We start from the raw sequence: 56,834 nt of genomic DNA, 5'->3' as shown, positions 1-56,834 counted from the left end.
GGTGACCGCCAATCCGCTCGACGATCAGACGTCGCCGGGTGTGGTCGGCTTCGGCCCGGCGCCGGGCACCGCCGACGACGACCCGGTGGAGGGCGCCGGCAGCGACCCCCTCGGATTCACCGCCCCGCGGCAGCAGACGGGCTGGACGGCCCGACCGGCGGGTCTGGCCGAAGACTCGCCGCCGGAGCAACTGTGGACGGGAGCTGTGCTGCTGGCCGCCCTGGTCACCGGCGCGGCCCTGATGGTGCGCCGGTTCCGTCAGCGCACCCACTGATCGTCGCCGACGGTAGGCCTGACGGGCCGGCCGGCTGGGTAGAACCGACTCCATGAGCGCGCCCGACGCCGGTACCGCCGACACCGCCCGACATCCGTCCTGGCGGCGCCGCCGCCTCGACCCGGAACACTCCCTGGGTCTGCGGCTGACCTTGGCGGTGACAGCGGCGTTTCTGGTGCTGGTGCCATTCGCACTGCTTGCGCTGCTGGTGCTCGGGGCCTGGGCGCCGCTGCACCGGCTGGACACTTCGGTCACCGAGGCGCTGCACGGTTACGCGGTCGACCATCCGGCCTGGGTCACGCTGATGCGGATCTGGACCGAGGTGTTCGCGCCCATGCCGCTGCGGGTCGCCGTCCTGCTGGTGGTGGTCTGGCTGCTGCACCGCAGGGCGCGGCGACTGGCCCTCTGGGTGACCACCACGATGGTGGTCGGCGGGTTGATGGGCCCGCTGCTCAAGCTCCTCGTCGGCCGGGACCGGCCGTCGCTGCTCGACCCGGTGGCGCGGGCCGCCGGCTACTCGTTCCCCTCCGGGCATGCGCTCAACGCCGCCCTCGCCGCCGGGGTGCTGCTGCTGCTGTTCCTGCCGTACGCCGGGCGGACGGCGTCGCGGGTGGCGCTCTGGGTCGCCGCCGTGCTGGTCACCGTGGTGACCGGGTTGAGCAGGGTCGCGCTCGGCGTGCACTTCACCAGCGATGTGCTCGGCGGCTGGCTGCTGGCCGTTGCGGTGGTGGCGGCGACCACTGCCGCGTTCACGAGTTGGCGGGCGCAGACCGGCCTGCGGTCGATCCGGCCGGCCCGCGACGGCGTCGCTCCGGAGGTCGAGCGGCAACCCGGAACGACCTGAGGCGTGACGAGGGAGCCGAGCGGGTACTGGCCGGCTCATGTCCGACACCGTGGTCCAGATCATCCGGCGGGTGTTGCTGCCGGTGTCCCTCCTGCTCGGCGTCATGGTGCTGCTGGGGGTGCTGGTCACCCGGGCGTTCGCAAGGACCTGGCCGTTCACCGTGGAGGACGCGGTCAATCGGGAACTCGCCGGCGACCGCACCGGCGGTTGGAATGACGTCTCGCTGGTTTTCAGCACCCTGGCCAGCACCCAGATGATCGTCGTGGTCACCGTTCTGGTGGCGCTGGCGCTGCGGCTCTGGCTGAAGCGCTGGCGGGAGCCGCTGTTCCTGTGCGCGGCGGTGACCGCCCAAGCGCTGGTGTTCCTGCTGACCACCCTGGCGATCGACCGGCAGCGGCCGGCGGTGGAGCACATGGACACGTCGCCGCCCACGTCCAGCTTCCCGTCCGGGCACACCTCGGCAGCGGTGGCCCTCTATGTCGGTATCGCCGTGCTGATGGCGTTGCGGGCCCGCAGCACCGGCGCGAAGGTCGCCTGGTGGGCGTTGCTGCTGGTGCCGCTGGGTGTGGCGCTGACCCGCATGTACCGGGGAATGCACCACCCGAGCGACGTGGTCGCGTCGTTCGTCAACGGCGGCACCTGCGTCCTGATCATGGCGCGGGCGGTGCTGGACCGGTCCCTGCAGTGGGGCAGGGCGAAGCTCCCCGCCGCCACCCCGGCACGTACCTGACCCGGCGCGCGCCGCTCAGGTGCACTCGCCGGTGGAGACGGCCCGGTTGCGCTCGGCGCCGGCCAGCGCCACCGGACGAGCCTCGGCGGCGGTCACCGCGAAGCCCGTGTTGGGATCGTCGGCTGCCGCCGCGAAGATCACACCGAGCACCAGGCCGTTGGCGGAGAGCAGCGGGCCGCCTGAGTTGCCGCTGCGCACAAGCGCCCGGATCGTGTAGACCTCCCGGGTGACGTCGCCGGAGGAGTAGATGTCCGGTCCCTTGATCTTGTCGACGTCCCGGATCCGCGCCGACTGCGCGTTGTACGGGCCGTCGAGCGGAAAGCCCAGCACGATGGCGTCCGAGCCGCTGCCCGCGTTTCCGGCGGCGAACCGCATCGACGGGCCGGGCAGCCCCGGCACCAGCAGCACTGCCAGGTCCCGGTTGGGGTCGTAGACCACCACCTGACCGTCGTACCGCTCCCCGCCCAGCTCCACCGCCACCGAACGGGTGCCGGCGACCACGTGCGCGTTGGTCATGACCCGGTCGTCGGCGTAGACGAAACCGGAGCCCTCGATGCGGCGCGAGCAACTGGGCGCGGAACCGAGCACCTTGACCACCGACCGCTGGCCGTTGACCACCACCTGGGAGCCGGCCAACGCCGGGTCGGGCGGGTCGACCTGCCGGGCCCGGGTGGGCGCGAGGTCACCGAAGACGTCCGGGAAGCCGTCGGTGTCTACGGTGTCCTCGAGCGCCGTGGAGAGCCGGTGTGCCTGCTCCGGCAGGACCCCGTTCACCACCGTGATCACGGTGCTGTTGCGCACTGCGGCCGCGAGCCAGGGAACCGAGGACGAACCGAGCGGTACGGCGACCAGCCAGGCGAGCAGCAGTACAGCGAACAGTGAGACGAACGCCCCACCGACGTCGTCGATCCGCCTGCCAACCTGGCTGGTGATCGTCTTGCGCAGGTGCGAACCGAGCCAGCCGGCGAGCGCCTGACCGATCACCGCCAGTCCGAAGATCGCCACCAGGGAGACCAGCACCCGGGTGCCGGCATCCACGAACTGCCGGGCGAACAGCGGGCCGACCTGGAGGCCGAGGAGCAGACCCAGGAAGAATCCGGACAACGACGTGACGCCGATGACGAAACCCTGGCGGTATCCGCTGATCGCGAACACGAGCATGAGCAGCAGTAGGACGAGATCCACGACGGACACGGGTCAAGCGTACGGGCAGTGCGCCCGCCAGATGACCATCGCTTGCGGAAGGTGACCGCGTGGTCAGCGCAGGGCGGTTTCGTCGACCTCGTCGGTGCCGGCCGACGGCGCCGGTGTCACCCCTGTCGGCGGCAGGTCCACCACCCGGTTTCGCGGCCACGGGCGGGCCCAGCCGCCCATCTCCAGCAGGGTGGCAAGCACCCCGGCGGTGAAACCCCAGACGAGCATGCCGCGCGCCGAGAACGCCGGGCCGATCCAACCGCTGGAGTGACGCACCCGCATCCGGTTGGCCGGGTCGACAAGTTCGCTTACCGGCAACCGGGCCACGTGCGCCACCTCGGCAGGTTCCCGAGGGTGCACCGGGTGCGGATCGTGCCACCAGGCAAGCACCGGGGTGACCACGAAGTCGCTCACCGGTATCCACAGCTTCGGCAGCTCGGCCAGCACTGTCACGCTTGTCGGGTCCAGGCCGACCTCTTCGTTCGCCTCGCGCAGCGCGGTAGCGCGTACGTCGGCGTCCTCCGGGTCGGCTGCGCCGCCGGGAAAGGCCGGCTGGCCTGCGTGATTGCGCAGGTTGGCGGCCCGTTGCAGCACCAGCACGTCGGGCCCCACACCGGGCTGCTCACCGAGCAGCACCAGCACGGCGCTCTCCCGACCACCCTCGGCGGGGGTGGTCAGCCGGGTGAAGTCCTCCGCGCGGGCGGTGCCCAGCCGGGTCAGCAGCGGCTCGATCCACTCGGGGGGTCGACGGGTCACGCCGACACCTTCAGGCCGAGGTGCTTGCGGACCAACGTGGCGAGTTGGGCGTCGTCGAGCGCGCCCGTGGCGTCGATGTGCCGGATCCGCCGGTCGGCGTCGACGAAGAGGGTCAGCGGGAAGGCGTTGCGGTTCAACTCCCGTTGCAGGGCGTCGCCCTGGTCCACAAGGATCGGGAACCGTACGCCGTAGTCCTCACCGATGGACTGGGCACCGCGCCGGCTGTCCCGGGTGTTGACCCCGACCACCTGGAGCTGGCCGCTGGCGCGTTCGCTGAGTCGCTGGAAGGCGGGCAGCTCCTTGCGGCACGGCCCACACCAGGACGCCCAGATGTTGATCACGGCGGGGCCGGCGACGGACCGCAGCTCGACCGGAGCGCCGCCGGTGAAGCAGGCCAGTGTCAGCTCCGGCAGCACCGCACCGCCAGGTGCCGCCACCGTGCCCGAGCCGGGCGACGCGGAGTCCGCCGTGCCCGAGCCAGGCGATGCAGAGGCAGTCGTGCCCGAGCCAGGCGATGCAGCGGCCGTCGCGCCAGAGGCCGGCGACGCGGAGGCCGTTGCACCGGGGCTCGTCGTGCCGGCTCCGGGCGATCCGGCCCCGGGCGGCGTGCTCAGCGCCGCGCAGTCCTCGAACGGCGACGGGCGCTCGGCGGCGGCCGGCCTCGGCGCAGGGCTGTCGTCGGTAGTGCCACTTGTGCAGCCGGCGACGGCGAGCAGCAGCGGCACAGCGAGCAGGGCGAGACGCCGGTTCACGGCACCTCCGCAGCGACCGCCTGGGCGGGCACCAGCTCCGGGTCGACGCCGGCGGCCACCGCCAGATCGCGTGCCCGAGGGCCCTTGAGCAGCTTGGCTGCGGCAGCCGGCTCGGTCGGGCCGGTGCCGTACGAGGGGCAGAGCTTCGCGAGCGTGCACGCGCCACAGGCGGGCTTGCGGGCGTGACAGACCCGTCGCCCGTGAAAGATGATCCGGTGCGACAGCATCGTCCAGTCACGCTTCTCGTACAGCGCGCCGATCGCGTGCTCGATCTTGACGGGGTCGGTCTCGGCGGTCAGCCCCCACCGGTGGACCAGCCGTTGGAAGTGCGTGTCGACGGTGATCCCGGGGACGTCGAAGGCGTTGCCGAGGATGACGTTCGCGGTCTTGCGACCGATCCCGGGAAGCGTCACCAGGTCGGCGAGGCGGCCGGGGACCTGGCCGTCGTACCTGTCGACAAGGGCCTGCCCGAGCTTGAGCAGCGAGTCGGTCTTGTTTCGGTAGAAGCCGGTGGGCCGGATCAGCTCCTCCATCTCGCCCCGATCCGCGCCGGCGTACGCGGCTGCGCTCGGGTAGCGGGCGAAGAGCTTCGGGGTGACCTCGTTGACCTTCTTGTCGGTGCACTGCGCGGAGAGGATCGTGGCGACGGCCAACTCCAGGGCATTGGAGTGGTCCAGCTCACAGTGCGCGTCAGGGTGCGTCTCGGCCAGCACCCGGCCGACCTTGCGGGCACGGCGTTTGCGCCCGAGGTCGGTCTCGCTGGCACCGGGAGGGCTACTGGTCACGACGGCCAGCCTACGTCGCCCCCCGGACGTTCCTGCTCGGGTCAACCGGCGGTCGGCGCGGAGATCTTGCCGTCGGTGTCGAACCGGGCGCCGGTCTTCGGGAAGTCGGTACGGCTCAGTTCGGTGATCAGGCCCAGACCCCTGTCGTCCGGGTCCATCGTCGGCTTGCCCGCGGAGTTCATGTAGGTCGAGATGAACGTGCCGCCGGCCCAACTGCCGTCGGGCTTGAGCGACACCTTCAACACGCCGCCCCAGCCGAGGCGCCCGGCGTTGCTCAGCGAGTTGCCGCCACCGGCGAAGTTGCCCAGGCTGTAGGCGATCAGGCGCCCCTTGTAGAACTCCATACCGCGCAGCACGTGCGGCCCGTGTCCGACGATCAGATCCGCACCGGCGTCGATCATGGCGCGCGAGAACTTGACCGGGTCGCCCCGGTTCTCGCCGAGGAACATCTCGGTGCCCGGCTTCACCCGGGTCTTGTCCGCGCCCTCGCCGCCCATGTGCACCTGCACCACTACCAGGTCGGCCATGGTGGCCGCCTTGGCGACGACAGTCTTCGCCTTGGCGATGTCGACGAGGCTGTTGGACCAGACGTACGACGAGAAGCCGGCCACCGCCACCTTGACGCCCTTGACGTCGACCACGGTGATCTGGTTCGGCGCGCCGGTGTGCTCCAGGTCGTACTTCTCCAGCGCCTTCTGGGTGTTCTCGTAGCCCTTCGGGCCGTAGTCGTAGCCGTGGTTGTTCGCCTGGTTGAGCAGGTTGAAGCCGGCGTCACGCAGGTGGGCGGCGTACTCCGGCGGAGCCCGGAACTGGAAGCACCGCGTCGAGTTGGCGCCGCACTTGCCGGTGCCGGTGTCCACGGTCAGCGGCTCCTCCAGGTTGCCCATGACGAGGTCCGCCTTGAGTGCCCGGGTCACCGAGTCGAAGAAGCCCTTACCGCCACCGGCGGGCAGCCGGTTCGGCGCGTTGCCCATGATGATGTCGCCGGTCGCGGACAGCGAGATCGCGTCCTCACCGGGTGCCGAGGTGTCACCGCTGGCCTTCGGACCGGCCGTTGTCACCGGCGCTCCGGTGCCACCGCCGCCGACGCCCGGCTGCCAGACCGGGGCCTCTGCGGTCTCGGCGCAGCCGGCTACGAGAAGAGCGGCCAGCAGCGCGGCGAGGCCGAGGGCGACGCGGCGGCGTGGGCGGGGCGCGAGGGGGGCGGAAGCGTACATCGTCCGCGAGGCTACCGGCCCGTAAACTCGCAGACGAGGGCCGATCGGTCGGAATTTCAGCCCGTCAGCCGGTCTGACCAGGGCACGACGGGCCGGTCACCGCCGGCACGCACCGCAGCGTGGACCGCTCGGGCCAGCGGGGCACCCCAGGTGGAGCGCGGCCCGCCGTACGCGGCCTCCGGCCCGTCCACCGGGCAGAGCACTGTGACCGCGTCGGTGGGAGTGCCGGTTCCCGCCAGTCCCAGCTCGCTTATCGCCTGGGTCTTCGCCTCGGTGGCGGTGGCCACGGCGTTCACCAGGGCGGAGTCGGCGAGCCGCGCCGGCACGTACACCACGATGTTGACGGTGCCGACGTGCTGCGCGAGCGCGGTGGCGGCCGGCGCGGCGGCGGGCACCGGCGTGCCGAGCCCGACGGTCGCCCAGGCCCGCACACCGGTGTCGGTCCGGGCCACCACCTCGGTCACGTCCACGCCGGTGAGCAGACCGACCCCGGGTCCGTCGAGGGCCAGGTCCGCAGCGAGCGCGGTCAGGTGCGCGGCAGGGTCATCCCGGTCGTACGACATGGGCACTGTCGCGTTCAGCACCCAGTGCCGGACGCCGATGCCACCGCCGAGCGGGCCGCTGCTGACCGCTCGCAGCGGGCCGTCGGCGCGCCAGACGAGCAGCGGAATATGCCGCCCGTCCTCGGGGCGGCTGGTCAGAGTCGGCTCGGTCAGCACGTCGGGCAGGTTACGCCCACCGCTCAAGATTCCAGGGGCGACCTCTGATTCATGCTCATGTGCGCCTAGACTTGGCGGCGCGCGAGGGGATCAGCGGACGGCGGACCCGGCCGACGGACGGCACGCGCAACCGGAGGTGCGCGATGGATGAGGTACTGGCCCGCAGCGGGATCTTCCAGGGTGTCGACCCGGAAGCTGCCGAGGCGCTCGCCAAGGAGATGGAGACGATCGAGGTCCGCAAGGGCGAGATCGTCTTCAATGAGGGCGAGCCCGGTGACAGTCTCTATATCCTGCTGTCCGGGAAGATCAAGGTTGGCCGCCGTGCGGCTGACGGCAGGCAGAACCTGATCGCGGTGATGGGGCCGTCGGACATGGTCGGTGAGCTGTCGCTCTTCGACCCGGGTCCGCGGACGGCGACCGCCACCGCGGTGACCGACACCCGGCTGGTACGGCTGCGCAAGCAGGCACTGCGGCCGTGGCTGAACAACCGCCCGGAAATCGCCGAGCAGCTGCTCCGGGTGCTGGCGCGGCGACTGCGCCGGACCAACGACTCGCTGGCCGATCTGATCTTCACGGACGTGCCGGGCCGGGTCGCCAAGAACCTGCTCCAGATGGCCGGCCGGTTCGGCACCCGCGACGGTGGCGTCCTGCGGGTGACGCACGACCTCACCCAGGAGGAGATCGCCCAGCTCGTCGGCGCCTCCCGCGAGACGGTGAACAAGGCACTCGCCGACTTCGCCTCGCGCGGCTGGCTGCGGCTGGACGGCAAGAGCATCATCATCCTCGACCCGGAGCGCCTGGCCCGCCGCGCCCGCGTCTGAGCGACCGCCGGGCACGCCCCGGCATTGACGGACCTTCCGGCCCGGACCGCCCCGTGCGGTCCGGGCCGCGACGCGTGGCCGCATCCAGGTGCCTGACGTCCGGGTACGTCGTCTGCCCGTCGCAGAAGTCCTGGACTCGGCGGGCCGTCAGCGCGAGGGTGGGGCCATGCTGAACCGTGTCGCCGTGCTCTCCGACATCCACGGGGTGCTGCCCGCGCTGGAGGCCGTGCTGGCCGAGTCGGACGTCGCCACCGCCGACCTGATCGTGCTCACCGGCGACATCGCGGCAGGTCCGCAACCGGTCGAGGTGCTTGACGTGCTCGCCGGCCTGGGCGACCGCGCGTGCTGGGTGGGCGGCAACGCCGACCGCGAGCTGGTCGAGGCGCGGGCCGGCCGGCCCGCGTCGATCGAGGTGTCGAACTGGGCCGCCGCGCAGCTCCGCGACGACCAGGCGGCCCGGCTCGCCGCGCTTCCGCCGACGGTGACGCTGGAGATCGACGGCCTCGGCCGGACGCTGTTCTGCCACGCCACACCTCGCGACGACGAGGAGGTCGTGCTCGTCGACTCCCGGATGGAGCGCTGGGCGGAGGTCTTCGCCGACCTCCCGGCCGAGGTTTCGACAGTGGTCTGCGGCCACACCCACATGCCGTTCACCCGGCTGGCCGACCGCCGCCTGGTGGTCAACCCGGGCAGCGTCGGCATGCCGTACGGAGGTGTGGGCGCCTGGTGGGCGCTGCTCGGGCCGGGCGTGCAGTTGCGCCGTACCGCCTTCGACGTGGACGCGGCCTGCGCCCGGGTAGCAGCCGAGTCGGCCTTCCCCGACGCTGCCGCCTGGGCCGACGAGTACGTGCGCTCCCAGCACAGCGACGCCGATGCGCTTGCCGTCTTCGGCCCCCGCGACGGCCGCTGACCCGGTCAGCCCCGACCAGGTAACGGGCCACGGGCCACCGCCCACGGGTCGCCGGGCCACGCTCAAGGGCAGGTCGAGCACAGGGAATGGTCCTCGCTGCCTGTAGAGCTGCCCCATATCTGGGGCGACGCGATTCAGCCGAGATGGCCGGGAGCATCGCCAGTAACCGTTGACGGACTGGCTCCCTCACAAGTCCATGCGGTCGTGTCCAAAGGTCGTGAACACCGACACCTCGAGACCACGGCAGGCCGGTCACGCTGGCCGACAGGCCCCTGAGTACGACTGGGTGGGCAAGGACGACCAGAACCTTCGCCTGAAGGCAGGGCACACCCTCCGCCGGTGACGTCGGCACCTGCCCCATCCGTGGGGCAGCTCTACAGCAGGTGCCCAACCCAGGCGCCCCACGCCGACGCCCCACCCAGGCGCCCCACGCCGACGCCCCACACAGACACCCCGCATAGGCGCGCCTCAGACGCACCGCCCCGCTCCAGTTGGCACAGAAAAAGTCAGTCTTGACTGTTTGTTTCTGAGCCGGCAGGCTGTGGCGCATGTCCGCCGCATCGACGCGCGTCCCGCAGCAGGAGCGCAGTCGCGCCACCCAGGCCCGCCTGCTCGAGGCGACGGTCGACTGCCTGATCGAGCACGGCTGGTCCGGCACCACGACCACCGTCGTCGCAGCCCGAGCCGGTGTCTCACGGGGCGCTCAGCTGCACCACTACCCCACCAAGGCAGCCCTGGTCACCGCCGCTGTCGCCCACCTCGCCGAACGCCGGGCCGACGAGTTGCGCACCGAGGCGGAGGCGTTGCCCGCCGGCCCGCAGCGGCTGGACCGGGTGATCGATCTGCTTGCCGCCGCGTTCACCGGGCCGCTCTTCGTGGCCGCGCTCGAACTCTGGGTCGCCGCCCGTACCGACCGGGAGCTTCGCGACGCCCTGATGCCGCTTGAGGCGATGGTCGGCCGGGAGATGCACAGGCTCACCGTCTCGCTGCTCGGCGTCGACGAGCGCCGACCCGGCGTCCGGGAGTCGGTACAGGCCACCCTCGACCTGCTCCGCGGGCTCGGCGTGGCCAACCTGCTCAGCGACGACTCGGCCCGCCGCACCGCGCTCCTCGTCACCTGGAAGCGCCAGCTCGCCACCCTGCTCACGCCCTGACCACCGGCCGCACCGGCCCGCACCGACCGGAGGCACAATGGTCGACCTCACCGACCTGCTCGCGGATCTTGCCGACGAGTCCGCCCACCTGGACGCCCTGGTGGCCCCGCTGCCGGCTGTCGACTGGGCACGCCCGACCCCGGCGCCCGGCTGGAGCATCGGCCACCAGATCGCCCACCTCGCCTGGACCGACCACGTGGCGGTGTTGGCCGCCACCGACGCCGAGGCGTTCTACGCGACGGTGATGAACGCTCCGGACCCGTCCCGCCTGGTCGACGACGGCGCGGAGGAGTTCCTCGCTCCGCCCGACGACCTGCTCGCCCGCTGGAGGGCCGGCCGGGCCGCGCTCACCGACGCGCTCGCGGCGGTCCCGGCCGGCGAAAAAGTGCCGTGGTACGGCACCCGGATGTCGGCCACCTCCATGGCGACCGCCCGGATGATGGAGACCTGGGCGCACGGCGAGGATGTGGCCGACGCGCTCGGTGTGGTCCGCCCCGCCTCCGACCGGCTCCGGCACGTGGCACACCTCGGTGTGCGTACCCTCGGGCACGGCTTCGCCGCCCAGGGCCGACCGGTGCCGACGGCGCCGGTCCGGGTCGAGTTGGCCGGCCCCGACGGCGACACGTGGGTCTGGGGTCCGGCGGACGCCGCCGACCGGCTCACCGGTCCCGCCCGGGACTTCTGCCTGCTCGTCACCCAGCGCCGGCACCGCGCGGATCTCGCTCTCCTGGCCACCGGCCCGGTCGCCGACGAGTGGCTCGACGTGGCACAGGCATTCGCCGGCCCGCCCGGCGCAGGCCGCGAGCCGGCCGGCCGGAACGGAGCCGCCGCGTGATCCGCATCGGCAACGCCTCAGGCTTCTACGGCGACCGGTTCACCGCCTGGCAGGAGATGATCGACGGCGGCGACCTGGACGTGCTGACCGGCGACTACCTGGCCGAGCTGACAATGCTCATCCTCGGCCGCGACCGGCTGCGCGACCCCGACCTGGGATACGCCAAGACCTTCCTGCGCCAGTTGGAGACCTGCCTCGGCACGGCCCTCGACCGGGGCGTACGGATCGTGACGAACGCCGGCGGGCTCAACCCGGCCGGCCTGGCAGCCGCCGTCGAGACCCTCGCCGGCCGGCTCGGCGTGCCGGTGAAGGTCGGGTACGTCGAGGGCGACGCGCTCCAGCGGCCCGACGCGCTTACCGCGAACGCCTACCTCGGCGCGTTCGGGATCGCCGCCTGCCTCGACGCCGGGGCGGACGTCGTGGTCACCGGTCGGGTGACCGACGCGTCGCTTGTGGTCGGTCCGGCCATCGCGCGGTACGGGTGGGGTCGCGACGCCTTCGACGAGCTGGCCGGGGCGACCGTCGCGGGGCACCTCCTGGAGTGTGGCGCGCAGGTCACCGGCGGCAACTTCAGCTTCTTCACCGAGCTGCCCGACGGTGGTCGCCGACCCGGTTTCCCGATCGCCGAGGTGCACCCGGACGGCTCGGCGGTGCTCACGAAGCACCAGGGCACCGGCGGTGCTGTCACCGTGGAGACGGTCACCGCACAGCTGCTCTACGAGGTGGGCGGGCCGGCGTACCTGGGGCCGGACGTCGTCACCCGGCTGGACTCGGTGAGGCTGAGCCCCGACGGGCCGGACCGGGTCCGCATCTCCGGTGTCCGGGGCACTCCGCCGCCGGCGACGCTGAAGGTGGGCGTCAACAACCTCGGCGGCTTCCGCAACTCGATGACCTTCGTCCTCTGCGGGCTGGACATCGAGGCCAAGGCGGCCCTGGTCCGGGGGCAGATGGTGGAGGCGGTGGGCAAGGAAGGGCTGGAGTTCACACTGGCCCGGACCGACCACCCGGACGCCGTCGACACGGAGGCGGCAAGCGCCCTGCTCCACGTACACCTGCGCGACACCGACCGGACGCGGGCCGGGCGGGCCTTCTCGGCCGCCGCGGTGGAGCTGGCCCTGGCGTCGTACCCGGGTTGCACGCTCACCACCCTGCCGGGCGACGCGACACCGTACGGGGTCTTCACCGCCGACACCGTGCCGCAGGACGAGGTGTCGCACGTGGCGGTGCTGCCAGGAGGCGAGCGGGTGCCGATCGCTCCCCCGAGTCACACCGTCCCCGCGCCGCCCCCGGATGGGGAGGCTTCGCCAGGCGACGCGGTGGCGGGCCACGGCCCGACCCGACGAGGCGCGCTCGGAGAGCTGGTCGGTGCCCGCTCCGGGGACAAGGGCGGCGACGCCAACCTTGGTGTCTGGGCACGCTCCGACGACGGGTACGCGTGGCTGCGCGGCTGGCTGACCGTCGAGCGGCTGGCGGAACTGCTTCCGGAGACGGCGTCGCTTGTGGTGCGGCGGTACGAGCTGCCGAACCTCCGTGCTGTCAACTTCGTGATCGAGGGCCTGCTCGGAGCGGGTGTGGCCGCGTCCACCCGGTTCGACCCGCAGGCCAAGGCGCTCGGTGAGCTGCTGCGCTCCCGGCTCGTCGACCTGCCGGCGGGCGTGCCGGCAGGTCCCCCGGCAGCGGACAGGGAGACGGCGGCATGAGCATCGTGGACACCCCGGAGCGGCGGCAACTGCGCGAGCTGACCCGGTCGTTCGTGACCCGGGAGGTGCTGCCGCACCTGGACGACTGGGAGAAGGCCGGCGAGGTCCCCCGGGCGCTGCACGCCAGCGCCGCGAAGCTCGGACTGCTCGGCATCGGCTTCCCCGAGTCGGTCGGTGGCAGCGGCGGTGACCTGCTCGACTCGATAATCGTGACCGAGGAGGTGATCCGCTCCGGCGGGTCGTCCGGCCTGATCGCGGCCCTGTTCACGCACGGCATCGCGCTGCCGCACATGGTCGCGGCGGCAGGCGTGGGCATCGGCGGCTCGCTGGGCGGCATGCTCGGCGGCACCTCGACGCCCGGTGACGACGACCTGGTTCAGCGGTACGTCCGGCCGACGCTTGCCGGCACGATGATCGGGGCGTTGGCGATCACCGAGCCGGACGGCGGTTCGGACGTGGCGGGTATCCGCACCACAGCCCGCCGCGACGGCGACCACTACCTGGTGAACGGGTCGAAGACGTACATCACCAGCGGGCATCGGGCCGACTTCGTGACAACTGCTGTGTGCACCGGTTTCCCCGGCAGCGGCTCGATCTCCCTGCTGGTCATCGACAAGGACAGCCCTGGGTTCACCGTCGGCCGTCGACTGGAGAAGCTGGGCTGGCACTGCTCGGACACCGCCGAGCTGTCCTTCGTCGACGTGCGGGTGCCGGTGGCGAACCGGATCGGCGAGGAGGACACCGGCTTCCTGGCGATCATGCAGAACTTCGCCGCGGAACGGCTTTCGCTCGCCACCCAGGCGTACGCCACAGCGCAGCGCTGCGTCGAGTTGGCCGTGCGCTGGTGCCGGGACCGGGAGACCTTCGGGCGTCCGTTGACCAGTCGGCAGGTGGTCCGGCACCGGCTGGCCGAGATGCACACCCGTGCCGAGGCGGCGCGGGCGTACGTGCACGAGGTAGCGGTCCGGGTGGCGGCCGGCGAGCCGGTGGTGACCGAGGTGGCGATGGCCAAGAACGTGGCGGTGGCCGCCTGTGACCAGGTCGTCGACCAGGCATTGCAGCTGCACGGAGGGTTTGGCTACATGCGTGACGCCGAGGTGGAACGGCACTACCGCGACGCCCGGCTGCTCGGCATCGGCGGCGGTGCCACCGAGATCATGAATGAGATCATCGTGAAGGGGATGGGCCTGTGACCACACTGGACACCTCGGTCGACCCGTCAGCGCCAGGCTTCGTGGCGAACCGGGCAGCGCTGCTGGAGCGGCTCGCCGAGTTGGACGCGGCGCTGGATCAGGCCCGCGGGGGCGGTGGCGAGAAGTACGTGACCCGGCACCACAAGCGGGGCAAGCTGCTGGCCCGGGAGCGGATCGAGCTGCTGCTCGACGCGGACAGCCCGTTTCTGGAGCTGTCGCCGGTGGCGGCGTACGGCACTGACTTTCCGGTGGGCGCCAGCGTGGTCACCGGCATCGGCGTGGTCGAGGGCGTGGAGTGCCTGATCGTGGCCAACGACCCGACCGTACGCGGCGGCGCCGTCAACCCGTGGTCGCTCGCCAAGACCCGGCGGGCCGGCGAGATCGCCCTCGCCAACCGGCTGCCGATGGTCAACCTTGTCGAGTCGGCCGGCGCGGACCTACCGACCCAGGCGGAGATCTTCATTCCGGGCGGGCGGGTGTTCCGCGACCTGACCCGGCTATCCGCGGCGAAGATCCCCACTGTCAGCGTGGTCTTCGGCAACGCAACTGCAGGTGGCGCGTACGTGCCGGGGATGTCCGATCACGTGATCATGATTCGGGACCGGTCGCAGGTCTACCTTGCCGGGCCGCCGCTGGTGAAGATGGCCACCGGTGAGGTCACCGACGACGAGTCGCTTGGTGGCGCGGCGATGCACGCCGGCACGTCCGGGCTGGCCGATCACCTGGCCTCCGACGAGCGGGACGGCATCCGGTTGGCCCGGCAGTGCGTACGCCGGCTCAACTGGCACAAGTCCGGCCCGTCGCCGCGTACGGCAGTGCCGCAGCCACCGAAGTACGACCCGGAGGAGCTGCTCGGCATCGCCAGCGCCGACCTGAAGGTGCCGTTCGATCCCCGCGAGGTGCTGGCCCGGATCCTGGACGGCAGCGACTTCGACGAGTTCAAGCCGACGTACGGGGACGCGCTTGTCACCGGCTGGGGCGAGCTGCACGGCTACCCGGTGGGTGTGCTTGCCAACGCCCGGGGTGTGCTGTTCAGCGAGGAGGCGCAGAAGGCGGCGCAGTTCATCCAGCTCGCGAACACCTCGAACACCCCGCTGATCTTCCTCCAGAACACCACCGGCTACATGGTGGGCACTGAGTACGAGCAGCGCGGCATCATCAAGCACGGCGCCCTGATGATCAACGCGGTGTCCAACTCGACGGTGCCGCACCTGACTGTGAACCTCGGCGCGTCGTACGGGGCCGGCAACTACGGCATGTGCGGTCGCGCGTACGACCCGAGGTTCCTGTTCACCTGGCCGAACGCGAAGTCGGCGGTGATGGGTCCGGCGCAGCTCGCCGGTGTGCTCTCGATCGTGGCCCGGCAGGCGGCTGCCGCGCGGGGGCGCGACTACGACGAGGAGTCCGACGCGGCGATGCGGATGATGGTCGAGCAGCAGATCGAGTCGCAGTCCGGCGCGCTGTTCCTCTCCGGCCGGCTCTACGACGACGGGGTGATCGACCCGCGCGACACCCGTACAGTCCTCGGGCTCTGCCTCTCGGCGATCCACAGTGCACAGGTGAAGGGCGCCGACGGCTTCGGCGTCTTCCGGATGTAGCCCCGTGAGCATGAGGAACGCAGCGAACCGCAATCCCGCACCGGCGAACGAGAGGCAGGCTCAGCCAAAATGATCAACCGATTGCTCGTCGCCAACCGGGGGGAGATCACCCGCCGGGTCTTCGCGACCTGCCGGGCGCTCGGCGTGGAGACGGTCGCCGTGCACTCGGACGCGGACGCCGACGCGCCGTTCGTCGCCGAGGCCGACCAGGCAGTCCGGCTGCCCGGTGACACGCCGTCCGAGACGTACCTGCGGGTCGATCTGATCCTGGACGCGGCCCGGCGCAGCGGCGCGGACGCCGTCCACCCGGGTTACGGCTTCCTGGCCGAGAACGCCGAGTTCGCGGCGGCGGTGACCGACGCGGGGCTGACCTGGGTGGGCCCGCCGGCCAAGGTGATCGCCGCGATGGGCGACAAGCTGGCGGCGAAGTCGCTGCTCGCCGAGGCGGGCGTGCCGATGCTGCCGAGCTGGACCGACGCCGCCGACGTCACCGATTTCCCGGTGCTGGTGAAGGCGTCCGCCGGTGGCGGCGGCCGGGGCATGCGGATCGTCCGGGACACCGCCGGGCTGGCCGAGGCCGTGGCGTCCGCGCGCCGCGAGGCGGCTGCGGCGTTCGGCGACGGCACTGTCTTCATCGAGCGGTACGTCGAGCGCGGCCGGCACGTCGAGGTGCAGATCTTCGGTGACACGCACGGGACGGTGGCCGCGCTCGGTGTCCGGGAATGCTCGATCCAGCGCCGACACCAGAAGATCGTCGAGGAGGCACCGGGGGTCATTCCGGCGGACGTGCGGGAGCGCCTGCACGAGGCGGCGGTGGCGGCCGGCCGGGCTGTCGACTACGTGGGCGCTGGCACTGTCGAGTTCCTGCTGGCGCCGGACGGGGCGATCTACTTCCTGGAGATGAACACCCGGCTCCAGGTCGAGCACCCGGTCACCGAGCTGACCGCCGCCGGAGGGCTGGACCTGGTCCGGCTGCAACTGCTTGTCGCCGAGGGCGCGGCGTTGCCGGAGGAGGCCAGGTCTCCGTCCGCGCAGGGCTGCGCCATCGAGGTACGCCTCTGCGCCGAGGAACCGGCTCAGGGGTTCCGCCCGGCGACAGGTGTCCTGCACCGCTTCGCCGTCCCCGGTGTCGACTGCGAGTTCGGTGGTCTTCAGCGGGCGGGTCTGCGGCTCGACTCGGGTGTGGTGGACGGTTCCGTTGTCGGCGTCCACTACGACTCGATGCTGGCGAAGCTTGTCGCCTGGGCACCCACCCGCGCCGAGGCGGCCCGGGCTCTCGCGGGCGCGCTCGCGCGGGCCGAGTTGCACGGTGTGGCCACGAACCGGGATCTGCTGGTCCGCGTGCTGCGCAGCCCCGAGTTCGGCGCGGCGGACGTCGACACCGGGTTCCTGGACCGGCACCCGGAGGTGTTCACGGCGCTGCTTCCCGCCGACCGCCTGCCGCTTGCCGCGCTGGCTGCGGCGCTCGCGTCGGCCGCTGGACGCCGTGCGGGCGCGACGGTGCTGGCCGGGCTGCCGTCGGGCTGGCGCAACGTGCCTGCCGTCCCGCAGGTCGCCCGGTTCACCGGGCCGGACGGCGAGATCGAGGTCCGCTACCGGCTGGACCGCCGGGGCGGGCTCGCCGAATGGTCGACCGATCCCGCCAACACCGACCCTCCCGCTGTGGCACTGGTCGAGGCCACCCCGGACCGGGTGGTGCTCGACGTCGACGGTGTGCGGGGCGCGTACCGCGTACACCGGGTGGGATCGGAGGTCTTCGTGGACGGCCCCGACGGGTCGGCGAGCCTCACCGAGCTGCCGCGTTTCCCGCTGCCCACGGCGCAGCTTGCGGCCGGGTCGTTGCTCGCGCCGCTGCCCGGCGCGGTGACCCAGGTGCACGTCGAGGTCGGCCAGCGGGTCGCGGCCGGCGACCTGCTGCTCACGCTGGAAGCGATGAAGCTGGAACATCCCGTGCTCGCCCCGACCGACGGTGTCGTCGCCGAGCTGCCGGTGCCCGCCGGCGGTCAGGTGCGCACCGGTGCCGTGCTGGCTGTCATCGACGGCGTCGACCCCGCGCCGTCGAACCCCGAGGAGGACCCCCGATGAGCTTCGACCTCACCCCCGAGCAGGACCAGTTGCGCGACGCCGTGCGGGCGTTGGGCCGCCGGTACGGCCACAGCTACTTCGTGGAGAAGGCCAAGTCCGGCGAGCACACCACCGAGCTGTGGGCCGAGGCCGGCCAGCTCGGCTACCTGGGGGTCAACATCCCCACCGAGTACGGCGGCGGTGGCGGTGGCATCACCGAGCTGGCAATCGTCTGCGAGGAGCTGGCGGCGGCCGGTTGCCCGCTGCTGTTGCTCGTGGTGTCCCCCGCCATCGCGGCCACGGTGCTCCACCGGCACGGCACCGAGGAGCAGCGCAAGCGGCACCTGCCCGGTCTCGCCGACGGCTCCGAGAAGATCGTCTTCGCGATCACCGAGCCGGAGGCAGGCTCCAACTTCCACAGGCTCGCCACGGTGGCCCGCCGCGACGGCGACGACTGGCTGCTATCCGGCCGCAAGTGCTACATCTCCGGTGTGGACGAGGCAGGCCACGTCCTGGTGGTGGCCCGTACTGAGGATTCGTCCACCGGCAAGCTGAAGCCGGCGCTGTTCCTCGTGCCGACCGATGCCCCCGGGCTGACCCGGTCCAAACTGGACATGGAGATCCTGTCCCCGGAGAACCAGTTCCTGCTCTACCTGGACGACGTACGGCTGCCCGCCGACGCGCTGCTCGGCGGATCGCTGGACGCCGGACTGCCGGCGCTCTTCGCCGGGCTCAACCCGGAGCGGATCACGGTGGCCGCGATGGGCGCCGGCACCGGCCGGTACGCCATCGAGCGGGCCACCGACTACACAGCCACCCGCAAGGTCTGGGGCGGCCGGACCATCGGCTCCCACCAGGGCGTGTCGCACCCGCTGGCGCACGCGGCCGTGCAGGTGGAGTTGGCTCGCCTGATGATCCAGAAGGCGGCCACCCTGTACGACGCCGGCCGCGACCTGGAGGCGGGCGTGTCCGGCAACATGGCCAAGTACGCCGCCGGGGAGGCCGCCGCGCTCGCCGTGGACACCGCCGTCCAGGCTCTCGGCGGGGCCGGAATGACCACCGAGTACGGGATCGCGACCCTGCTCGGCGCGGTCCGGGCGGGTCGGATCGCCCCGGTCAGCCGCGAGATGATCCTCAACTTCGTGGCCCAGCACGTCCTGGGCCAGGACAAGTCCTACTAGATCAACTCCGCGGCGGGCGCGGGCCGGCTTCGACACGGCGAGCAGGGCACCGGGAGTAGCGACCCGGGCCCACCGCGTGTCGGTCCGGCCCGCCCATGTCGGGCCAACCGGCCAGATCGACGCGGCGGAATGCCATCTCCGGTTGACAGCCGGCCAGGTCAAGGCATGCTTGGGGGGTGAATCGACTGGTCAGGCCCGACCCGCGCATAGTGGCGGCGGTCGCCGCGCTGGGCGCCCTCGTTTTGCTGGTCCTACTGGTCGTGTGGCGCCGTCAGGATCTCCTCGGCGTGGTCCTCGCGCTGCTCGTCGTACTGCTGACGATCATCGCCGGGGTGGCCGTGTCCGCCGCCCGGCAGCACGACGAGCCGGAGCCGCCGGACCGGTCGGCCGGGCCCGCGGAGTTGATGCCGTACGGGATCGACGCCGACACTCTCGACGCCCTGGACAGCCGGGCCGCGTTGCGCGCGGTGCGGGACCGACGCGGGACGCCCAGCGGCTTCAGCGACCGGTGAGTGTGGGGCCGGCGAGCGCGTCGACGCCCCGCCCGGCAAGGCACCGGTAGGTCCGGTCGACGCTGCCGTCCACCGGCGGCAGCACCTCCAGGCGCCATCCGGTCGCCTCGTTGATACCGGTGGTCACGCGGAAGGTCGTCGCGCCGCACACCTGCCGGACGGGCTCGGCGCTGACCACCTCGTGGTGGGGGGCGCCGACGAGCGACACCGGCAGGATCCCCTCGGCGTACGTCTCCCAGGTGTGCCGGGCATCGCAGGGAACCCGGACGGCCTCGGCCCGGTCGCCGCGGATCCGGATCGGACCGAAGCACTCCAGTTGGGGCAGGCACCGGGCACCGCTGGGCAGGGCCGCCGGCGCACCGGCACCCGTCGTGCAACCGGGCAGCGCGCCGGTCGCCGGGGCTCCGACCTGGGTGACCTGGGGAGACGGGCTGGGCGGCGGGGCGCTGCTTGCCACCCACGCCCCGGTGGTCGCCGAGGCGGCGAGCGCGAGCACTCCCGCGCCACCGAGGAACCAGCGCCGCCGCCAGCGCCGGCTGTCGGGTGCAGTGGGTTGGGTTTCCTCGACCGGCGGCCGAGGTATCGGCTGGCCGGCGACGTACGGGCCGGGCCGCGCCGCGCCGCCGCTGATCGGGCCGCCGCTGATCGGGCTCCCGCTGATCGGGGCGCCGCTGACCGGTTTCGGCGGCGAGCCGAACGGCAGGTGGGTGAGCAGGTCGTGCAGTTCGAGGGCGGAGGGCCGCTCGGCCGGGTCGTTGGCCATGCCGGCGCGCAGCACGTCGATCAGCTCGTCCGGTACGCCGGGCAGGCTGGGGATCTGCTGGTTGAACATCTCCAGCACAGTGACCAGGCTTGGGTTGCGCTCGGACTGCCAGCGGGGCGGCCGGCCGTGCATCACCGCGTAGAGGGTGGCGCAGAGCGCGTACACGTCGACGGCCGGCGACGGTGGGCTGTGGCTGAACATCTCCGGTGGCGCGTACGCCGGGGTGAGCACCTCAAGGGTGACTGTGGGATCCCGGTGTTCCGCGAGCACGGCCAGCCCGAAGTCGGCGAGCACCGCCGAGTTGAAGTGCGAGTAGAGGATGTTTGCCGGCTTGACGTCGCGGTGCAACACCCCTGCCGCGTGCGAGTGGGCCAGCGCGTCGGCGATCTTGATGCCGAGATCGCGGGCCTCCACAGCGCCGAGCGGCGAGGTACGCATCCGCTCGGCGTACGACCCGTCGCACAACTCCATGATCAGGTAGGGGTGCTGGTCGACGGTGACCCCGACATCGAAGAGGTCCACCACGTGCGGGTGGGACGACATCCGCCCGGCGGCCCGCGCCTCACGCAGGAACCGGGCCTGGTCGCGCTCGCTGTCAAGCGTGCGGTTCTCCACCTTGACGGCGACCTCACGCCCCACCGAGATCTGGGTGGCCTGGTAGACGGTCGCGTACCCGCCCCGGGCAAAAACTCGTAAATCGGTCAGGCCGGGCACGATCGGCACCCGCGAACGGCCGGTCGGGGTGTCGGTCACTGCTCGAAAATACCCAACCCGGCCGGCGGCTCAGCGCGCCGCGTCCGCCGAAGCGGCACCGGCTGCACTTCGGCGGGCGTCGACGCGCAGGCCGATCGCGGTGGCCAGTGCACCCAGGCCCTCCCAGGCGGCAACCCCGAAGAACCGGTCCGGGGCGATGTCGGCGAGCACGGCGATGGTGAACACGGTGAAGGTGACCAGCCGGAAGACCACTGTGAAGCGGTAGAACGCCCGCCACTCGGTGACAGTGGCGAGCAGGTAGTAGACGCCCATGTTGAACGACGCCATCGAGGACGCCAGCAGGAACGTGCCCGTGTGGTCGCCGGCCGTACGGGTCGACGGCACCTCCAGCCCGAGCATGCTCAGCAGCGCCTCCGGCCAGAGCAGCCCGACCGCACCCATCAGCAACGCCAGCACACCGAAGACAGCGATGGTCCAGCCCGCGATGGAACGCGGCAACTTCATGATGGCCCTCCCCGGCACGGCGACGGCTTCACTGTGGACCGGCGCACGGTGGTGACACGCTAGCCGGTCGCTCCGACAACCACATCCCCGGAACCGGCAGAACCGGACGGGAAGCGGCGATGGCTAGACCTGAGCGGCGATCCTGGCCCGCAGGGCGTCGGCGGCGGCGCGTTCACTGCGCTGCTCGGTGGCGTACGCCAGACGGACCGCCTCGTCCGCACAGGACAAAGCCTCCACCTGCCGACCGCAGGCCGCCAGCGTCTCCGCCAGCACGCCGGCCGCGATCACCTGACTGCGGACGTCCTCGGCAGGCACCGTGACCGCACGCTGGGCCCAGTCCAACGCCTGCTCCCGCTGACCGTGGGCGAGCAGCGCCGACGCGTACCGGGCCATCGTCTGACGGCGGGAGAACAGCAACGACGGCGCGTTCGCGGCGGTGGTCGCCACGGGCGCGAGCAGCCCGACGGCAGTCGCCGGGTCGCCGGCGGCCAGCCGGGCGGTGGCCAGCAGCACCCGGGGCGCGACCTGCGCCGGCGCCTGCGGGTTGTGCGGTTCGACGGCCGTCAGCACCCCGCGCGCCGCCCGCTCGGCAGTCTCCCAGTCGCCCATGTCCAGTGCCACGAACCCCCGCAACGTGCCAGCCATCCCGGTGAGCAGCGGGTGCGAGGTCCGCTCGGCGTCCGCCAGGGCGTCGGTGAGCAGATCGGCAGCGTGTTCCGGCTCGCCCAGGCCCCGCGCCACAACAGCCCGGACCACAAGCGCGAACCCGCGACCCCAGTCGTCGGACGCGGCGGCGAACTCGCGGTACGCCCGGCGTGCCCCCTGGTCCGCCTCGGCCAGCTCACCCAGCTCGGCAGTGGCGTACGCCGCCACCGCCCGCAGGGTGCCCACCGCCCACGCCTCCCCGACCCGCTCCCCGAAGGGCAGGAACACCTGCGCCATGCGACACGCCTCGCGCAGCCTTCCGGCAAGCAGCCGGGCGAACGCCGTGGTGCCCCGCAGCCAGGCCCGCCCGTACGGGTCCTTCAGCTCGGCGAACAACCGAGCAGCCCGGCCGAGCACCGCGTCGGTGCCGGCGAAGTCACCCCGGGTGGTGGTCACCCACGCCAGGTTCTGCAACGACCACGCCTGCCCGCGCCGGTCCTGCGCACCGAGACTGACCTGGTACGCGGCAGCCAGCCGGCTGCTCGCCTGACTCAACCGTCCGCCCACGAAGTCGGCCATGCCGAGCCGGCGCATCGCGGACGCCCGCAACGTGGGCAGCCCGGCGGCAGTGGCCACCTGTAGCGCCTCCTGCCAGGCGGTCACCGCCCGCCCCTGGTCACCGAGGGTCTGCTGGGCCTGCCCGGCGAGCAGCAGGGCGCTGACCCGGGTGGCCTCCTCCCCGGCGTTCGCAGCGATCTTCTCGGCGTAGGCGAGCGCGTCGACGGCCCGACCGATCTGGAGCAGCGCCCTGGCGTGCACCACCCGATCGGCCGCCGGCACGCCGTCGCGGGCCAGTTCGGTGGCGCGTTCGGCGTACTCGACGGCGAGCGCCGGCTCCCCGGCGGACAGCGACCGGCGGGCGGCCCGGCCGAGCGCGGCGACCCCGAGCGGGGCCACGGCGCGGGCCGGGGCGTCCGGGCGCAGCTTCACCGCATCGGAAAGCCGGGCGGCCCGCTCGACGTGCATCGCCACGAAGTCGTCCCGGGCCTCGTCGGTGAACCCGCCCAGGGTCGCTGTCGCGGCGTTGTTCTCGGGTGCCGCCCACTGGGCAAGCGCGGCGTGCCGCTCAGCCAGCTCCGCCTTGCTCACACCGGCGTACGCGGCCTCCCGCATGAGCGGGGTGGCGAACGCGTAGCCGGTGCGGGTGCGGTGCAGCATCCGGCGTTGCAGCAGCTCCTCCACCGCCCGGTCGAGTTCCACGGCGACCACGGCCGAGGGCCGCCCGTCGCGGCCGGCGCGCTTGTCGAGCAGCGCCTCCAACGCGCCCTCGGGCACCGTGTCACCGACCACCGCGGCGTCCCGCAGCACCGAACGGGCGCCCGGTGGCAGCGCGTCGATACGCGCGGCGAGCACCGCCGCGAGATCGCGGGACAGCAGCCGGCTGCCCAGCGAACCGGGCACCAGCCGCCAGCTCGCGGTCGAGCTCTGGTCCCGCTCGCCGGGGGCTGGTCGGACACCGCGACCCGGTTCGACTGTCGTGAGGGCACCGCGCTCGATCAGCAGGGTGACAAGCTCGGCCAGGTAGAACGGGTTGCCCTGGGCGGTGGCCAGCAGCCTGTCGGTGTCGGTCTGGGGCAGTTTCCCGCCGCCGAGATAGCTGGTGAGCAACCGGGCCGCGTCGGCTCCGCGCAGCGGCGGCAGGGAGTGCACCTCGGCGTCCGCGACGCGGGTCAGCGCACCCGCGGTACGGACCAGCTCGGGGCGGCCGAGCAGCAGCACGAGGACCGGGCCGGTGAGACGGGACAGGGCCAGCCCGAGCGCACGGATCGTCTCGGCGGTGGCGTCGTGCAGGTCGTCCACCACGATCACCAGCGGCGCCTCCGAGGCGAGGCCGCTGAGCAGGTCGGCGACGGCGTTCGGCACCGCCTCGGCATCGGCCGCCGTGGCAGCGGCACTGCCCCACTCGCCGTTGTCGGTGCCGGTGTGCGCGGGGAGTTCGGCATAGCCGAGCAGTGCCAGCAGTTGGTCGGTGACGATCGGCGGTTGTTCGGCGCCGGCTCGGGCGAGCCGCTGGCCGAGCCGGCGCAGCCGCTCCTCGACCGCAGGACGGGTGAGCGCTGTGGACGCGTCACTGGGCAGGCCGACGGCGGCGCGGACCAGGTCGGCGAGCGGCGCGAGCCGGCGGCGCTCACCGAAGGCGGCGCAGCGCACCGAGAGCACCCGGGCTCCTGTGTGCGCCGCGTACCTGCCGGCGCCCACGTCGTATCCGGCGGCGAGGCGTTCGACCTCGGCGGCGAACCGGGACTTGCCGATGCCCGCCTCGGCAGTCATCAGCAGCACCCGGGGGTCTCCCTGGTCGATCACCTCGGCGAGCCGGCCGGCGACCCGGCCGATCTCGGTCTCCCGGCCCACGTAGGGCGCCTCGTCACCGAGACCCGACCGGGTGCCCGGCGCGTCGAGCAGACCCAGCAGCTCGTACGCCTCGACGGGCTCACGCTTGCCCTTGAGCCGCAGCGGGCGCAGCGCCCGCCAGGAGGCCACGTGCCTGGTGGCGGCGGCGGTACGACCACCGGCGTAGACGGCACCGACAGCGGCGGCGTCGGCCAGTCGGGCGGCGGTGTTCACAGTGTCGCCGATGACCGTGTATTCGATCGCGGCCTGGATGCCGGCGATGACGTCACCGGTGTTCAGCCCGACCCGCAGCCCGAGCGGCGCACCGCCGCCCCGCTCGTCGTCGAGCACGCGGCGGACGGCCCGCTGCATGGAGAGGGCGGCCCGGACGGCCCGCTCGGCGTCGTCCTCGTGTGCCACCGGCGCCCCGAAGACCGCCATGATCCCGTCGCCGGTCAGCTTGTCGACGTGCCCGCCGAACGTCTTCACCGCCCCCGCGAGGGAGGCGAGCACCCGGTCGGTCACCGCGCCGACCCGCTCCGGATCGAGATCCTCCGACCAGGAGGTGAATTCGGACAGGTCGCCGAAGAGCACCGTTACCACCCGACGCTCGGCCGCCGGCAACGTCGCGGCGGCCGGCAGCGCGGCTCCGCAGTTGTGGCAGAACCGCGCGCCTGGAACGGCGACGGTTCCACACACGGGGCAGGTCACATGTGCTCCAACCCACTGACCCCCGGCTCGGATTCCCCGGTGTCGACACCCAGATACTCCAACTGGGCACGGACCGACCAGCCGGCCGCCCACCAGAGCGAGCGGTCCACGTCCGCGTAGACCGCGGCGACCACGTCGTCGGGCGTGCGGGCACCGGCGGCGACCGCCTCCCGGACCTGGTCGAGCCGGGCCCGCCGGTGGGCGAGGTAGAAGTCGGCCGCCGCGCCGCAGTCGGCGAGCGCCGGGCCGTGCCCGGGCAGCGCCGTGATTCCCCGGTACGTCGACAGCAACTCCAGGCTGCCCAGATAGTTGCCGAGGTGACCGTCCGGGTGCGCCACCACTGTGGTGCCCCGGCCGAGAATGGTGTCGCCGGTGAGCACCACCTGCTCGTCGGCGTGCTCCACCAGGAAGCAGGCCGAGTCGGCGGTGTGCCCGGGGGTGCTCAGCAGGCGGATGTCGAGGCCGAAGCCGCCCAGGTGCTCGGCCGGCTCGGTGAGGGGTTCACCGCCGATGGTGTGCGCCGGGTCGACGGCCAGGACGTGCGCCGCCCCGCCGAGGAGTTCGCTCAGCCGGGCCGAGCCCTCGGTGTGGTCCGGGTGCCCGTGGGTGATCAGCACGAGCCCGACGGGGCCGGCGGCGGCGATCGCGGCCAGGTGCCCCTCGTCGGCCGGCCCGGGGTCGATCACCACTGCCGGCTCGCCCGGTGCCGCGCGCAGCACCCAGGTGTTGGTGCCGTCGAGGGTCATCGGCCCCGGATTGGGCGCACGCAGCAGCGTCACCCAGTCCGGCAACTCAGCGGCGAGTGCCGCCGCCGGTGCCGTCATGTGCCCGCTCATGGCTGCGATCGTACGACCCGGCTCGCCACCCTCCGCGATCTTGCACTTTCGGACCCTGATTCGTCCCTCTTCAGGGCTTTGATCCGGGCACCAAGTGCAAGATCGCGGGGCGGGTCAGGCGACCTCGACTATGACTTCTACCTCGACCGGGGCGTCCAGGGGGAGTTCGGCCACGCCTACCGCGCTGCGGGCGTGGCGGCCTGCCTCACCGAAGACGGTGCCGAGCAGGTCGGAGGCACCGTTGATCACGGCGGGCTGGCCGGTGAAGCCGGGCGCGGAGGCCACGAAACCGGTCACCTTGACCACCTTGACCACGTTCTCCAGGCCGACAAGCGAGTCGACGGCGGCCAAGGCGTTGAGCGCGCAGCGCTGGGCCAGGTCCTTGGCCTGCTCGGCCGAGATACCGGCGCCGACCTTGCCCGTCGCCAGCAGCTTGCCCTCGGCGATCGGCAGCTGGCCAGAGACGTACACGTGCTGCCCGGACTGCACGGCCGGCACGTAGCTGGCCACCGGCGGCACCACCTCGGGGAGTTCGAGCCCCAACTCGGCGAGCTTCGCGTGCGGGCCGTTGCTCATGCCTTGGGCCGCTTCAGGTAGGCCACCAGCTGGTCCGGGTTCGGGCCGGGGACCACTGCGACGAGTTCCCACCCGTCCTCACCCCAGTTGTCGAGGATCTGCTTGGTCGCGTGGACCAGCAGCGGGACCGTGGAGTATTCCCACTTCTGCATCGCTGGAGGGCTCCCTCTCGGTGCGGACGGCGTCGAGGTACAGCCTACGGTCCGCTCGCCGGGCGAGGTGCGGTGCGCTGTTCGGGCGGTGCCGGCAACTCCCCGCAGGGGCCTTCGTGCCCGTACCTCTGGGGGCACCGCGACCGGTCGGGTTGCAGCAGGTCGCAGAAGACGCGGTGCCTGTTGTTCTGGTCGTCGGCGTTCGACACCGTGGTCTCGCCCGCGTCCAGCTCCGGCAGGAACCCCAGGGACACGGCGACGCGACCGGCAAGCGTTGTCGCCGCTCCCAGGTCGGCCACCCGGATCGGCAGGTGGATGACGAAGCCCGGCTCGTCGTCGTCCCGCCGCTCGACGGGTCGGCTCGGCGTGCGCACCACCTCGGGCGGTTCCGGAACCCGACGGTACGACCGCTCGTTGACCGGCGGGTTGCCGAACGGTCCACCGGCAGCCTCGCCCATCGACCCGGATCGGCGCAGCCGGTCGTTGGCCGGAAACTGGGTGCGAGGGATGTTGTCCGCGTCGCGCATGCACTTCCTCCGGTGGTACCTCTCGGGTGACGCCTCCGGCCGGCCCGGCCATCCTCTCCGGCCCCCGCACCGGGACGAACGTAGGTGCGTGGGGGCGGTCCCGCCAACAGGACGCGCACATCAAGCCCGAAAGTCACATATACGACAGATCGTATGCAGTGACCCAACGGTGTCCGCCCTGTCGCCCACTGGCCAAAATCCACGCTCCGGGCGGCGCGATACGGGCGACACCAACACGGTGGTTGACCGCTACCCTTCCCGTCGGACGGTCGCGAGCAGCGCCCGGCCGCCCGCTCGATCACGCTCGGCGCCCGGGGTGGCGGCCGGGCGCCGCACACTCGGGGGAACGAGATGACCCAACCGCCCAGCGGTGACCAGACCGGCCCGCGCGCCCTCCCGGCGGGCCACCCGGATCCCGCCGGTCAACCCGGCGATCCAGCCGTCCCCCCGCAGCCCGGCGCACCCACAGTGCCCGGCCAGCCGGCCGGCACCGCGCAGCCGGGGAGCACCTCGCAGCCCGGCCCGCTCGCTCTTCCCGCACAGCCCACCCCGGCGGCGCTGCCCGCGTCGGCAGGTGTGCCCGCGCCGGCGGGTCTGCCCGGCCAGCCCGACAGCGCCAACCAGCCCGCGAGTGCCCCGCCGTTCGCAAGCGCCCCGCCGTTCGGCAGCCCGACGGGCGACCCGGCGACGCAGGCACCGGGCGCAGTCGGGACCGAGACTCCGGGGGCGATCCCGCCGCCCCCGCCCGGCTACCCGCCCTACCCGGGTTCGGCCGAGCCGAAGAAGAAGCGTGGCCTGCTGATCGCTGCCATCGCTCTCGTCGTGATCATGGTGCTCTGCGTGGGTGGCGGCGTGGTGACGTTCCTGACCCTGCGCAACGCCGAGTCCGGCGAGGGCGCCAAGGAGCCGGCGGTCGCCGTCGACGAGTTCCTCACCGCCGTCTACAAGGATCGCGACGCCACAAAGGCGGCCAACCGCGTCTGCGCCGCCTCCCGGGACGACAAGAAGATCGCCGCGAAGGTGGCCGAGGTGCAGAAGTACGCGGCCGAATACCAGAACCCGCGCTTCAAGTGGACCACCCCGAAGGTCGACAACCAGACCGGTGACCGGGCGACCGTCTCCGCCCGCGTCACAATGACCACCGCCGACGAGAAGGTGGCCGACCAGGACCTGCGTTTCACTGTGGTGCAGAAGACGGGTTGGTGGGTCTGCGAGGTCGCCTGACCCCCGAGCCTGGATAGGCTCGACGGGTGCGTGCAGCTGAGCGGCCGTCCGACCCGGCCGGTACCGGATGGTCGGCCCGCCTCCACGTCGTGACCGGCAAGGGCGGTACCGGCAAGACAAGCGTGGCGGCGGCGCTGGCCATGGCGCTGGCCGCCGGTGGCCGGCGCACCCTGCTGGTCGAGGTCGAGGGCCGGCAGGGCATCGCCCAACTCTTCGGCATCGACCCGCTGCCGTACGAGGAGCGACACCTCACCGACGTGCCCGGCGGCGGTGAGGTGCGAGCACTCGCGGTGGACGCCGAGGAAGCCCTGCTCGAATACCTCGACATGTTCTACAAGCTGGGTGCCGCGGGACGGGCGCTGCGCAAGCTCGGTGCGATCGACTTCGCCACCACCATCGCCCCGGGCCTGCGGGACGTGCTGCTCACCGGCAAGGTGAAGGAGGCCACCACCCGCACCTCGGGGCAACGACGCGTGTACGACGCGGTGGTGCTCGACGCTCCGCCGACCGGGCGGATCGGCCGTTTCCTCAACGTCACCGCCGAGACGGCCCGACTGGCAAAGGTCGGCCCGATCAAGACCCAGAGCGAGGGGGTCGCCGCGCTGCTGCGCTCCCCGATCACTGCGGTGCACGTGGTCACGCTGCTGGAGGAGATGCCGGTGCAGGAGACGGTGGACGCCATCGCCGACCTCACCTCGCTCGGCTTCGGGGTCGGCAAGGTGATCGTCAACGGCACCCGCCCGCCGCTGCCGGCCGGCCGGGCGGTCAGCCCTGCGGAGTTGAAGCGCGGACTGGCCGCCGCCGGGTTGCCGACCGATCGGGAGATCGTCGCTGGCCTGCACGACGAGGCACGTGACCAGGCCATTCGGCGGGAGCTTGAGGATTCGCTGCGGGCCGAGCTGGTGGAGCTGGGGCTCCCGATCGTCGAGTTGCCACTGTTGCCCGAGGGGGTCGACCGGGCCGGACTCACCACCCTGGCGCAGGCCCTCGTGCAGGCGGATTGACGCGCACCTCACGTCGGCACAGGCGCACGGACCCAGCCGGCCCGATACGCTCGATTGGTGCCTTCCGAAGACGCGGCGCCGCAGCTGGACGTCGACCAGATCCTCGCCGACCCCGGCGTGCGGATCATCGTGTGCTGCGGTGCCGGCGGGGTGGGTAAGACGACCACTGCCGCGGCGCTGGCGCTGCGGGCCGCCGAGCAGCATGGGCGGCGAACGGTGGTGCTCACCATCGACCCGGCCCGCCGGCTTGCCCAGTCGCTGGGCCTGACGGAGCTGGACAACACGCCCCGCCAGGTCAAGGGGATCGACGTCGAGGCCAGCGGCGGCGAGCTGCACGCCATGATGCTGGACATGAAGCGCACCTTCGACGACGTGGTGCTTCAGCACACCGATCCGGCGAAGGCCGCGGAGATCTTCGCGAACCCCTTCTACCAGGCCATGAGTTCGACGTTCGCCGGCACGCAGGAATACATGGCGATGGAGAAGCTGGGCCAGCTGCACGCCCGGGGCGAGTGGGACCTGATCGTGGTCGACACCCCGCCGTCCCGCTCGGCGTTGGATTTCCTGGACGCGCCGGCACGGCTCTCCCGTTTCCTCGACGGCCGGATGCTGCGGCTTCTGCTGGCACCGGCACGCACCGGCGGGCGGAGCATGTTCAGCCTGGTCACGGCCTCGTTCGGCATGTTCTCGAAGGTGGTGCAGAAGGTGCTCGGCGCGCAGCTGCTCACCGACCTGTCCGGCTTCGTGGCCGCCCTGGATTCGATGTTCGGGGGCTTCCGGCAGCGCGCCGAGCAGACGTACCGCATCCTGCAGGCACGGGAGACGGCCTTCGTGCTGGTGGCGGCCCCGGAGCCGGACGCGGTCCGGGAGGCCGCCTACTTCGCGGGCCGGCTGCGGGAGGAGAAGATGCCGCTGGCCGGGCTGGTGCTCAACCGGGTGCACCGGCCGGCGGTTCCGGAGTTGGACGCGGAGCAGAGCCGGGCCGCCGCGGAGCGGCTGACCGAGCTGGGAGGGCACGAGGCCACCGCCGACGTGCTGCGGGCGCACGCCGCGCTGGCCCGCCAGGCGGTACGCGAGCAGCAGGTCGCCGCACGGTTCACCGAGGCGTTCCCCGGGGTGCCCACGGTGTCGGTGACGGCGCAGCCCGCCGACGTGCACGACGTCGACGGGCTACGAACGATCGGCGCGGCGATCAGCCGGCCGTGACCGGCGTCAGTTGGCCGCGCTGACCAGGATTTTGTCCTTGGCGGCCTTGTCCTTGCTGTTCTTCTTCATCGCCGCCTCGAACATCTTGCGCCAACTCGTCACCTGCGGGTGACGACGCAGCAGCGCGCGGCGTTCGCGTTCGGTCATGCCGCCCCACACACCGAACTCGATCCGGTTGTCCAGCGCGTCGGCCAGGCACTCGTACCGAACTGGGCAGCTCCGGCAGATCCGCTTCGCCACGTTCTGTTCGGCGCCCTGTACGAACAACGCGTCCGGGTCCCCGTTCTGACACGCCGCCAGCGACGGCCAGTCAGTGATCATGCCCATGTGTACACGTCCCCCCTTGCATACCTACCGACCTCGTTGCACGGCAGCCGGCAATTCCCCCCGGTCGCCCGGCCTGCCTTCCCCAAGGCGGCACGAACGACATGTGGCGCTGTCGCCGCCATCATCATGCTCTGTAGTCGACCGATTACGCAACGTTGTCGGCGAAATCCATCATTCCGGACACTCCCGGCTTCCCGGGCCTTCGACCGCCGGTTACCCCGCCGAGGTCCGTGAAAACGCTGCGCCGTTCCCTCCAATCGGAGGAGACTCACGCCAGGTCACACGCAACCTCGTACGGGGGGTCATGCGTTTAGCACAACGAGGGCAGCGCACGCAGGAAATGGGGAAAGAACGCCCCAGCGCCCCTCGTTCCCTACTCGCGTACCCTGTCGAGGTGACCTGGATGCGGAAACGTGACCACAATGTGCTGACCAATGCCGCATCGCTGCTCGTATGTGGCCTGTTGGCTGGCGTGGTGGTCGCTGCGGCGGCCTTCCCCGCGGTGGCGATGTCCGGCCTTGCCGCGAAGGCCGGCGCCGAGACATTCGGCGCCCTGCCCACTGAGTTGACTGTGGCCCGCGCGCCACAGATCAGCTATCTGCTTGCGTCGGACGGCAAGACACCGCTCGCGACGATGTACGACGAGAACCGCCGCGACGTGAAGCTCGCCGACATCTCCCAGCCGATGCAGAAGGCCATCATCGCGGCCGAGGACCACGACTTCTACAAGCACAACGGCGTCGACATCAACGGTGTCGCCCGCGCGTTCGTCAACAACCAGAACGAGAGCGCCGGCCGTCAGGGCGCCTCGACGCTGACGATGCAGTACGTCCGGCTGGCCATCGCCTACTCGGCCACCCACCCGGCCGACGTGGTCGCCGCGACCGAGGACACCAGCGCCCGCAAGCTCCGCGAGATGCGGCTGGCCCTGCAGGTCGACAAGGAGTTCTCCAAGGACGAGATCCTGACCCGCTACCTCAACCTCGCCTCGTTCGGCAACGGCGCGTACGGCATCTACGCCGCCAGCCAGGTCTACTTCGGCAAGCCGCCGAGCAAGCTCAAGATCGAGGAAGCGGCGCTGCTGGCCGGCATGGTCAAGGCTCCGACGACCAACGACCCGACCACCAAGGCGGGTTACCCGCTCGCGCTGGACCGGCGCAACTACGTCATCGACAACATGGTCAAGACCAAGGCCATCACCCAGCAGGAGGCCGACGCGGCCAAGGCGACCAAGCTGGTCGTGAAGGACCGGCGCACCCCGAACGGCTGCGTCGCCGCCAACGTCAACAGCTGGGGCTTCTTCTGCGACTACTTCTACCGCTGGTGGATGCAGCAGGAGACGTTCGGCTCGACGTCGTACGACCGTGAGCGCCGGCTCAAGAGCGGTGGCTACACAGTCGTCACGTCGATCGACGTCCAGGCGCAGAAGGGTGCGGACAAGGCGGTCCGCAAGGCCAAGAGCGAGAACAGCAAGGAAGCCGCAATGGTCGCGGTGGTCGAGCCCGGCACCGGTCGGGTCCGCGCGCTCGCCGTCAACAGGCAGTTCAAGCTCGACGACCCGAAGAACCCGAAGAACAAGATCTCCAGCGATCCCGCCAAGAGCAAGAAGAAGATCCGGGGCAACTACCCGGCGACCGTCAACCCGCTGCTCACCGGCGGCGACGGCATCACCGGCTACCAGGCCGGCTCGACGTTCAAGATCTTCAGCATCCTGGCCGCGCTGGAGAAGGGCATCCCGCTCAGCTACCCGTTCAACGCGCCGCAGCAGTTCAAGTCGGAGTACATCGTCGAGGCGGGCAGCAGCGCCGCCTGCCCGGGCACCAACAAGTACTGCCCGACCAACTCCGGCCTGAAGGCCGGCGGAATGCAGAACATGTGGAGCGCCTTCGCGCAGTCGGTGAACACCTACTTCGTGCCGCTTCAGCAGCAGGTGGGCGCGGAGAACGTGGTCGACGCCGCCAAGCGGGCCGGTATCAACTTCCGGGTCAGCAGGGAAAACGAGTGGGCCAACAACAAGGCGGCCGCCCACGACTGGGGAGCGTTCACCCTCGGCGTCTCGTCGGTCACCCCGCTCGACCTGGCCAACGCGTACGCCACCCTCGCCGCTGACGGCAAGTACTGCGAGCCGATCCCGGTGCAGGAGATCCGCGACCCGGAGGGCAACAAGCTCGACATCGCCAACCCGCGCTGCGAGAAGCGGTTCAGCACCGACGTGGCCCGCGCCGCAGTGGACGCCGCCCGCTGCCCGGTCGGCGACAACTCGAAGACCAGCAAGTGCGGCAGCAGTCGCACCGCCGGCAACGTGAAGGGCTTCGTCGACGCGCCGGTGGCCGGCAAGTCCGGCACCACCGACTCGGAGAAGACCGCCGCCCTGGTCGCCATGACCAAGCAGTACTCGGTGGCCGGCATCATGGCCGACCCGGACTGGCCGCAGACCAACGTCAAGATGAAGCACAAGGAGCGGGACGGCATCAACCCGCCGGTGTACGAGACGCTGCGGGACGCCATGAAGGGCAAGCCGCGGATCAACTTCGAGCCGCCCGGTCAGAAGATCTCCGAAGGCGACCAGCGCAGCATCCCCGACGTCAAGTGCCAGCCGATCGAGACCGCCAAGTCCCGACTCAAGGGCGCTGGCTTCCTGCCCGTCGTCTCCGACACGAAGGTGACCTCGAGCTGCCCGGCGGGCACCGCCGCCGGCACCAACCCGGGCAACCGCCAGATCAAGGGCGGTGTGGTGTCCATCGACGTCAGCAGTGGCGGCGGCACCTCACCGGGCACGACCACGCCGGGGCAGCCCGGCGGGCCGGGTAACGGGCCCGGTCGACCCGGCGGCGGCCGTCCGGGCGGCTGAGACGCCAGGTAGAACACGCGAACGGGCGGTACCCCTCGGGGTGCCGCCCGTTCGCGTGTACGGACTATCGCTGAGCCATCCGGCTGACGCGCGGACCTGTCAGAGGCCGAGCTGACGACGTACCTCGGCGGCCACCCGGCCACCCTCGGCCTGGCCGGCCACAGCGGCCTGGGCCGCCTTCATCGCCGGGCCCATCTGGGCCTTGCCGGTGAAGCCGCCCGCAGCGAGCGCCCCCGAGACCAGCTCGGTCAGCTCGGCATCGGAGAGCTGCTTGGGCAGGTAGCGGTCCAGCACCTCGCCCTCGGCGGTCTCCTTCGCGGCCTGCTCGGTGCGGCCCGCGTCGGCGAAGGCGGTGGCCGCCTCCCGACGCTTCTTGGCCTCCTTGGTGAGCACCGCGAGCACCTCGTCGTCGGTGAGCTCACGCTTGGCCTTGCCAGCGACCTCGGCGGTGCCAACGGCGGCCAGAGCCATCCGCAGCGTGGAGGTGGTCAGCTCGTCGCGCGCCTTAAGCGCGGAACGCATGTCGGCAGTGAGGCGGTCCTTCAGCGTGCTCATGGACGGTGAAACTACCCTGAACGCCATGCGAAAGCGCACACTATTCCGGCTCGCCGCCGGAACCGCCACGATCGGCGCGGCAACCCTCGCGTACGCGTCGCTCATCGAGCGCAACATGTTCACACTGCGGCGGTACGACGTGCCGGTGCTGCCTGCCGACTCGGAGCCGCTGCGCGTGCTGCATCTGTCGGACCTGCACATGATGCCCGACCAGGCACGCAAGCAGCGCTGGGTGGCGTCACTGGCCGCCCTCGACCCCGACCTGGTGGTGGTGACCGGCGACAACATGGCGCACCCGGACTCGGTGCCCGGTGTGCTGCGGGCCATGCAACCGCTGCTGGACTATCCAGGGGCGTTCGTGTTCGGCTCCAACGACTACACAGGCCCGGTGCTGAAGAACCCGTTCACCTACTTCCTGCCCGACCGGGAGTACACCGAAGGCGCCGAACTCCCCTACGAGGAGCTGCGGCAGGTGTTCACTGGCGCCGGCTGGGCCGACCTCAACAACGCCCGGACCACAATCAAAGCCGGCGGCCGCCAGATCGACCTCGTCGGCGTGGACGACCCCCACATCGACCGGGACGACTATCCCTCGGTGGCCGGCGAGGTCTCCTCCTCGGCCGACCTGTCCATCGCGCTGTCGCACTCGCCCGAGCCGCGGGTCCTCGACCAGATGGCCGCCGACCGCTTCGGGCTCCTGCTGGCCGGGCACACCCACGGCGGGCAGGTCTGCGTGCCCGGGTACGGAGCGCTGGTGACCAACTGCGGCCTGCCCCGCTCGATGGCGCGAGGGCTGCACCGGTGGCCCGGCTCGGACTCCTGGCTGCACGTCTCCGCCGGCCTCGGCACCCACCCGACCGCCCCGATCCGCTTCGCCTGCCCCCCGGAAGCAAGCATCCTCACGCTGATCCCCCGCTGACCCTGGCTCTTCGTCCCGCCTGCCTTTCAAGATCCGCACAACTTCCGGGATGTAGTGCCCTCCGGGCGCCACGAGGCCACTAGATCCCTGAAGTTGCGCGGATCTTGGCTGCTCCGGGAGCGGGGGTACCGAGTTTGACCATCGGGGCGGGTGGGCTACTATTTGTCGGCACGCCTCGGGGTGTGGCGCAGCTTGGTAGCGCGCTTCGTTCGGGACGAAGAGGTCGTCGGTTCGAATCCGGCCACCCCGACCAGAGGTAACAGCAGGTCAAGGCCCCTCCACCGAGGGGCCTTGATTCGTTTTCGGCGCTCCCCAGCTTGGTCACCCACTCCTGAACGGCCGAGTGATCGATCGTCGCCAGCGGTACTGCACCCCACCTCGGCACGACGTGATTGCCCATGATCGAGGCATCGCGGGCGACGGTCGCCCTCTCGTCGTTGCGGTTGCTCAGCCAGCGTTGCGCGTAGTCGCCGAAGCGGAGGCTGCCGGCGTCGGGAGCGACTACGAGACCGGCACCCCGGCCGCCGACCGTGAGCTGCTCGGGATCACCACGCACCGGGTGGGCGGCGGCGTCGTGCTCTCCATGCGCAACGACGTGACCAGCTACTGGAACAAGGCTCTCGGCTTCGGATTCACCGAACCGGTCACCGCCGACCTGATAGACGAGATCATCGGCATCTACCGCGCAGAGCGGGCACCCGTGGCGGTGCTCCAGATCGCCCCCGAGGTACTGCCAACTGACTGGGCCGACATCTGTGCGGCGCACGGACTGCAGCCCGGTGGCCGGATCGCCAAGCTCGCCGCCCCTATCGAGGACGTCGTGATCAAGGGCAAGACCGACCTGGGCATCGTCCCGGTCACCGCCGACCTCGCCGACGCGTGGGGCCGGTCCATCCTCACCGCCTTCGGCATGCCACACGACGGCCTCGCCGGCATGTTGAAGGCGAGTGCCGAGAAGCCCGACTTCCACCTGTACGCCGCCCTGTCCGGCGACACCGTCGTCGGTGGCGGTGCCCTCTACGTCAACGACGAGGTGGCCTCGCTGAACTCCGGTGCCATCCTGCCTGGATACCGGCGGCGCGGCGGTCAGGGAGCGCTCATCGCCGCCCGCCTGGTACAGGCCCGCGCACTCGGCTGCCGGTACGTGGTCACGGAGGTCGTGCAGCCGGGCGAGGGTCAGGTCAACCCGTCTCTCAACAACATGCTGGGCGCCGGGCTGACCCGCCTGTACGTACGGCAGAACTGGTACTGGCGTCCGTGATGCGGGCGAGGTGGGGGCGGGCAACCAGAGGCTAAGAGGGCACATCCGATCCATGGATGTGCCCTCTGGTGTTTTCCCGTGAGGTTATTCGAACTGGTCGGCGAGCTTCGTCAGCTTGGTGACGTACGCCGTCCAGTCATAGCCGTCGGGGACACCGAAGTTCTCCCGCCGCATGCCGATCGTCGTGTCGTGCTGCTCGCGCATGATGTCGGCGTGCCCGGCGTGACGGGCGAGGTCGCACGTCACGTGGATGATGACCCTCTGCAGCGTCACGGCCTGTGCTTCGGGCGGCCACCACGACACGTGCCCCGGCGCGTCGAGCGGCAACTCCTGGATCGTCTGGTCGGCGAACGCCCCGACACGGCGATACAGGTCGACAAGCCCGTCCTTCGTCTCGTCCTCCCGCGCGTACCAGTCTGCCTGTGGGTCCTCGTCGAACGCCTGCAGGGGAACCAGTTCCTCGGGGGTGGGGAATTCGCGTCCGAAGGTGGGCCCGAAGTACCCGGCCTCGACATTGAGGCAGTGCTTGATCACACCCAGCAGGTTGTTGCCGGTCGCGGTGCGGGGCAGCCTGGCTTCGCGTTCGCTGAGCCCGTCAAGCTTCCAGATCAGGTTTTCGCGAGTCTGCTGAAGGTAGTAATGCAGCGCGATTTTCGCATCGCTCTGGTCAGCCATGCCGGCCAGTGTTCCCCATGCGCGGAATCCCCGCGTGCCCCTGCCGGTCAGTCGTGCCGTTCGGTGCGCTCGATCTCGACGAACGCGGCAGCCAGATAGCCGTCGATCGGCTGGCCGGAGGCCGACAGCAGGTCGGCGATGAGCAGCGGGGCGTGTCGGGCGACCGCCGCCGGGCCGGGCGGGTTGTCGTCGTCGCCCGGGTCGTACACGCCGAGCGCCCCGGCGAGGAGCACCAGCACCACGTGCGGATCGACGTCGGCGCGCCATTCGGCCGCCGAGCGAACGCAGCGTTCCAGCACCTGACGGACGTCGTCACCGTCGAGCCCGTCCGGATGGGTCTGCTCCAGCAGCAACCGGACGACGACGCCGAGCACCAGGCCGGACCGGTCCGCACCGGTCAGCCGCTCGACCGCCACCTCGTACGTCGCGGCGTCGCGCTGCTGGACTGCAGCGACGGCTTCGCCGGCCGCGTTGGCGATCTCACGGGCCGATGCGGGCAGATGCCGCCAGGTCACACTCACCGAGCCAGCATGGCAGAGCACACCGACAGCCGCCGCGCCCCGCCGGCCGACCTTTCCGAGGTACGACAAGCGCTCCCTCCCCGAACGATCAGACTCGATCCTGGTTGTAGTGGCCTGCACACCAGGTCGAGACCACTAAAACCAGGATCGAGCACGATCCCCGCGAGCACGAGCACGAGCACGACGGGCAGGGACGGGTCGGGCCCTGGAGCTGCTGCTCCAGGGCCCGACTGTCGAGAGGCCAGCCGTCAGGCGGCGGGGACCTCGGCGGTGGTGCGGATGCGGTCGAGCGTCGGGGCGGAGACCGGCGACTGCGCGGTCAGGTACGCCACGAACGCGTCCAGGTCGATCTGGCCGGTGACCAGGTTCGTCCCGCCGGTGAGGGCGCTGAAACCGTCACCGCCGCCGGCCAGGAAGTTGTTCACCGTGACCCGGTACGTGGCGGCCGTGTCGACGGCGGTGCCGCCGATGGTGAGGCTGCCCCGGACCACGCGGGTGCCGGCGCACGGGTCGGCGACGGTGCCGGTGGTGCCGGCCGGGTCGACGACGTAGCCGACTGTCGACGACGGGTACAGCGTCCGGCCGGTGACGAACTGCTGCTCCAGTACGCAGTAGAGCTGCGCGCCGGTCAGGTCCAGTGTCACGAGGTTGTTGGCGAACGGCTGCACTGTGAACGCCTCCTCGTAGGTGACCGGGCCGGCGTCGAGGTCGGCCCGGACTCCACCGGGGTTCATGAAGGCGGCGACAGCGTTCTGCTCGTCGTCGGTGGCGGCGAGTTGCGCGTCGGCGATCAGGTTGCCCAGTGGTGACTCACCCATCGTCGTACCGAAGAGGGTTTCCTGGCTCCGGGTGATCGCCGTTGTGGTCTCGCCGACCTGGCGGCCGGCGACCGGGCCGAGCACCGTCTTGTAGCGGTCGATGAGGGCGGTCTGCTTCGGGTCCTTGGCGACGTCGCGGGTGACCACCATGTTCTCCGCCTTGGCGGAGATGATGTCACCGGAGTGACGGTCGATCTTCAGGTCGATGTCGGTGACAAGGCGACCGAACGAGCTGGCGCTGGTGACCAGCTTGCCGTTGATGTCGCAGTTGTACGCCTGGTGGGTGTGGCCGCTGACCACCACGTCGATCGACGGGTCCATCCGGTTGGCGATGTCCACGATGGGCCCGGTCATGCCGACGCAGTCGTTGATGCCGCCTGTGGCGGCCTGGGTGCCTCCCTCGTGCAGCAGCACGACGATCGCCTCGACGCCCTTGCGCCGCAGCTCACGGGCGTACCGGTTGGCGGTGTCGGCCTCGTCGGCGAAGGTGAGGCCGGCGACGCCCTGCTGGCTGACGATCTCCGGGGTGCCCTCCAGGGTCATCCCGATGAAGCCGACCTTGACGCCCTGCACCTTGTGGATCGCGTACGGCGCCAGCAGCGGCTTGCCGGTGGCGGTCTTGAAGGCGTTGGCGGACAGGTACTTGAAGCCGGCGCCCCGGTACGGGGTCCCGTCGGCGCAGCCGTCCACCGGGTGGCAGCCGCCGTTCTGGATCCGCAGCAGCTCGGCGGCGCCCTCGTCGAACTCGTGGTTGCCGACGCTTGCGTAGTCCAGCCCGGCCATGCTCAGCGCCTCGATGGTGGGCTCGTCGTGGAACGCGGCCGAGAGCAGCGGAGACGCGCCGATCAGGTCACCGGCGGCGACGGTGATGGTGTTCTTCTTCTTGGCGGCGGCGCGCAGCTCGGCCAGGTGGGTCGCGAGGTATTCGACGCCGCCCGCGGTCTGCCCGGCGATCGTGCCGCTGGACCCGCTCGGCGGTTCGAGGTTGCCGTGGAAGTCGTTGAGTGCCAGCAGTGTGACGTCGACCGGCTTCGGTCGCGCGTCCGCCTGCTCGGGGGTGGTGGCGACCGCGCCGAGCGCTGCCACCGCGAGCGCGGTCAGGCCGGCGGCGGCCCGACGCATCCCGGGTATGGACATGGGACTCCTCGTGAGAATCGGCGCGTGTGCGGTGCCTGGCCTGTGGGTCGACCGGGTCGCCGACCGACGCCGTCGGAAGTGTCGATCGTGGATGGCGGCGCATCGGGGGTCGCCGCTCTCCGACAGCCTCTCATCCGAACGCCGACCGGTCGAGCCGGGCGCTCGGCGCGACCCGCGCGGCCCGTCACGGTTGTGCGGAAGCGCCGGTCAGTCGGCGGTGAGCGCGTCGGTGACCAGGGCCGCGACGGCGCCGGGCGTCCAGCCTTCGGCGACCCCGGGTCGCTGTGCCAGGTAGCCGGCGATCCGCTCTGCCGACCAGCCGTACGACTCGCGCAGCCCCCGGGCGATCATGCCGAGGTAGATCGGCGCGGGTGGCCGGCACCGTACTGCCGACGACGGCTCGGGAGCGGTGAAGGTGAGCAGCGGGGCTCCGGCGAGGTGCCCCGGGCAGATCAGCGTCTCGTAACGGCCGGGGCCGAGCGCGGCCCGGCCGTCGGCGACGGCAGTGTCGACGGCCTCGACGGTAGCCGGGAGCAGGCCGGCGTGGTCGCCCGCTGGGCGGTACATCTCCTGGGCCGCGATGTCGGTGAACTGCTCGATCGTGACCAGGTACGCCCTGGCGGCGGCCACCCCGGGCAGCTGCGGGTCGTAGAACGCCATCCCGCCGGTCCAGGCGCCCGACTCGCCGGCGAAGTAGATCCCTCCGGGCAGGGACACCGGCACCGACCGTCTGGGCGGGCGGGGATTACGACAGCCCGGGTACGTCCGCCGGCCGCCGGGCGGGCAACCACCACCGATGTACCACGCCAGCCGGGCGGCGTGCATGTTCGAGCCGTACGCGACGTACCAGACAAGCCTTTCCTCGGCGGTGACCCCGACGGGCGCCGCGGGCGGGACGGCGCTCGGGTGCGCGGACATTGTCGCCTCCTCGGTGCCGGGGTTCCCACGCTAACGAGGTCCGGCGGCCGAACCCACAGGCCGCGTCCACAGCCTGTGGATAGAACGTGTGTACGAAGGTCGTCGACCGTCGCCGTGAGTACCCTTGATCGCATGGCTCGGCGGCCGGCCGGACCCTCCCCTACCTGGAACGACGTGCGAGTGGATCATCAGCGAGTCATCCGTGACGTCACCGTCCGCCTGACGATGGCGTCGAGCGTGCCGGAGGCCTGTCGGTGGACGGTAAGCGCCCTCTCCCAACACACCTCGGCGACCATCTCCGTGCTGCTCGACGTCCATGACCGGCTGCGCTGCGTGGCGGCGACCGGCGCCTGGCAGGTCTTCGCCACGGTGCCGGCACGCACCGGGATCGTCGGCCGGGTGTACGCCACCGGGGCCACCGCCGTGGTCCCGGACGTCACGGTCGACCCCGACTACCTTCCGGTACGCCCGGACGTGACAACGGAACTGTGCGTGCCGGTACTGGACCCGGCGGACCGGACGGTCGGCGTCCTGGACCTCCAGTGGAGCGGGCCGGTCGACCTGGAGCCGTGGCGGGAGACCGCGGAGTGCCTGGCAGCCCTGCTCGGTGCGCGGATCGCCGCACTCGGCGGCCCTCCGGCGGAGAGCCGCAGCGAGAAGCTGCTCCGGCACGCCGCAGCCCTCTCCTCGGCCGAGACCGAGGAGGCGGTGATGAGCGCGGCGACCTGCGCCGCGCGAGAGGTCTCCACCCTCTCCACCGCGGTGCTGCTGATCGGCGGGCCCGACGGCGCGCGGCTCGGACCATCCCGGGCGGCCCCCGGTGAGCTGGAGACCCGCATCCGGGCGGAGCTGACCGGGGCGGGTCCGGAGACGCTGGGCCGCATCGTGGAGCGGGCACACCGGTACGGGGCCGGCTACACGCTGGGCGAGGTGGGACATCCTCCGACGGAGGACTACCAGACACTGACCCGGGCCGGGGTACGCACACTCATCGCCGTTCCGGTCGGCCCGTCCGACGCGGGCGGGGCGCTGCTCGTGGCCGACGCGCGGGTGCTGCGCCCGGATCCGACCACGGTAAGCCTCATGGAGCTGCTCGCCGGGCAGGCGTGGACCAGCCTGGACCGGCTGCACACACTCGCCCGTCTACGGGAGCAGGCCAGCTCGGACCCGCTGACAGGACTGCGGCACACCGGCCCGTTCGGGCAGCGGATCGCCGCGGCCACCCCGGGGCGTACGGCGCTGCTGGCGATCGACGTGGACGGCTTCAAGACTGTCAACGACACGTACGGCCACCAGGCCGGCGACCGGGTGCTTGTCGGGCTGGCCCGGGCGCTGGAGGGGGCGTTGCGGCACGGGGACGAGCTGTACCGGATCGGTGGTGACGAGTTCGTCGCGGTGATCGAGGTGAACCGCCCGGAGGAGGCGGTCCGGATCGCCGAACGGCTTGCCGAGGCTGCCCGCCGCATCGGACGCACGATCAGCGTGGGCGTTGCGCTGCCCCGCCCCGGCGAGTCCCCCGACGGCACCCTGCGCCGAGCCGACCAGGCCCTCTACGCGGTAAAACGCCAAGGCCGAGACGGAGTCCACCTAGCAGCCGCCTAGCCCCCTCTAGCCCCGCTGCTCCGCGCGCCCTCCCTCCCGCCCGCCCCCGCAGTGGTCGATCATGGAGTTGTGGTGCCCCGCAAAAGGGGCACAGCGCCACTATCCGCCCACCACAACTCCATGATCGACGGAGTGGGGCGGGGCGGGCAGGGCGGGGCAGGGCGGGTTACGGGGTTTTTAGCTCTTTGGCTAGTAGTTCGGCTATCTGGGCCGTGTTGAGGGCTGCGCCTTTGCGGAGGTTGTCGCCGGTGACAAAGAAGTCCAGGGCGCGCGGGTCGTCGAGGGCGCGGCGGATCCGGCCGACCCAGGACGGGTCGGTGCCGACCGCGTCGATCGGCATCGGGAACTCCCCGGAGGCGGGGTCGTCGACGAGGATCACGCCGGGGGCGTTGCGTAGCGCCTCGCGGGCGCCCTCGGCGTCCACCTCGGTGGCGAAGACGGCGTGCACTGCCACCGAGTGGCCGGTCACCACAGGCACCCGGACGCAGGTGGCGCTGACCTTGAGGTCGGGCAGGCCGAGGATCTTCCGCGACTCGTTGCGGATCTTCATTTCCTCGGACGACCAGCCGTCGTCGGCCGGCGAGCCGGCCCAGGGCACCACGTTGAGCGCCAGCGGGGCCGGGAACGGGCCGAGGTCGTCGCCGACGGCCTGACGGACGTCGCCGGTGCGCGAGCCGAGCGCGCGATCCCCGGCGACCTTGGCGAGTTGGTCGTGCAGGATGTCCACCCCGGCTTTGCCGGCTCCGGAGACCGCCTGGTAGGAGGCGAGCACCAGTTCCCGCAGGCCGTACTCGCGGTGCAGCGGGGCGACCGCGACGATCATCGCGAGGGTGGTGCAGTTGGCGTTCGCGATGATGCCCCGGGGCCTGTTGCGGACGTCCTCGGGGTTGATCTCCGGAACGACGAGCGGGACGTCCCGGTCCATCCGGAAGGCGCCGGAGTTGTCCACAGCGATCGCGCCACGGGCGACGGCGATGGGTGCCCACTCGGCGGAGACCTCGTCGGGCACGTCGAACATCGCCACGTCGACGCCGTCGAAGGCCTCCGGTGTCAGCGCCTGGACGACGAGTTCCTCGCCCCGGCAGCGCACCCGCTTCCCGACCGAACGCTCGGAGGCGATGAGCCGGATCTCACCCCAGACGTTGCGACGCCCGGTGAGCAGCTCACACATCACGGTGCCGACGGCACCTGTCGCTCCGACCACGGCGAGGGTGGGCAGCGCCGTCATCGGGCGTTACCTACCCGTCCCCGCGTAGACCACGGCTTCGCTGTCGCCACCCAACTCGAACGCGTCGTGGATGGCGCGCACCGCGACGTCGAGGTCGGTGTCCCGGCAGACGACGGAGACCCGGATCTCGGAAGTGGAGATCATCTCGATGTTGACACCTGCCGCGCCGAGCGCGGCGAAGAAGCCGGCGGCCACGCCGGGGTGCGAACGCATGCCAGCCCCGATCAGCGAGACCTTGCCGACGTGGTCGTCGTAGAGCAGGCCCTTGAACTTGACCGGCTCCTGGATCTTGCTGAGGGCGGCCATCGCGGTCGGGCCGTCGGCCTTGGGCAGCGTGAACGAGATGTCCGTCCGGCCGGTGCCCTCGGTGGAAACGTTCTGCACGATCATGTCGAGGTTGATCTCGGCACCGGCGACGGTGTCGAAGATCCGCGCGGCGGCGCCCGGCTCGTCGGGCACGCCGACGATCGTGATCTTGGCCTCGCTGCGGTCGTGCGCGACCCCGGTGATCAGTGCCTGCTCCATGGAAAGGTCCTCCATCGATCCGGTGACCATCGTGCCGGTGTTGGTCGAGTATGACGAACGGACGTGGATCGGCAACCCCGCCCGGCGGGCGTACTCCACGCTACGAAGGTGCAGCACCTTGGCGCCGCACGCGGCCAACTCCAGCATCTCCTCGTAGGTGATCTGCTGGATGTGCCGCGCGTTGGGCACGATCCGCGGGTCGGCGGTGAAGATGCCGTCGACGTCGGTGTAGATCTCGCACACGTCGGCGTGCAGGGCGGCGGCGAGCGCCACCGCAGTGGTGTCCGAACCGCCCCGGCCGAGGGTGGTGACGTCCTTGGTGTCCTGCGAGACGCCCTGGAAACCGGCCACGATCACCACAGCGCCCTCGTCGAGCGCGCCCTTGAGCCGCCCGGGGGTGACGTCGATGATCCGTGCGCGACCGTGCACCGAGGTGGTGATCACGCCGGCCTGCGAGCCGGTGAACGAGCGGGCTTCGTACCCCAGGTTGTGGATCGCCATGGCCAGCAGGGCCATCGAGATCCGCTCCCCGGCGGTGAGCAGCATGTCCAGCTCGCGGCCCGGCGGCAACGGGCTGACCTGATTGGCCAGGTCGAGCAACTCGTCGGTGGTGTCTCCCATCGCGGAGACCACCACCACGACGTCGTCGCCAGCTTTACGGGCGGCGACGATGCGCTCGGCCACCCGCTTGATGCGCTCGGCATTGGCGACGGAGGACCCGCCGTACTTCTGCACCACGAGTGCCACGACGGTGCACTCCCTCCCAGCGTCCCTGAGCGTGCCGACGCCGCCGGAACCGGGGCCGGCGGCGCGTGTCAGACCTCATGAGGGTATCCGGCGGGTCAGGACGGCGGGTTGTGTGATCCCACCATCCGGCCCGCGCGGGCCACCGGCCAGCGCGGGTGACCAGGTCCGCAAGCCCGTCCGGTACGTCCGCACGCCGCGCCCGACACGCCGAGGATCGGCCGCGCGCCGCTCCCCCGCGATCCTGCGGCACCCAGCAGAATGGGCCGGTGCCCGTCCTCATCCGCTCGGCCCTCCGCGTGCTCGGGTCGCTCGTGTTCGCCCTGCCTGCTGTCCTGGTCTCGTGCACCAGCGAGCAACCCGCGCCCCCACCGCCTGCCGATCCCGGGCCGGTAACTGTGGATGCCGCCCGGGACGAGTTGGCCGCCCTGGCCGCCGCCGCGCAGGATCGCCACCTCGTGGCGCAGTACGTCTTCAGCCAGCCCGGCCGACCGGACCGCAGCATCGTGTTCACAAGCGCGAACGACGGCAGTTGGCGGGTCGACGTGCCGGGTGGTGCGCTCGGCGGCACCGTCGACGTCTCGCTGGCGGCCACCACCGACGGGCTGTTCCAGTGCGCCCTGCCGTCGAGCGCTCGACCGGAGCCGGCGCACTGCGTACGCCTCGGCGATCGCGACGATGCGCTCCCGCGCCGGCTGGACCCTCGCGTCCACCATCCGCTCACCGACTGGCTGGCTGTGCTTACCGACAGGCGTGCGCCGTTGGCGGTGGCGCCGGCCAGCCCACCGGAGGGCGTCACCGGCGCCTGTTACTCGGTGGAGTCCACCTCGGCTTCGCTGAACGCCCCGTTGGACGTCGGCATCTACTGCTACGACCGGGACGGCACACCGACAGGTGTCCGGACGGCGGCCGGGACGCTGCGACTGGCCGCCCCGCCCGGCACCGCGCCGGCGAGCGTGCAGTTGGCCGGGCCCGTGGTGGTGGACGTGGAGCCCCTGGGTACGGCGGCGCCGCCGACCCCTGACCCGTCGGACAGCCCGGGCGCGGGAACGTCTTGACCTTCGTCCCGTTACGGGTGTCATTGACCACATTTGCGGGACCCATCCTGAGCGGCGAATCACCCATACAGGACGATTGCCGACATGGCTGACCTCACCCCGCTGCTCGCCTTCCGCTGGAGCCCCTGGGCCTTCGACCCCCGCGCCGAGCTGACCCCGGACGAGGCGGCCTCACTGCTGGAGGCCGCGCGCTGGGCGCCGTCGGAGGAGAACGGGCAGCCCTGGCGGTTCGCCCTCGGTCACCGGGACGACGAGAACTGGAAGCGGATCATGGTCAGCCTCCCGGACGACGACCAGTGCTGGGCCCGGCACGCCGCAACACTGGTGGTCGGCGCGCACACCGGCGGGGACGCCGAGCGTGCCGCGTACGACCTCGGTCAGGCGATGGCCCACCTGACCCTTCAGGCCACCGCGCTCGGCCTGCACGTGCGTCAACTCACCCGCTTCGACCAGGTCAGCCTCGCCACCGAGCTCAACCTGCCCGTCGGCGTACGCCCGCTGGTTGTCGCCGCCGTCGGCCGTCTCGGGGACCCGTTCGCCCTCCCGGCCGACCTGCGCGCCCGCGAAACCGGCCTCCGTCACCGCCGCCCGGTCACCGACCTGCTGCTCTGCTGAGCGCCCCTCGGATCACCCGCCACGGCTTGCCCGGAGCAGGACCTTCGCGGCCTCGGTATTGCCGTAGAGGACGTGCCGGCCCTGCCGAACCCGGTGGACCAGGCCGGCGGCGTGCAGCGCGGCCAGGTGCTGGGAGACGTTCCCGGCGGACATCCCGGTGAGTCGGGCCAGATCGGTGGTGCTGGTCGCGGTGTCGAGCAGGTGCAGCAGCGCCGCCCGGCCCGGGCCGACCACCCGTGCCAGCGAGTCACCAGGTGGCGACGGGGTCGCCTCCCAGAGCGTTCCGACAGCCCGGACCGGGTACGCGCCGGCCGGCAGCGAGTCCTCCAGCAGGTTCCACAGCACCCGCCGCTCGGTGAACACCGTCGGGTTGAGCGCCAACCCACGACCGCGCAGGTCGAAGTCCCGCTCGAACGGGTCGTCGCTGACCACCCGGTCACCGAGCCAGCGCAGGCTCGGGTGGAGCTGCTCGAAGAACCGGCCGGCACCGCCCTCGGCGAGCTGAGCGGCGCGGTACGCCACATCGGCGTCGAGAAGCGCCCGCATCCGCGGCCAGTCCGGGGCGATCGCCTCGTCGTACCAGACCCGTACGGCGTCGACGAGCTGCGGCAGCAGCCCGCGGGGATCGGCGAGCAGCGCCAACCCGAACGGGCTCAGCGGCCGGCGCGGGGTGGTCGCCAGGAGGTCCTGGACCACCACGGCCGGCGGCGTCGCGGCGATCTGGTCCAGTTGCTCGGCCATCTCCACGTTCGGTCGGGCCGCCGGGGTGAGGAAGTCGGGCAACCAGCAACCCGCCCGGGCCAACTCCGTGAGCGGGCGAACCCGGGCGGCCACCTCGGGACGACGCACCGTCACTCGGGCCCTGTCGATCCAGGGCAGGTGCACCGCATAGCGGACCGGGCTGGCAAGCGCCCACATGCTCATGACCGTCTCGTTGACCGGCGACACGGCGAGCCGTACTCCCGCGACGTCGGCCAGGCTGAACCGCAACTCCGACACACGCACCCCCGCACGATTCGGCCCAGCCTAAAAGGTTCGACCGATGCCATGGGGGCACGATTCACTCAGCAGCCATGGGGGCCAGAGACATCATCCGCACCGCCGTCCGTAACGTCGTACCGCCGCCCGGGCTGACCCGCGCCCTGGCCGTGCAGGCAATGGTCTACGCCGTCGGTAGCGGCCTGTTCCACGCCGGCAGCGCCGTCTTCTTCACACGGGCGCTCGGGCTCAGCGCCGCCCAGGTCGGGCTGGGGCTGTCCATCGCGGCGGGGGTGTCGCTGCTGGGCACGGTCCCGCTGGGCGGGCTCACCGACAGGTACGGACCGCAGCGGGTCTGGGTGTTCGGGCTGGTGCTGGACGCGATGCTCTTCGCGACGTACCCGTTCGTCGGCGGCTTCGCGGGCTTCCTCGCCGTGGTGGTGGCGCTGGCGACCGTGGACGCCGCCACCGGCGTGGCCCGTCAGGTCTACTCGATCAACGCGCTCCCTCCGGCGGAACGGGTCACGGGGATGGCGTACCAGCGTTCGTCGCTGAACGTCGGGTTCGGGCTGGGCGCGGTGATCAGCGGCGTGGTGCTGGCGGTGGACACGATGGCGGCGTACCGGGGGATGGTCTGGTTCATCTCGACGGTGATCCTGGTGACGGCCCTGTTCGTGCGGCGACTGCCACGGCTGCCCCACGTGGTCCGGCCCACGGAGCCGATGAGCCGGCTCGCCGTACTGCGGGACCGGCCGTTCCTGGCGGTGTCCCTGCTGTCCGGGCTGCTCACCGCGCACGGGGTGCTGTACCTGACGGTGATGCCGCTCTGGATCCTCACCCACACGGATGCCCCGAAGACGGTGATCGCCGCTCTGGTGCTGCTCAACACGGTCCTGATCGTGCTGCTCCAGGTTCGCGTGAGCCGGGGCGCCGACACCGCTGCGGGCGCGGCGCGGGCGTCGCGCCGGGGCGGCCTGCTGATCGCCGTGTTCTGCCTGGTCCTGCCGATCTCCGGCGTTACCCGGGGTGGGCTCACCATCGTGGTGCTCGTGGCCGCCGCGACGCTGCTGATCCTCGCCGAGTTGATCGAGTCGGCGGGCACCTGGGGCCTCACGGCCACCCTGCCACCGGCCGACCAGCGCGGCGCCTACGTGGGGGCGTTACGCCTGGGCACGCAGGTGCAGTTCCTGATCGCCCCGGCGGGGCTGACGGCGCTCGGGGTGACCACCGGCGGATGGGGCTGGTATCCGACGGCGGCGATCTTCGTTCTGGTCGGGCTCGCGATCGTGCCCGTGGTGGCCTGGGCTGAGCGGACGCCGAGGCTGGGTGCCATGGCCCCGGAGGAGAACATGACGTCGGTCCCATAGTCCGGACGTTCCTTTCCACCCCCAGTTCCATCACGTAGGGTGACCTGGTCATGTGGCAGGCGCTTCTTCTCCTTAGCCGCCGCGACGAGGCCTAACCGGCCGGCACCTCGTCGCGGAGTCGCATCGCGCCGTCCAGCACATCCGAGCTTTTCATCGGCAGTCGCGTGGGCACCGCAGCCCGACGCCTCGCCGACACCTTCCGATCTGCTGACGCCACATGTTCCAGGGAGCACTCTGAGATGGCTCAACCTGTCACCGACGCTGAGACCGATCCCTTCGCCCGGCAGCGCCCGAGCGGAATGCCGTACCACCGCTACCAGCCGTACCAGGAGCAGTTCCGCATCGACCTGCCGGATCGCACCTGGCCCACCCGCCACGTCGAGGCCGCGCCGCGGTGGTGCGCGGTGGACCTGCGCGACGGCAACCAGGCGCTGATCGACCCGATGTCGCCCGAGCGCAAGCGCCGGATGTTCCAGTTGCTGGTGCAGATGGGCTACAAGGAGATCGAGGTCGGCTTCCCGTCGGCGAGCCAGACCGACTTCGACTTCGTCCGGCAGCTCATCGAACAGGACATGATCCCGGACGACGTCACGATCCAGGTCCTCACCCAGTGTCGGGAGCACCTGATCGACCGGACGTTCGAGTCGCTGCGCGGCGCGAAGCGGGCCATCGTGCACTTCTACAACTCGACGTCCACGCTCCAGCGCCGGGTCGTCTTCGGCCTGGACCGCGACGGCATCGCCGACATCGCCACCAGCGGCGCCCGGCTCTGCCAGAAGTACGCAGAGATCCACACCCCGGACACCGAGATCTTCTACGAGTACTCGCCGGAGTCCTACACGGGCACCGAGCTGGAGTACGCGCTGGAGGTCTGCTCCCGGGTGATCGACGTGATCGACCCGACGCCCGACCGCCCGCTGATCATCAACCTGCCGGCCACCGTCGAGATGGCGACGCCGAACGTGTACGCCGACTCGATCGAGTGGATGCACCGGCACCTGCCGCGCCGCGACAGCGTGGTGCTGAGCCTGCACCCGCACAACGACCGGGGCACCGGTGTGGCCGCCGCCGAGCTGGGCCTGCTCGCCGGCGCGGACCGCATCGAGGGCTGCCTGTTCGGCAACGGCGAGCGCACCGGCAACGTCGACCTGGTGACGCTGGGGCTCAACCTGTTCTCCCAGGGCATCGACCCGATGATCTCCTTCTCCAACATCGACGAGATCCGGCGGGCCGTCGAATACTGCAACCAGCTGCCCGTGCACGAGCGCCACCCGTACGCGGGCGACCTGGTCTACACCGCCTTCTCCGGCTCCCACCAGGACGCCATCAAGAAGGGCTTCGACGCCCTCAACGCCGACGCGAAGGCGGCCGGCGTGCCTGTGGACGAGCAGACCTGGGCGGTGCCGTACCTGCCGATCGACCCGAAGGACCTGGGCCGCACCTACGAGGCGGTCATCCGGGTCAACTCGCAGTCCGGCAAGGGCGGCGTCGCTTACATCATGAAGAGCGAGCACCAGCTGGACCTGCCCCGGCGGCTCCAGATCGAGTTTTCCGGTGTGGTGCAGCAGGTCACCGACCACGACGGCGGCGAGGTCGAGCCGGCCGCCATGTGGGAGATCTTCGCGACGCACTACCTGCTCGACCACCAGCCTGACCCGGCGGTCCGGCTGGCCGGCTACACGATCGGCACCACCGACGGCAAGGTCGAGATCGAGGCCCAGGTCGGCGTCGGCGCCGAGGAGCGGTCGCTCACGGCGATCGGCAACGGCCCGATCGATGCGTACGTCAACGCGCTCCAGTCGATCGGCGTCGGCGTCCGGGTGCTCGACTACCACGAGCACGCGCTGTCCTCCGGTGGGGACGCGCAGGCCGCCGCGTACGTGGAGTGCGAGGTGGACGGTCACACGGTGTGGGGTGTCGGCACCGACGCCAACATCGTCACCGCCTCGATCAAGGCGGTCACCAGCGCCGTCAACCGCGCCCGCCGCTGAGCTGTAAGGAAGGGCCCCTTGTTAGCGCCCAGGCGTTAACAAGGGGCCCTTCCTTACATCGGGGCGTTTCCTATCGCGGAGGTGTCGCGGCGGGCATCGAGTGGCAGGGCTGCGACGGCGGGGCCGCGCGGGGCGGTCGGTGGACCAGCACGAGCGCCAGCGCGGCGCCGGCCAGCAGCAGGCCCGCACACCACAGCAACGAAGCACGGTACGCATCGGTGAGCGCGGCCTTCTGCTCGTACCCGCCACCGGAGAGGCCGACAAGCAGCGGCAACGCGGCGACCGCTAGCAGACCGCCGGCCCGGGACGCGGCGTTGTTGAAGCCGCTGGCCACCCCGGAGAACCGGTCCTGCACCGCTGCCAGCACCGACGCGGTCAGGGGCGCCACCACAAGGGTCAGCCCGAGACCGAAGAGCAGCACTCCCGGCAGTACGTCCCGCCAGTACGACGCGCCCGGCCCGACGCTGCGGAGCAGCAGCAGACCGGCGGCGGCCACCACCGGCCCGACGGCAAGCGGCAGCCGCGGGCCGATCCGCGCGGACAGCGCACCGGCCCGTGCCGATCCGACGAGCAGCAGGACCGTCATCGGCAGCAGCGCGATCCCGGTGCGGAAGGCCGACCACTCGACGACGTTCTGGAGATAGACGGCGAAGAAGAAGGTGAAACCGCCGAGCGCCGCGTAGACCACCACTGTGAAGATGTTCAGCACCGAGAAGAGTCGACTGCTGAAGAGCCCGGTGGGCAGCATCGCCGTGTCGCCGCGTCGCCGTTCCAAGAGGACGAACGCCACTGCGGCCAGCACTCCGACGAGCGCCGCGACAAGCACCGGGGCGGAGGTGTGGCCGCGCGCGGGCGCGTCGATGAGGGCGTACGTGATGCCGGCGAGTGCGAGCGCGCCGAGCAGCGCCCCGGCCACGTCGAACCGGCGTCGGGTGCGCCCCGGTCCCTGCGTCCGCGAGACGTTCTCGTCACGGCTCTCCGGCACCCACCGCACGGCGGCCAGCACCACGAGTACGGCGAGCGGCAGGTTCAGGAAGAAGATCCACCGCCAGGACAGGGCGTCGATCAGCCAGCCGCCGATGAACGGACCCAATGCCGTGGAGACACCGGACAGTCCGGCCCAGGCACCGATCGCCCGCCCTCGGTCGTCGGGGTGGAAGCTCGCCTGGAGCACCGACAGGGACCCGGGGGTGAGCAGCGCGCCGCCGATGCCCTGGAGGAACCGGGCCGCGATGAGCGCGCCGGTGCCCTGGGCCAGCCCGCACAGCACCGAGGCGACGGTGAACCACACCACCCCGATCAGGAAGACCCGACGCCTGCCGAAACGGTCCCCGAGTGCCCCGCCGAGCAGCACGAACGCCGCCAGCATCAGCAGGTAGCCGTTGACGGTCCACTGAAGATCGGCCACATTGGCATCGAGATCCTGGCCGAGTTTCGGCAGCGCCACGTTGACGACGGTGCTGTCGAGGAAGACCATTCCGGAGGCGAGGACTGCGGCGAGCAACGTCCCCCGACCGGCGGCGGTGCCCATCCGCAGAGCGGGCGCGGGTGCGGAGGTGGTCATCTCACCAATCTGCCCTGCAGGATGTGGGAGACGCCACGAAACGCCGAAACCGTTCCCCGGGTACTGTGCGCAATCGCCGGGAGCCCGCAAGCTGGAGAGGTGTCGTCTGTGCGTACCAGATCAGGATCGCGCGCGGCGGTGACCGCGCTCGTCGCGGCGCTGGCGCTTGGCGTTGCCGGTTGTGTCCCACCGGATGAACCGGAGGCTGCCCCGTCGTCGGGTGGCGGCGGCAACACGGCCCAGCAGTTGGGTGAGCTGACCGTCGCCGAAGCAGGCTCGATGAAGGGCTACAGCCGGAGCCGTTTTCCGCACTGGCGGAACACCGGCAAGAACTGCGATGTGCGGGACACCATCCTGCAGCGCGACGGCGAGGACGTGAAGCTGTCGGGCTGCAACGTGGTCGGTGGTCGGTGGGAGAGCGTGTACGACGGTCGCAGCGCCGCCGACCCCTCCGACGTGGACATCGACCACATGGTGCCGTTGGCCAACGCGTGGCGCTCGGGTGCCGACGAGTGGGACGACGCGAAGCGCGGCGATTTCGCGAACGACACCACACGACCGCAGCTCTTCGCGGTTTCGGCGTCGTCGAATCGGTCGAAGGGTGACCAGGACCCGTCCCAGTGGAAGCCAGCAAACCGGTCGTACTGGTGTCAGTACGCGGAAGACTGGGTAGCCGTCAAGCACTACTGGCGACTGACGGTGACCAGTGCGGAGAAGTCCGCTCTGACCGACATGTTGGAGGGCTGCAGGGTGGGGAGCAATTCGTGACAGAGGCCGAGGGGGCTGGTGACAAGACCCCGGCCACAGCAGGCATGACCGCGGACGGTGCCGCCGAGACCCCGGCCGCCGTGCCGGGGGCCGGCATGGTCGCGGATTCCGACGGTGCCGGCGGCGCGCAGAGCCGTACCGCCGACATCGTGCCGGGGCCGGGCGGGGTGATGACCGACGAGGTCGGCGTCGTCACCGGCGAGTTGACCCTGCGCACCGATTACGCGGACGGCAAGGTCACGCTGCAGGTGCAGTACAAGGACGCCGACGAGTGGTACGCGGTGACCGGCGGGTCGGTCCCGCTGGGCGACCCGGCAGGGCTGGACGCGGTGCACGGTGTCGCTGTGGCACTGCTGCACCGCCCGGAGGGCTGACCGCGCCCGACAAAGTGATACCTCTGAGTCATCTTGATGACTCAGAGGTATCACGCTCACGAGGCAACGGCCCCGCGCCCCGTCAGACGTACGAGCCGGGCTCGCTGGGTGCGGAGACCACGCCCGGTGACTCGCCCTCGCCCTCGGGGCGGACGATCTGCACGCTGACCTTGTGCGGGCGCAGTTCCCCGCTGGCGATCTGCTCGGCGAAGTGGCAGGCCACCCGGCTGGTGCCGATTTCCCGCAGCACCGGCCGCTCGTCGGCGCAGCGGGTGGGCTGCGCCCACGGGCAGCGGGTGTGGAAACGGCAGCCGGACGGCGGGTTGGCCGGCGAGGGCAGGTCGCCCGCGAGCAGGATCCGCTCCCGCCGGTCCTCCACGTCCGGGTCCGGCACGGGCACCGCGGACATCAACGCCCGGGTGTACGGGTGCAGCGGCTCGGTGTAGAGACGGTCGCTCGGCGCTTCCTCGACAAGCGCGCCCAGGTACATCACGCCGACAGTGTCGGAGATGTGCCGCACGACCGCCAGGTCGTGCGCGATCACCAGGTAGGTCAGCCCGAGGCTGTCCTGTAGCTCGTCGAGCAGGTTCACGACCTGGGCCTGGATCGAGACGTCCAGCGCCGAGACCGGCTCGTCGGCGACGATCAGCTCCGGCCCGAGCACCACCGCACGGGCGATGCCGATGCGCTGGCGCTGCCCGCCGGAGAACTCGTGCGGGTAGCGGGACAGCGCCCAGCGGGGCAGCCCCACAGCGTCAAGGGTCTCGCCGATGATCCGCCGACGGTCGTTGCGGTCGGCGCCGATCCCATGGGTCTGGAGGCCCTCGGTCAGGATCGACTCGACGTTCTGCCGGGGGTCGAGGCTGGACATCGGGTCCTGGAAGATCATCTGCATCCGGCGCCGCATGGTGCGCAGCTTGCCCGCCGGCAGCTTCGTCAGCTCGACGCCGTCGAAGTTCACCTCGCCCGCGGTCGGCGGTGTGAGCTGGAGCAGTGCACGACCGAGCGTCGACTTTCCGCAGCCGGACTCACCGACCAGCCCGTACGTCTTGCCGCGCGGGATGCTCAGGTCGACCCCGTCGACGGCCTTCACATGCCCGACCACCCGGTCGAAGAGCACTCCCCGTCTGATCGGGAAGTGCACCTTCAGGTCGCGTACCTCGACGAGGATGTCGTTGTCGCTCACGCTGGCTCCTCCTCGCGTGGGGCGGGCACCGTGCCGGGCACGGGCTCCGGGTTGACGCACCGGTAGCTCCGCCCGTCGTAGGTGTGTACCAGCTCCGGCGGCTGCCCCACACACTCGTCGGTCCGACGGGCGCAACGCGGGGCGAAGGCGCAGCCATCCGGCCAGGGCAGCAGATCCCGGACCGAACCGGGAATCGGGGTGAGCTTCTCGCCCCGCCCGGCGTCCAGGCGCGGCACCGAACCGAGCAGACCCACTGTGTACGGGTGACGCGGCTCGCGGAACAGCGGACGACGGCGGGCCGTCTCCACCACCCGGCCGGCGTAGAGCACGTTGACGGTGTCGACCATGCCGGCCACCACACCGAGATCGTGCGTGATCATCAGCAGCGCGGTGCCGGAGTCCCGGACCAGTTCCTTGAGCAGCTCCAGGATCTGGGCCTGGATGGTGACGTCCAGCGCGGTGGTCGGCTCGTCGGCGATCAGCAGCCGAGGCTGGCAGGCCACCGCCATCGCGATCAACGCCCGCTGCCGCATCCCGCCGGAGAGCTGGTGCGGGTACTCCTTCAGCCGGCGCTTCGGGTCCGGGATGCCGACCCGGTCCAGCAGCGACGCAGCCTCCTTGGCCGCGGTCTCGCCCTTCATCCCCCGGTGCCGGGCGAGCACCTCGGTCACCTGCAACCCGATCGGGATCACCGGGTTCAGCGAGGAGAGCGGGTCCTGGAAGATCATCGCGATGTCCCGGCCCCGGATGTCACGCCGGGACCGGTCGTCGAGCTGGAGCAGGTCGGTGCCGTCGAAGACGGCCTTGCCACCGACGCGCAGGCCAGGCTGCTTCGGCAACAGGCCCATGATCGCCAGTGACGTGACGCTCTTGCCGCAGCCGGACTCGCCGACCAGGCCCACGACCTCACCGGCGTCGACGGAGAAGGACACACCGTCGACCGCGTGCACGGCCCGCTGGCCGCGCCGCGCGAACGTGACGGACAGATCGTCCACTTCGAGCAATGCCATTACTGGCCCTCCGTTCGCGACTGCGGGGCTCGCAAGCTCACTCCTCGCGCTTCACACATACCGGGCCTACTTCCGCAGCTTCGGGTCGAGGGCCTCGCGCATCGCCTCACCCAGCAGGGTGAAGCCGAGCGCGGTGATGATGATCCCGACCGCCGGGTAGATCGCCAGCGACGGCCGGATGCCGAGGTACTGCTGCGCGTCGGCGAGCATGACGCCCCACTCCGGTACGGCGGTGTCGGGGTTGCCCAGGCCCAGGAACGACAGCGCCGCAGCCTCGATGATCGCTGTGGCCAGGGTCAGGGTGGCCTGCACGATCACCGGGGCGAGCGAGTTCGGCACCACGTGGGTCAGCGCGATCTTCGACTTCTTAACGCCGAGCGAGGTGGCCGCCAGCACGTAGTCGCTGTTGGCCTGGGAGATCATCGAGCCGCGCAGCAGCCGGGCGAAGACCGGCACCGAGACCACGCCGACCGCGATCATCACAGTGGTCAGGCTGGCACCGAGCAGGGCGGCGATGCTTACCGCCAGCAGGAGGCTCGGCATCGCCAGCAGCATGTCGACGAACCGCATCAGGGTGGTGTCGATCCACCGCCCCCACCGGCCGCCGAGGCCGGCCGCGGCACCGGAGATGCCACCGATGAGCGCGCCGACCGCCAGGCCGATAAGTGTGGAGACCACGCCGACCAGCAGGGTCTGCCGGGCGCCCACGATCATCCGACTGAACTCGTCCCGGCCCTGGTGGTCGTAGCCGAACCAGTGGTCGCCGTTGGGGCCGGGGATGACACCCGGCTTGATCAGACCCTCACGGATGCCGATCGTGTCGGTCGGCGCGTACGGCACGAGGAACGGCCCGATCACCGCGACCAACACGAAGATCGTCAGGATGACCGCACCGACGATTGCCGCCGGGTTGCGGCGCAGCCGGCGGAATGCCTCCTGCCACAGGCTGACGCCACGCTCGTCGTCGCGGGCGGCCAACTCCGAGAGCCGGTCGATCTTTTCGCGCTTCTTGCCGGGGCTGAGGGTCATCGCACCCTCACCCTCGGGTCGATGAAGCTGTAGGAGAGGTCGACCAGAAGGTTCACCAGCACGTACACCACCGCGATGATCAGAATGAAGCCCATCAGCACCGGATAGTCGCGTTGGCCGATGGCCTCGGCGACGAAGGCCCCGATGCCGCTGAAGGCGAAGACGGTCTCGGTCAGTACGGCGCCGGAGAGCAGACCGCCGGCGAGCAGGCCGATCGAGGTGGCCACCGGCAGCATCGCGTTACGCAGCACGTGCCGGGTGCGCACCGTCCGCTCGGTCAGGCCTTTGGCCTCGGCGGTCCGGACGAAGTCCTCGTTGAGC

Annotated in this window: 53 protein-coding genes and 1 tRNA gene (2 of these 54 running past the window's edge); 27 read left to right on the top strand and 27 right to left on the bottom strand. The window is 71.3% G+C overall.

The window, feature by feature from the left end; all coding sequences use genetic code 11:
• The 3 genes in view from mycP to ACPXB1_RS09070 are tightly spaced (at most 52 nt apart) and all read left to right on the top strand, a layout consistent with a single transcriptional unit that may run on beyond the window.
• Positions 1–274, top strand: partial view of a type VII secretion-associated serine protease mycosin gene (mycP, locus tag ACPXB1_RS09080; protein WP_355590135.1) — the final stretch only. 1,073 nt of this gene lie to the left of the window's left edge; 274 of the gene's 1,347 nt are visible here — the last part of the coding sequence; its start codon lies off the left edge, out of view; its stop codon occupies positions 272–274.
• Between the two features lie 52 nt (positions 275–326).
• On the top strand, positions 327–1,118 hold the full coding sequence (locus ACPXB1_RS09075) for a phosphatase PAP2 family protein (RefSeq protein WP_355590138.1): 792 nt from the start codon (positions 327–329) through the stop codon (positions 1,116–1,118).
• Positions 1,119–1,155: 37 nt separating this feature from the next.
• Positions 1,156–1,848: a phosphatase PAP2 family protein gene (locus ACPXB1_RS09070; RefSeq protein ID WP_355590141.1), complete on the top strand. Its 693-nt coding sequence runs from the start codon at positions 1,156–1,158 to the stop codon at positions 1,846–1,848.
• 15 nt (positions 1,849–1,863) lie between these two features.
• Here the strand turns inward: ACPXB1_RS09070 and ACPXB1_RS09065 are convergent, their stop codons facing one another.
• From ACPXB1_RS09065 to ACPXB1_RS09040, 6 genes are all read right to left on the bottom strand, one after another.
• A complete protein-coding gene (locus ACPXB1_RS09065) occupies positions 1,864–3,042 on the bottom strand; it encodes a MarP family serine protease (protein WP_355590144.1) in 1,179 nt (392 codons plus the stop codon).
• Positions 3,043–3,105: 63 nt separating this feature from the next.
• Positions 3,106–3,798: an NUDIX hydrolase gene (locus ACPXB1_RS09060; RefSeq protein WP_355590147.1), complete on the bottom strand. Its 693-nt coding sequence runs from the start codon at positions 3,796–3,798 to the stop codon at positions 3,106–3,108.
• Entirely contained in the window at positions 3,795–4,550 is a 756-nt protein-coding gene (locus ACPXB1_RS09055; RefSeq protein ID WP_355627899.1) for a TlpA family protein disulfide reductase, read from the bottom strand. Before ACPXB1_RS09055 ends, ACPXB1_RS09060 begins: the two co-directional genes overlap by 4 nt.
• Positions 4,547–5,335, bottom strand: coding sequence for an endonuclease III (gene nth / locus ACPXB1_RS09050; protein ID WP_355590153.1), 789 nt, complete (start codon positions 5,333–5,335; stop codon positions 4,547–4,549). Before nth ends, ACPXB1_RS09055 begins: the two co-directional genes overlap by 4 nt.
• Positions 5,336–5,376: 41 nt before the next feature.
• Complete coding sequence (locus tag ACPXB1_RS09045; RefSeq protein WP_355627902.1) at positions 5,377–6,552, bottom strand: CapA family protein; 1,176 nt, start codon at positions 6,550–6,552, stop codon at positions 5,377–5,379.
• A gap of 56 nt (positions 6,553–6,608) precedes the next feature.
• On the bottom strand, positions 6,609–7,271 hold the full coding sequence (locus ACPXB1_RS09040; protein WP_355627905.1) for an adenosylcobinamide amidohydrolase: 663 nt from the start codon (positions 7,269–7,271) through the stop codon (positions 6,609–6,611).
• A gap of 143 nt (positions 7,272–7,414) precedes the next feature.
• On the opposite strand from ACPXB1_RS09040, the gene ACPXB1_RS09035 reads away from it, so the two are divergent.
• The 10 genes from ACPXB1_RS09035 (at position 7,415) to ACPXB1_RS08990 (ending at position 19,239) form a co-directional block, all read left to right on the top strand.
• On the top strand, positions 7,415–8,092 hold the full coding sequence (locus ACPXB1_RS09035; protein WP_007466162.1) for a Crp/Fnr family transcriptional regulator: 678 nt from the start codon (positions 7,415–7,417) through the stop codon (positions 8,090–8,092).
• A gap of 166 nt (positions 8,093–8,258) precedes the next feature.
• Positions 8,259–9,002 (top strand): metallophosphoesterase family protein, encoded by a 744-nt coding sequence (locus tag ACPXB1_RS09030; protein ID WP_355590162.1) that lies wholly within the window; start codon positions 8,259–8,261, stop codon positions 9,000–9,002.
• Positions 9,003–9,550: 548 nt separating this feature from the next.
• A complete protein-coding gene (locus ACPXB1_RS09025; protein ID WP_355590165.1) occupies positions 9,551–10,156 on the top strand; it encodes a TetR/AcrR family transcriptional regulator in 606 nt (201 codons plus the stop codon).
• Positions 10,157–10,193: 37 nt separating this feature from the next.
• Complete coding sequence (locus tag ACPXB1_RS09020; protein ID WP_355590168.1) at positions 10,194–10,991, top strand: TIGR03084 family metal-binding protein; 798 nt, start codon at positions 10,194–10,196, stop codon at positions 10,989–10,991.
• The gene (locus tag ACPXB1_RS09015) at positions 10,988–12,691 is read left to right on the top strand and encodes an acyclic terpene utilization AtuA family protein (RefSeq protein ID WP_355590171.1); all 1,704 of its coding nucleotides are present in this window, start codon (positions 10,988–10,990) and stop codon (positions 12,689–12,691) included. The genes ACPXB1_RS09020 and ACPXB1_RS09015 overlap by 4 nt, the downstream gene beginning before the upstream one ends.
• Positions 12,688–13,884, top strand: a complete 1,197-nt coding sequence (locus ACPXB1_RS09010) for an acyl-CoA dehydrogenase family protein (RefSeq protein ID WP_425735053.1) — start codon at positions 12,688–12,690, stop codon at positions 13,882–13,884. Before ACPXB1_RS09015 ends, ACPXB1_RS09010 begins: the two co-directional genes overlap by 4 nt.
• Entirely contained in the window at positions 13,881–15,482 is a 1,602-nt protein-coding gene (locus ACPXB1_RS09005; RefSeq protein WP_355590178.1) for an acyl-CoA carboxylase subunit beta, read from the top strand. The genes ACPXB1_RS09010 and ACPXB1_RS09005 overlap by 4 nt, the downstream gene beginning before the upstream one ends.
• Before the next feature lie 69 nt (positions 15,483–15,551).
• Positions 15,552–17,567, top strand: coding sequence for a biotin carboxylase N-terminal domain-containing protein (locus ACPXB1_RS09000; protein ID WP_355590181.1), 2,016 nt, complete (start codon positions 15,552–15,554; stop codon positions 17,565–17,567).
• Positions 17,564–18,727 carry an acyl-CoA dehydrogenase family protein gene (locus ACPXB1_RS08995; protein ID WP_355590184.1) on the top strand — a complete coding sequence of 388 codons (1,164 nt, stop codon included), beginning with the start codon at positions 17,564–17,566 and terminating at the stop codon, positions 18,725–18,727. Before ACPXB1_RS09000 ends, ACPXB1_RS08995 begins: the two co-directional genes overlap by 4 nt.
• Before the next feature lie 176 nt (positions 18,728–18,903).
• A complete protein-coding gene (locus ACPXB1_RS08990) occupies positions 18,904–19,239 on the top strand; it encodes a hypothetical protein (protein ID WP_355590187.1) in 336 nt (111 codons plus the stop codon).
• On the opposite strand, the gene ACPXB1_RS08985 is transcribed toward ACPXB1_RS08990, so the two are convergent.
• The 7 genes from ACPXB1_RS08985 to ACPXB1_RS08955 form a co-directional block, all read right to left on the bottom strand.
• A complete protein-coding gene (locus ACPXB1_RS08985) occupies positions 19,226–20,755 on the bottom strand; it encodes a serine/threonine-protein kinase (protein WP_355627908.1) in 1,530 nt (509 codons plus the stop codon). The genes ACPXB1_RS08990 and ACPXB1_RS08985 overlap by 14 nt on opposite strands.
• 30 nt (positions 20,756–20,785) lie before the next feature.
• Positions 20,786–21,220 carry a hypothetical protein gene (locus tag ACPXB1_RS08980; RefSeq protein ID WP_355590193.1) on the bottom strand — a complete coding sequence of 145 codons (435 nt, stop codon included), beginning with the start codon at positions 21,218–21,220 and terminating at the stop codon, positions 20,786–20,788.
• A gap of 123 nt (positions 21,221–21,343) precedes the next feature.
• A complete protein-coding gene (locus tag ACPXB1_RS08975) occupies positions 21,344–24,967 on the bottom strand; it encodes an adenylate/guanylate cyclase domain-containing protein (protein ID WP_355590196.1) in 3,624 nt (1,207 codons plus the stop codon).
• Entirely contained in the window at positions 24,964–25,803 is an 840-nt protein-coding gene (locus tag ACPXB1_RS08970; RefSeq protein ID WP_355590198.1) for an MBL fold metallo-hydrolase, read from the bottom strand. Before ACPXB1_RS08970 ends, ACPXB1_RS08975 begins: the two co-directional genes overlap by 4 nt.
• A 114-nt stretch (positions 25,804–25,917) precedes the next feature.
• Entirely contained in the window at positions 25,918–26,379 is a 462-nt protein-coding gene (locus ACPXB1_RS08965; protein ID WP_355590201.1) for a RidA family protein, read from the bottom strand.
• Complete coding sequence (locus ACPXB1_RS08960) at positions 26,376–26,531, bottom strand: DUF4177 domain-containing protein (protein ID WP_007466198.1); 156 nt, start codon at positions 26,529–26,531, stop codon at positions 26,376–26,378. Before ACPXB1_RS08960 ends, ACPXB1_RS08965 begins: the two co-directional genes overlap by 4 nt.
• Before the next feature lie 44 nt (positions 26,532–26,575).
• Entirely contained in the window at positions 26,576–27,058 is a 483-nt protein-coding gene (locus tag ACPXB1_RS08955) for a hypothetical protein (protein WP_355590204.1), read from the bottom strand.
• Positions 27,059–27,652: 594 nt separating this feature from the next.
• On the opposite strand from ACPXB1_RS08955, the gene ACPXB1_RS08950 reads away from it, so the two are divergent.
• Genes ACPXB1_RS08950 through ACPXB1_RS08940 form a run of 3 tightly spaced genes read left to right on the top strand, consistent with a single transcriptional unit; the run spans position 27,653 to position 30,492 of the window.
• Positions 27,653–28,282, top strand: a complete 630-nt coding sequence (locus ACPXB1_RS08950) for a hypothetical protein (RefSeq protein ID WP_425735142.1) — start codon at positions 27,653–27,655, stop codon at positions 28,280–28,282.
• Between the two features lie 26 nt (positions 28,283–28,308).
• A complete protein-coding gene (locus ACPXB1_RS08945; protein ID WP_355590207.1) occupies positions 28,309–29,286 on the top strand; it encodes an ArsA-related P-loop ATPase in 978 nt (325 codons plus the stop codon).
• A gap of 57 nt (positions 29,287–29,343) precedes the next feature.
• Positions 29,344–30,492, top strand: coding sequence for an ArsA family ATPase (locus ACPXB1_RS08940; RefSeq protein WP_355590210.1), 1,149 nt, complete (start codon positions 29,344–29,346; stop codon positions 30,490–30,492).
• A 6-nt stretch (positions 30,493–30,498) separates the two neighbouring features.
• Here ACPXB1_RS08940 and ACPXB1_RS08935 read toward each other — a convergent pair whose 3' ends face one another.
• Positions 30,499–30,819 carry a WhiB family transcriptional regulator gene (locus ACPXB1_RS08935; RefSeq protein WP_053654856.1) on the bottom strand — a complete coding sequence of 107 codons (321 nt, stop codon included), beginning with the start codon at positions 30,817–30,819 and terminating at the stop codon, positions 30,499–30,501.
• 403 nt (positions 30,820–31,222) lie between these two features.
• Here ACPXB1_RS08935 and ACPXB1_RS08930 point away from each other — a divergent pair, with 403 nt between their 5' ends.
• Positions 31,223–33,670, top strand: a complete 2,448-nt coding sequence (locus tag ACPXB1_RS08930; protein ID WP_355590213.1) for a penicillin-binding protein — start codon at positions 31,223–31,225, stop codon at positions 33,668–33,670.
• Between the two features lie 99 nt (positions 33,671–33,769).
• On the opposite strand, the gene ACPXB1_RS08925 is transcribed toward ACPXB1_RS08930, so the two are convergent.
• Entirely contained in the window at positions 33,770–34,225 is a 456-nt protein-coding gene (locus tag ACPXB1_RS08925; protein ID WP_355590215.1) for a GatB/YqeY domain-containing protein, read from the bottom strand.
• 25 nt (positions 34,226–34,250) lie between these two features.
• On the opposite strand from ACPXB1_RS08925, the gene ACPXB1_RS08920 reads away from it, so the two are divergent.
• From ACPXB1_RS08920 to ACPXB1_RS08910, 3 genes are all read left to right on the top strand, one after another.
• Positions 34,251–35,144: a metallophosphoesterase gene (locus tag ACPXB1_RS08920; RefSeq protein ID WP_355627911.1), complete on the top strand. Its 894-nt coding sequence runs from the start codon at positions 34,251–34,253 to the stop codon at positions 35,142–35,144.
• Positions 35,145–35,320: 176 nt separating this feature from the next.
• Positions 35,321–35,397, top strand: a tRNA-Pro gene (locus ACPXB1_RS08915).
• 204 nt (positions 35,398–35,601) lie between these two features.
• Positions 35,602–36,405, top strand: coding sequence for a GNAT family N-acetyltransferase (locus tag ACPXB1_RS08910; RefSeq protein ID WP_355590220.1), 804 nt, complete (start codon positions 35,602–35,604; stop codon positions 36,403–36,405).
• 84 nt (positions 36,406–36,489) lie between these two features.
• On the opposite strand, the gene ACPXB1_RS08905 is transcribed toward ACPXB1_RS08910, so the two are convergent.
• The 4 genes from ACPXB1_RS08905 to ACPXB1_RS08890 all read right to left on the bottom strand — a co-directional run bounded on the left by ACPXB1_RS08905 (position 36,490) and on the right by ACPXB1_RS08890 (position 40,474).
• Positions 36,490–37,080 (bottom strand): DinB family protein, encoded by a 591-nt coding sequence (locus ACPXB1_RS08905; RefSeq protein WP_355590223.1) that lies wholly within the window; start codon positions 37,078–37,080, stop codon positions 36,490–36,492.
• A 47-nt stretch (positions 37,081–37,127) separates the two neighbouring features.
• Positions 37,128–37,622, bottom strand: coding sequence for a hypothetical protein (locus ACPXB1_RS08900; RefSeq protein ID WP_355590401.1), 495 nt, complete (start codon positions 37,620–37,622; stop codon positions 37,128–37,130).
• A 227-nt stretch (positions 37,623–37,849) separates the two neighbouring features.
• Complete coding sequence (locus tag ACPXB1_RS08895) at positions 37,850–39,556, bottom strand: bifunctional metallophosphatase/5'-nucleotidase (RefSeq protein WP_355590226.1); 1,707 nt, start codon at positions 39,554–39,556, stop codon at positions 37,850–37,852.
• Positions 39,557–39,763: 207 nt separating this feature from the next.
• Complete coding sequence (locus tag ACPXB1_RS08890) at positions 39,764–40,474, bottom strand: histone deacetylase (protein ID WP_355627914.1); 711 nt, start codon at positions 40,472–40,474, stop codon at positions 39,764–39,766.
• A 180-nt stretch (positions 40,475–40,654) separates the two neighbouring features.
• On the opposite strand from ACPXB1_RS08890, the gene ACPXB1_RS08885 reads away from it, so the two are divergent.
• Entirely contained in the window at positions 40,655–42,076 is a 1,422-nt protein-coding gene (locus ACPXB1_RS08885; RefSeq protein WP_355590232.1) for a sensor domain-containing diguanylate cyclase, read from the top strand.
• 166 nt (positions 42,077–42,242) lie between these two features.
• Here ACPXB1_RS08885 and ACPXB1_RS08880 read toward each other — a convergent pair whose 3' ends face one another.
• A complete protein-coding gene (locus ACPXB1_RS08880; protein ID WP_425735052.1) occupies positions 42,243–43,304 on the bottom strand; it encodes an aspartate-semialdehyde dehydrogenase in 1,062 nt (353 codons plus the stop codon).
• A gap of 6 nt (positions 43,305–43,310) precedes the next feature.
• Positions 43,311–44,576, bottom strand: coding sequence for an aspartate kinase (locus ACPXB1_RS08875; RefSeq protein WP_425735051.1), 1,266 nt, complete (start codon positions 44,574–44,576; stop codon positions 43,311–43,313).
• A gap of 266 nt (positions 44,577–44,842) precedes the next feature.
• Here ACPXB1_RS08875 and ACPXB1_RS08870 point away from each other — a divergent pair, with 266 nt between their 5' ends.
• Together ACPXB1_RS08870 and ACPXB1_RS08865 are read left to right on the top strand one after the other, a co-directional pair.
• On the top strand, positions 44,843–45,631 hold the full coding sequence (locus ACPXB1_RS08870; RefSeq protein WP_425735050.1) for a hypothetical protein: 789 nt from the start codon (positions 44,843–44,845) through the stop codon (positions 45,629–45,631).
• A gap of 84 nt (positions 45,632–45,715) precedes the next feature.
• A complete protein-coding gene (locus tag ACPXB1_RS08865; protein ID WP_053654876.1) occupies positions 45,716–46,246 on the top strand; it encodes a nitroreductase family protein in 531 nt (176 codons plus the stop codon).
• Positions 46,247–46,258: 12 nt separating this feature from the next.
• On the opposite strand, the gene ACPXB1_RS08860 is transcribed toward ACPXB1_RS08865, so the two are convergent.
• Positions 46,259–47,251 (bottom strand): ArsR family transcriptional regulator, encoded by a 993-nt coding sequence (locus ACPXB1_RS08860; protein ID WP_425735049.1) that lies wholly within the window; start codon positions 47,249–47,251, stop codon positions 46,259–46,261.
• 68 nt (positions 47,252–47,319) lie between these two features.
• Between ACPXB1_RS08860 and ACPXB1_RS08855 the strand changes: the two genes are divergently transcribed.
• Entirely contained in the window at positions 47,320–48,591 is a 1,272-nt protein-coding gene (locus ACPXB1_RS08855) for an MFS transporter (protein WP_167946695.1), read from the top strand.
• 239 nt (positions 48,592–48,830) lie between these two features.
• A complete protein-coding gene (gene leuA, locus ACPXB1_RS08850; protein ID WP_053654882.1) occupies positions 48,831–50,582 on the top strand; it encodes a 2-isopropylmalate synthase in 1,752 nt (583 codons plus the stop codon).
• Between the two features lie 70 nt (positions 50,583–50,652).
• Here leuA and ACPXB1_RS08845 read toward each other — a convergent pair whose 3' ends face one another.
• Positions 50,653–52,146, bottom strand: a complete 1,494-nt coding sequence (locus ACPXB1_RS08845; protein ID WP_306273239.1) for an MFS transporter — start codon at positions 52,144–52,146, stop codon at positions 50,653–50,655.
• Between the two features lie 108 nt (positions 52,147–52,254).
• On the opposite strand from ACPXB1_RS08845, the gene ACPXB1_RS08840 reads away from it, so the two are divergent.
• Together ACPXB1_RS08840 and ACPXB1_RS08835 are read left to right on the top strand one after the other, a co-directional pair.
• Complete coding sequence (locus tag ACPXB1_RS08840) at positions 52,255–52,914, top strand: HNH endonuclease family protein (protein WP_053655078.1); 660 nt, start codon at positions 52,255–52,257, stop codon at positions 52,912–52,914.
• Positions 52,890–53,288, top strand: a complete 399-nt coding sequence (locus tag ACPXB1_RS08835) for a hypothetical protein (RefSeq protein ID WP_053655080.1) — start codon at positions 52,890–52,892, stop codon at positions 53,286–53,288. The genes ACPXB1_RS08840 and ACPXB1_RS08835 overlap by 25 nt, the downstream gene beginning before the upstream one ends.
• Positions 53,289–53,370: 82 nt before the next feature.
• On the opposite strand, the gene ACPXB1_RS08830 is transcribed toward ACPXB1_RS08835, so the two are convergent.
• The 4 genes from ACPXB1_RS08830 to ACPXB1_RS08815 form a co-directional block, all read right to left on the bottom strand.
• The gene (locus tag ACPXB1_RS08830; protein WP_053654886.1) at positions 53,371–54,474 is read right to left on the bottom strand and encodes an ABC transporter ATP-binding protein; all 1,104 of its coding nucleotides are present in this window, start codon (positions 54,472–54,474) and stop codon (positions 53,371–53,373) included.
• The gene (locus tag ACPXB1_RS08825; protein ID WP_387156195.1) at positions 54,471–55,484 is read right to left on the bottom strand and encodes an ABC transporter ATP-binding protein; all 1,014 of its coding nucleotides are present in this window, start codon (positions 55,482–55,484) and stop codon (positions 54,471–54,473) included. Before ACPXB1_RS08825 ends, ACPXB1_RS08830 begins: the two co-directional genes overlap by 4 nt.
• Positions 55,485–55,550: 66 nt before the next feature.
• Complete coding sequence (locus tag ACPXB1_RS08820; RefSeq protein WP_355590265.1) at positions 55,551–56,513, bottom strand: ABC transporter permease; 963 nt, start codon at positions 56,511–56,513, stop codon at positions 55,551–55,553.
• On the bottom strand, positions 56,510–56,834 hold the final stretch of the coding sequence (locus ACPXB1_RS08815; protein ID WP_355590268.1) for an ABC transporter permease. The gene runs 680 nt beyond the window's last position; only the last 325 of its 1,005 coding nucleotides appear in the window; its start codon lies beyond the right edge, outside the window; it ends in the stop codon at positions 56,510–56,512. The genes ACPXB1_RS08820 and ACPXB1_RS08815 overlap by 4 nt, the downstream gene beginning before the upstream one ends.

The sequence above is a fragment of the Micromonospora sp. DT68 genome (genome assembly GCF_049847245.1).
Lineage (GTDB): Bacteria > Actinomycetota > Actinomycetes > Mycobacteriales > Micromonosporaceae > Micromonospora > Micromonospora profundi.
Note: the sequence above shows the minus strand (reverse complement) of the source record. Positions and strands in the feature narration are given on the sequence as shown.

Excerpts from the sequence above, each read along its gene's own strand:
- ACPXB1_RS09075 (WP_355590138.1), top strand. The coding sequence starts at position 327 with ATGAGCGCGCCCGACGCCGGTACCGCCGACACCGCCCGACATCCGTCC.
- ACPXB1_RS09010 (WP_425735053.1), top strand. The coding sequence starts at position 12,688 with ATGAGCATCGTGGACACCCCGGAGCGGCGGCAACTGCGCGAGCTGACC.
- ACPXB1_RS08865 (WP_053654876.1), top strand. The coding sequence starts at position 45,716 with ATGGCTGACCTCACCCCGCTGCTCGCCTTCCGCTGGAGCCCCTGGGCC.
- ACPXB1_RS08820 (WP_355590265.1), bottom strand. The coding sequence starts at position 56,513 with ATGACCCTCAGCCCCGGCAAGAAGCGCGAAAAGATCGACCGGCTCTCG.
- ACPXB1_RS09030 (WP_355590162.1), top strand. The coding sequence starts at position 8,259 with ATGCTGAACCGTGTCGCCGTGCTCTCCGACATCCACGGGGTGCTGCCC.
- ACPXB1_RS08880 (WP_425735052.1), bottom strand. The coding sequence starts at position 43,304 with ATGACGGCGCTGCCCACCCTCGCCGTGGTCGGAGCGACAGGTGCCGTC.
- ACPXB1_RS08935 (WP_053654856.1), bottom strand. The coding sequence starts at position 30,819 with ATGGGCATGATCACTGACTGGCCGTCGCTGGCGGCGTGTCAGAACGGG.
- ACPXB1_RS09000 (WP_355590181.1), top strand. The coding sequence starts at position 15,552 with ATGATCAACCGATTGCTCGTCGCCAACCGGGGGGAGATCACCCGCCGG.
- ACPXB1_RS09025 (WP_355590165.1), top strand. The coding sequence starts at position 9,551 with ATGTCCGCCGCATCGACGCGCGTCCCGCAGCAGGAGCGCAGTCGCGCC.
- ACPXB1_RS08995 (WP_355590184.1), top strand. The coding sequence starts at position 17,564 with ATGAGCTTCGACCTCACCCCCGAGCAGGACCAGTTGCGCGACGCCGTG.
- ACPXB1_RS08890 (WP_355627914.1), bottom strand. The coding sequence starts at position 40,474 with ATGTCCGCGCACCCGAGCGCCGTCCCGCCCGCGGCGCCCGTCGGGGTC.
- ACPXB1_RS09045 (WP_355627902.1), bottom strand. The coding sequence starts at position 6,552 with ATGTACGCTTCCGCCCCCCTCGCGCCCCGCCCACGCCGCCGCGTCGCC.
- ACPXB1_RS08845 (WP_306273239.1), bottom strand. The coding sequence starts at position 52,146 with ATGACCACCTCCGCACCCGCGCCCGCTCTGCGGATGGGCACCGCCGCC.
- ACPXB1_RS08895 (WP_355590226.1), bottom strand. The coding sequence starts at position 39,556 with ATGTCCATACCCGGGATGCGTCGGGCCGCCGCCGGCCTGACCGCGCTC.
- ACPXB1_RS09020 (WP_355590168.1), top strand. The coding sequence starts at position 10,194 with ATGGTCGACCTCACCGACCTGCTCGCGGATCTTGCCGACGAGTCCGCC.
- ACPXB1_RS08930 (WP_355590213.1), top strand. The coding sequence starts at position 31,223 with ATGCGGAAACGTGACCACAATGTGCTGACCAATGCCGCATCGCTGCTC.
- ACPXB1_RS08955 (WP_355590204.1), bottom strand. The coding sequence starts at position 27,058 with ATGCGCGACGCGGACAACATCCCTCGCACCCAGTTTCCGGCCAACGAC.
- ACPXB1_RS08855 (WP_167946695.1), top strand. The coding sequence starts at position 47,320 with ATGGGGGCCAGAGACATCATCCGCACCGCCGTCCGTAACGTCGTACCG.
- ACPXB1_RS08970 (WP_355590198.1), bottom strand. The coding sequence starts at position 25,803 with ATGAGCGGGCACATGACGGCACCGGCGGCGGCACTCGCCGCTGAGTTG.
- ACPXB1_RS08825 (WP_387156195.1), bottom strand. The coding sequence starts at position 55,484 with ATGGCATTGCTCGAAGTGGACGATCTGTCCGTCACGTTCGCGCGGCGC.
- leuA (WP_053654882.1), top strand. The coding sequence starts at position 48,831 with ATGGCTCAACCTGTCACCGACGCTGAGACCGATCCCTTCGCCCGGCAG.
- ACPXB1_RS08965 (WP_355590201.1), bottom strand. The coding sequence starts at position 26,379 with ATGAGCAACGGCCCGCACGCGAAGCTCGCCGAGTTGGGGCTCGAACTC.
- ACPXB1_RS09070 (WP_355590141.1), top strand. The coding sequence starts at position 1,156 with ATGTCCGACACCGTGGTCCAGATCATCCGGCGGGTGTTGCTGCCGGTG.
- ACPXB1_RS08920 (WP_355627911.1), top strand. The coding sequence starts at position 34,251 with ATGCGAAAGCGCACACTATTCCGGCTCGCCGCCGGAACCGCCACGATC.
- ACPXB1_RS08905 (WP_355590223.1), bottom strand. The coding sequence starts at position 37,080 with ATGGCTGACCAGAGCGATGCGAAAATCGCGCTGCATTACTACCTTCAG.
- ACPXB1_RS08980 (WP_355590193.1), bottom strand. The coding sequence starts at position 21,220 with ATGAAGTTGCCGCGTTCCATCGCGGGCTGGACCATCGCTGTCTTCGGT.
- ACPXB1_RS08960 (WP_007466198.1), bottom strand. The coding sequence starts at position 26,531 with ATGCAGAAGTGGGAATACTCCACGGTCCCGCTGCTGGTCCACGCGACC.
- ACPXB1_RS08925 (WP_355590215.1), bottom strand. The coding sequence starts at position 34,225 with ATGAGCACGCTGAAGGACCGCCTCACTGCCGACATGCGTTCCGCGCTT.
- ACPXB1_RS09035 (WP_007466162.1), top strand. The coding sequence starts at position 7,415 with ATGGATGAGGTACTGGCCCGCAGCGGGATCTTCCAGGGTGTCGACCCG.